We start from the raw sequence: 56,120 nt of genomic DNA, 5'->3' as shown, positions 1-56,120 counted from the left end.
CGGGCCTCCCGGTCGCTGCCGGGACTGATCGGCGTCAACGCCGCCGCGTGGGTCGAGCGCACGAGCCAGTACTCCCGCTGGGCCGGGTCCTACGTGTGGGCGGTGCTGCGCGCCGGCTTCGTCGCGGCCGTGGCCGGGGTCGGGGCCGGGGCCGCCCTGCTGGCCGCCGCCCTGTTCTGGAACTGGAACGACGTGGTGGGCGTCTACCAGCGGCTGGGCACCGGCGTGCCGGGGGACACCGCGCTGACGGGACTCCAGCTCGGCTACCTGCCCAACCTCGCGGTCTACGCCCTGGCCTGGGCCACGGGCGCGGGCTTCGAGCTCGGTTCCGGCACGCACGCCTCTCCGCTGGGCACCGAGGCCGGGCCTGTGCCGCTGCTCCCGGCGCTCGCCGCGCTGCCGCCCGCCGAGCTCCCAGCCTGGGCGCTCGTGGTGGTCGTGCTGCCGGTCCTGGCCGGCGTCCTCGCCGGCTGGTGGTTCCTGCGCGAGGGGGAGAACCACCTGGACGACTGGATGGCGCTGCGGCTGCCCGCGCGCTGGATCACGTACCCGCTCTCGACGCTGCTGACCGGGGTCTTCGTGGGCGCCGTCGCCGGCGTGCTGGTGATGCTGCTGAGCTGGCTCGCGCACGGCTCGCTGGGGCTCGGGCGGCTCACGGACGTGGGACCGGACGGTCCCGCCGTGCTGCTGCTGTTCGGCGCCGAGGTGGCCGTCGGGGCGGCGGTCGGCTGTGTGCTGGGACCGTGGCTCGAGCACGAGCCGCCGTTCGCGCCGCCCCGCGACGGCGAGGACGGCGAGGACCGGACGCCGGCCGGCCGGCGGGCGGCGCGCCGGCGGCGCCGGGAGGAGACCGCGGCCCGGCGCGCCATGCGCTCGGCCGGCCGGCGGAGGCCGCGGCCCGCACGCGGGCACGGGGCCGACCAGCACGGGACCGAGGGGCACGGCGCGGACGGGCCCAGGACCGGCCGCAGCACCGCGGACGGGCACCGGGACGCGGGCCCGTGGGCGGCTCAGGGGCCGGCCGTGGCGGAGACCGGGTCCGCGGAGGCGTTCGACGTGGACGCGGCCGAGGCACCCGCGGCGTCCTCCGACGCCGGCGCCGCCGGGCCGCCGGAGAGATAGCTCCAGATCCCGTCCTCGAGCTCCTGCTGGCACTGCGCCGCCCCGGAGAGGGTGAGGGTGCCGGCGACGCACTCCTGGTAGGCCTCGGCCACCGGCCACAGGGCCAGACGGGCCCCGCCGGTGAGCAGGCTCAGCGCGCCCAGCACGATCGCGGCGACCGCGCTCAGCACCAGCAGCCGGCGCGTGCCGGTCCCGCGGGAGCGCACGAGCGCCGCGACGCCCAGCCCGATCCCGAGGACGGCCAGCACGACCCCGGCCACGGTCGGCCACAGGGCGGAGCCGACGAGCACCAGGGCGACCGCCGCGCACACCAGCGCGCCCCCTGCCGTGCGGGTCGCGGCGGCGCGTCGTGCGTCCGCGGGGGCTGCCTCGGGGGTCGGGCGGGGAGGGGTCATGCCCTTCACTCTAGGGCACCCCGGGGGCCCCTCCCCGCCCGCCCGACTAGACTCGGGGGCATGCGCATCGTGGTCATGGTCTCCGGCTCCGGCACCAATCTGCAGGCGGTCCTCGACGCCGTCCGGGAGGGCCGGATCGACGTCGAGATCGCCGCCGTGGGCGCGGACAAGCCCTGCACCGGCCTGGAGCGGGCCCGGGAGGCCGGCGTCGAGACGTTCCTCGTCCGGCCCGGCGACCACCCCGACCGGACGCGGTGGAACCGTGCCCTGCAGGAGGCGGTGGCCGCCCGGGAGCCCGACCGGATCGTCTTCGCGGGGTTCATGCGGATCGTGGACGCCGAGTTCGTCGAGGCGTTCGCGGGGCGCATCGTCAACACCCACCCCTCGCTGCTGCCGTCCTTCCCGGGGGCGCACGCGGTGCGGGACGCCCTCGCGCACGGGGTGAAGGTCACCGGCGTCACCGTCCACGAGGTCGTGGCCGACGTCGACGCCGGTCCGATCCTGGCGCAGGCGGCGGTGCCCGTGGAGGAGGGGGACACCGAGGCGCAGCTGCACGAGCGGATCAAGGCCGCCGAGCGCGAGCTGCTCGTGCGCACGCTCGGCGCGGCGGCCCGGCAGGGAGCCCTGCACGACGCCCGGTGAGCAGGCCCGGCGAGGGTCCGTAAAATGGTTCCCGGCGGATCCCGCCGGCAACCCCAGACCTCGAACGCTTGGAGAACCTGTGAGCCCCACCCAGCTTGACCGCGTGCCCCTCAAGAGGGCGCTGGTGTCCGTCTACGACAAGACCGGGCTGGAGGGTCTCGCCACGGGGCTGCACCGGGCCGGCGTCGCGATCGTGTCCACCGGTTCGACCGCACGGCGCATCGCCGACCTGGGCGTGCCGGTGACGGAGGTCGCGGAGGTCACCGGGTTCCAGGAGTGCCTGGAGGGGCGGGTCAAGACCCTGCACCCGCGGGTGCACGCGGGCATCCTCGCGGACCGCCGGAAGCAGGACCACATGGACCAGCTCGCCGAGCTGGAGATCGAGCCGTTCGACCTCGTGGTCGTGAACCTCTACCCGTTCGTGGACACCGTGCGCTCCGGCGCGGGCCAGGACGAGGTCGTCGAGCAGATCGACATCGGCGGCCCCTCCATGGTCCGGGCCGCTGCGAAGAACCACGCGGCCGTGTCCGTGGTCGTGGACCCGTCCTCCTACGACGCGGTCGTGGAGGCGGCGGCCTCGGGCGGCTTCGACCTGCGGGCACGCCGCCGGCTGGCCGCCGCGGCGTTCGCGCACACCGCCGCCTACGACACCGCGGTGGCCACCTGGACGGCCCAGCAGTTCGAGCAGGACGAGGACGCCAACTTCTGGCCGCCCTACGCCGGCCTGGCCCTGCAGCGCTCGGCCTCCCTGCGCTACGGCGAGAACCCCCACCAGAAGGGGGCGCTCTACGTGGACGAGGCCGCGTCCCCCGGCATCGCCCAGGCCGACCAGCTGCACGGCAAGGAGATGTCCTACAACAACTACGTGGACGCCGACGCCGCGCTGCGCGCCGCCTACGACTTCGACGAGCCGGCCGTGGCCGTGGTCAAGCACAACAACCCCTGCGGGCTGGCCGTGGCCACCCCCGGCGCCGAGGACCCGATCGCCGACGCCCACCGCAAGGCCCACGCGTGCGACCCGCTCTCCGCCTACGGCGGGGTCATCGCCGCGAACCGGACCGTGACCCGGGCGATGGCCGAGACCGTGCAGGACATCTTCACCGAGGTCGTCGTGGCCCCCGGCTTCGAGCCGGCGGCCCTGGAGATCCTGCAGGCCAAGAAGAACATCCGTCTGCTCGAGCTGCCCGAGGGCTTCGAGCGGGACGTCCTCGAGTACCGGCAGATCTCCGGCGGCGCGCTGCTGCAGGTCTCGGACCGGCTCGACGCGGCGGGCGACGACCCCGCCGGCTGGACGCTGGCCGCGGGGGAGCCGGCGGACGAGCGGACGCTCGCCGACCTCGCCTTCGCGTGGACGTCGCTGCGGGCGGTGAAGTCCAACGCGATCCTGCTCGCCGACCGCGGCGCGTCCGTGGGCATCGGCATGGGCCAGGTCAACCGGGTGGACTCCTGCAAGCTCTCCGTGGAGCGGGCCAACGCCCTGGGCGAGGACGGCGCCGAGCGCGCGCGCGGCGCCGTGGCGGCCTCGGACGCGTTCTTCCCGTTCGCGGACGGCCTCCAGGTGCTTCTCGACGCCGGCGTGCGCGCCGTGGTCCAGCCCGGCGGCTCGATCCGGGACGAGGAGGTCGTGGCCGCGGCCGAGGCCGCCGGCGTGACGATGTACTTCACCGGGGCCCGGCACTTCTTCCACTGAGCCGTCTCCCGGGCGGCATGCCCCGCGCACGGCAGCGGCCGCACTCCCCACGGGGAGTGCGGCCGCTGCCGTGCGTGCTGCCCGTGCCGGAGCGCGCGGTCGGCCCGCGCGCTCCGCTCAGGCGCTCAGCTCACGCGCTGAGCGAGGAGAGGACCCGGTTGAAGGTCTCCGAGGGGCGCATCACCGAGAACGTCTTGGCGTCGTCCGGACGGTAGTAGCCGCCGATGTCGGCGGGACGGCCCTGCACGGAGAGCAGCTCCTCGTTGATCGCGTCCTCGTTGGCCGCCAGCTGCTCCGCCACGGAGGCGAAGGCCTGCGCCAGCTCGGCGTCCTCGTCCTGGCGGGCCAGCTCCTGGGCCCAGTACAGGGCCAGGTAGAAGTGGCTGCCGCGGTTGTCGATCTCGCCGGCCTTCCGGCTCGGGGACTTGTTCTCCTCGAGGAACGTGCCCGTGGCCCGGTCGAGGGTCTCACCGAGGATCCGGGCGCGCTCGTTGTCGGCCGTGGTCGCCAGGTGGTCGAGGCTCGCGGCGAGGGCGAGGAACTCCCCGAGGCTGTCCCAGCGCAGGTGGTTCTCCTCCACCAGCTGCTGGACGTGCTTCGGCGCGGACCCGCCGGCGCCGGTCTCGAAGAGCCCGCCGCCGTTGATGAGCGGGACCACCGAGAGCATCTTCGCGGAGGTGCCCAGCTCGAGGATCGGGAACAGGTCCGTCAGGTAGTCGCGCAGCACGTTGCCGGTGACCGAGATGGTGTCCTCGCCGCGGCGGATCCGCTCGATCGAGAACGCGGTGGCCTCCTCGGGGGACATGATCTCGATCTGCAGGCCCTCGGTGTCGTGCTCGGTCAGGTACTGCTCGACCTTCGCGATGAGGTTGGTGTCGTGGGCGCGGGTGCGGTCCAGCCAGAACACGGCCGGCGTCGCGGAGGCCCGCGCGCGGGTCACGGCGAGCTTGACCCAGTCGCGGATCGCGACGTCCTTCGTCTGGCACGCCCGCCAGATGTCCCCGGGGGAGACCTCGTGCTCGATGAGCACGGCGCCGGAGGAGTCGACGACCTGGACGGTGCCCTGCACGGGGATCTCGAAGGTCTTGTCGTGGGAGCCGTACTCCTCCGCCTTCATCGCCATGAGGCCGACGTTGGGCACGGAGCCCATGGTGGTCGGGTCGAACGCGCCGTGGGCGCGGCAGTCGTCGATGACCACCTGGTAGACCCCGGCGTAGGAGCTGTCCGGCAGCACCGCGAGGGTGTCCGCCTCCTCGCCCTCGGGACCCCACATGTGCCCGGAGGTGCGGATCATGGCCGGCATCGACGCGTCGACGATGACGTCGGAGGGCACGTGCAGGTTCGTGATGCCCTTGTCGGAGTTCACCATGGCGAGCTTCGGGCCCTCGGCGAGGCCCTTGTCGATCGCGGCCCGCACGTCGTCGCGCACGTCGGCGGGCAGGGCGTCGAGACCGTTGAGGATGGCCGCGAGCCCGTTGGCGGGGGAGAGGCCCGCCTTCTCGAGGGCCGCGCCGTGGGCGGCGAAGAGCTCCGGGAAGAACGCCTCGATGACGTGGCCGAAGATGATCGGGTCGGAGACCTTCATCATGGTGGCCTTCAGGTGCACCGAGAGCAGGACGTCCTCCCGCTTGGCGCGCTCGACCTGCTCCGCGAGGAACGCGTCCAGGGCGGCGGCCCGCATCACGGTGCCGTCGACGACCTCGCCGGCCAGCACGGGGACGGACTCCTTGAGCACCGTGGTGCTGCCGTCCTCGGCCACCAGGTGGATCGTCAGGGTGTCGTCGCCGTCCATGACCACGGACTTCTCGTTGTCCCGGAAGTCGTCGGCGCCCATCGTGGCGACGTTCGTCCTCGACTCCGCCGTCCACTCGCCCATGCGGTGCGGGTTCTTGCGGACGTAGTTCTTGACCGAGGCGGGGGCGCGGCGGTCCGAGTTGCCCTCGCGCAGCACCGGGTTGACGGCGGAGCCCTTGATCTTGTCGTAGCGGGCCCGGGTCTCCTTCTCCTCCTCGGTGCGGGGCTCGTCCGGGTAGTCGGGGAGGGCGACGCCCTGCTCCTGCAGCTCCTTGACCGCGGCCTTCAGCTGCGGGACGGAGGCGGAGATGTTGGGCAGCTTGATGATGTTGGCCTCGGGCTTCTTGGCCAGCTCGCCCAGCTCGGCGAGGGCGTCGTCCACCCGCTGCTCCTCGGGGAGGCGGTCGCCGAACGCGGCGATGATGCGCCCGGCCAGGGAGATGTCGCGGGTCTCCACCTCGACGCCGGCGGTCGAGGCGTAGGCCTCGATGATCGGCTTGAAGGAGTAGGTGGCGAGCAGGGGCGCCTCGTCGGTGCGGGTGTAGATGATCTTGGCCATGTGCGGGCTGTCTCCCAGGATGTCGTCGGATCGGTGGTGGTGCTTCCTGGTGCCAAGATACCCGAGGCGGCGCCCCGCCCGCTGGCCGGGCCCGCCGTCCGGCCGGAGGCCGCGGGCGGCCCGGGCACGGCGGCGGGCCCGTTCCCCGCGGGGAACGGGCCCGTGGCCGTGGGGCCCCGCCCGGGGGCGTGCCGGTGCCGGGGGCCGGGCTCAGCCCTCCGTGGACTGGGTGGACCCGGCGCCGTTGACGAGCTCGCCCTCGCCGATCACGCGGTCGCCGGACTCGTCCCGGCCCTCGCCCAGGGCCTGCTGCTCGCCCTGTCCGGAGACCACCTGGATCTTGCGCGGCTTGGCCTGCGCCGAGACGGGGATCGTGACCGTGAGCACGCCGTTGTCGTAGTTCGCGGCGATGTTCTGGATGTCGATGCCCTGACCCAGGTTGAGCTGGCGGACGAACGAGGAGCTCTGCCGCTCCCGGGTGATCCACTGGACGTCCTGCACCTCGGGCAGCTCCCGCTCCGCGCGGATCGTCAGCAGCTGGCCGTCGACGTCGACGTCGACGCTCTCCGGGTCGATGCCGGGCAGGTCCGCCCGGAGGATGTACTGGTCGCCGTCCCGGTACAGGTCCATGGGCATCTCGCGCAGGCCCTGCCGGGCGAACAGCGAGGCGGCGAGCCGGTCGAAATCGTTGAACGGGGTGAACATCGTGGCCACGTCAATCATCTCCTCAACCATATGAGCAATGTCTTCGACATTTAGTTGAGTCCGATCAACTCAACTGTTGACCATGATAATCCCGCTCCCCGCGGTCTTCAACGGGTCCCGGCCCCCATCGCCCAGGGCGAACCGCCCTCAGCGGGCGTCGTGGGGATACCGCACGCCGATCTGCGCCCGCACCCGGTCGAAGAGCTCCACGAGCTCGAGGGAGTCGGCCCACGGCATCACGGGGGACTCGAGCAGGCCCTGCTGCACGCAGCGGGTGGCCTCGCGCATCTCGAACACGTATCCGGCGCCCGCCACGTCCACGCGCTCCACGAGGGGGGCGGCGCCCGTGCGGGCGCCCTCGGCGGTCTGCAGCACCAGGGTGGTCGGGCAGTTGATCCGTCCGTCCACCCGCAGCCAGCCGTCCGTGCCGCTGATCGTCACCTGGTGGGGGACCGTGGCGGACAGGGTGCCGCTCACGTGCGCCCGGCCGTGCCCGAAGTCCAGGGTCAGGGCGGTGTCCAGGTCCACGTCCGTGGCGCCGAGCTCCGCGCGGGCGCTCCAGCGCTCCGGGGCCCCCAGGACCGCGGCGGTCCACGTCAGGGGGTAGACCATCATGTCCAGCAGCACCCCGCCGCCGTCGGCCCGGCGGAACAGGCGGTGGGCCGGGTCCAGGGCCCGGTGCGTGCCGATGGACCCCTCGACCGAGCGGACCCGGCCGAGCCGGCCCTCCCGGACCCAGCGCATCGCGGTGCGGAAGCCGGGGGTCATGCGGGTCCAGACGGCCTCCATGAGGAAGACGCCGTGCTCGCGGGCCAGGCGGAGCAGGTCGCGGACCTCCGCCGCGGTCATGGCGAGGGCCTTCTCGCACACCACGTGCTTGCCGGCCCGCAGCAGCGCCGAGACGTCCCGGTGGTGGTAGCCGTGCGGGGTGGCCACGTAGACGATCTCCACGTCCGGGTCGGCCGCGAGCCGGTCCAGTCCCGTGCTCGTGGCGGTGCCGCCGTAGGCCCGCTCCACCCCGTGCCGGCGGGCGAAGTCCTCGGCGCGGTCCTGGTCCCGCGAGCTCACGGCCACGAGCCGGGCGTCGGGCAGCGCCGCGATGTCCGGGACCACCTTCTCCGCGATGTCGGCGGTGCTGACCACGCCCCATCCGAGCGTGCGGCCGGTCGCGGTGCCGGGGTCGTCCAGGTGGGCGGCGTCGAGGGAGGCGTCGACGAACGGGCTGAGGGTCTGGGCAGGCATGGGCGCATTCTGCCACGCCGCCCGGCGCCGGGTCCCCGCCCGCCGGCTCCGATCGAACGACCGTTCGTGGCGTAGGCTGAGGGCGTGCCCCGGGTGAGCCAGCAGTACAAGGACGAGCGCCGCCGCGAGATCGTGGCCGCCGCCAGCGAGTGCTTCCTCGAGCACGGCTACGAGGGGGCGTCGATGCACCGCATCATCGCCGCCACGGGGCTGTCCGCGGGGGCGCTCTACAACCACTTCCCGAGCAAGCAGGAGCTCGTGGCCGCGGCCGCCCGCGCGGCCCTGGACCGTGTCCTCGCCGCCGCGGAGGACGAGCCCGGCACCGACCCCGCGGCGTGGGTCGTGGGACTGCTGGAGCGGCTGGCCGCGGATCCCGCCACCACCCGTCTGCTGCTCATCACGTGGGGCGGGGCGGTGAGCGAGCCCGGTCTGGCCGCGCTGGCCGGGGAGCACCTCGGGCGCGTGCGGGACCGGGTGGAGGAGCGCTACGGGCGGTGGGCGGTCGAGGAGCTGGGCCTCGACGACGACGCGGCCCGCGAGTGGGCCGGCATGTTCGCCCAGGCCATCCTCTCGGTGCTGCAGGGCTGGGTGGTGCAGTCCTGCCTGCTGCCCGGCTTCGACCACGGCGCGTACCTGGACTACGCGCGCACCCTCGCGGCGCAGTGACGGGCCGCCGGGCCCGGCTCAGGCGGTGAGCCGGCGGTGCTCGGCGGAGAGCCGGACGTAGGTGCGCGCGTTGGCACGGACCTTCTCCTGCTCCTCGTCCGTGAGCTCGCGCCGGACCCTGCCCGGCACCCCCGCCACGAGGGACCGGGGCGGCACCACGGTGCCCTCGAGGACGACGGCGCCCGCGGCCACCAGCGAGCCCGTGCCGATCACGGCGCCGTTGAGGACGGTCGCGTTCATCCCGATCAGGACCTCGTCCTCCACGGTGCACCCGTGCACCACTGCGCCGTGGCCGACGCTCACGTCCGCGCCGATCGTGCAGGGGTGGCCGGGGTCGGAGTGGACCACCACGTTGTCCTGCAGGTTGGACCGCGCGCCCAGCCGGACGGGGGAGCGGTCGCCGCGCACCACGGCGCCGTAGAAGACCCCGGACTCCGGCCCCAGCTCGGCGTCGCCCACGACCGTGGCGGTCGGGGCCACGAAGGCGGAGGAGTCGATCCGGGGCTCGTGCCCCCCGTGCGGGAGGACCGTGCCGGGCGTCGTGGAGTGTGCCATGGGCCCAGCCTAGCGGCGGGCCCGCCGCCCGCGGCTCAGACGCCCTGCCGCGTGACGGCCGGCCGCGGGGCGCGCTGGTGCCCGTGCTGGATGGCCACGCGGATCTTCTGGCCGCCCTTGAGCACGTACTCCGCGCCGTGCACGTGGATCGTGACGTCGTCCGCGCGCCGGGAGGCCCCCTCGAGCTCCAGGACGTGGTGGTCGATGCAGACCCGGATGACCTGGCCGCGGTACAGCACCGTGAACGAGACGGCGTCCAGCTGGCTCGGCAGGGCCGGGTCGAACTCGAGCCAGCCGCCGCGCACGCGCAGCCCCGCGTAGGCGCGGGTCACGACGTCGACGGAGCCGGCCATGGCGCCCAGGTGGATGCCCTCGCCCGTGGTCCCGCCCTGGGTGTCGTCGAGGTCCACCAGGAGGGCGTCCTGGAACGAGGACCACGAACGGTCCGGGTTCAGCCACGCGAGCACCGAGGCGTTGACCACCCGGGACAGGGAGGAGCCGTGCGAGGACCGCGCGATGTAGAAGTCGACGGTGCGCTCGATGGCGGCGTGGTCCACCTCGTAGCCCATCCGGCCGAGCTCCTCGACCAGGCCGTCGGGACCGAAGAGGTAGACCAGCATGATCGTGTCGGCCTGCTTGGCCAGCTTGTAGTTGTTGGTCATGTCGCCCTCGTTCTCCAGCAGGAGGTCGAGGCGGCCGATGTTGCGGTACTTGGCCCGGTAGTACTCCCAGTCCAGCTCGTCGAGGTCGTCGTAGCCGTGGAACTGGCTGATGGTGCCGTCCGTGTTGAACGGCACGAACATCCGCTCGGCCATCCGCTGCCAGGTCCCGACCTCCTCGGCCGAGAGGTCGAAGCGGGCGGAGAGCTCCTCGCGCTGGTGCTCCACCATGTCGTGGAAGATGTGCGCGCTGTGCCGGAACAGCCAGGCCGCCAGCACGTTCGTGTAGGCGTTGTCCTTCAGCCCGCCGCCGTGCTGGCCGCGCGGGCCGTCGTGGTACTCGTCCGGGCCCATGACGCCGGCGATGTGGTAGCGGCCGTCCGCGGGGTCGTAGTCGGTGAGCGACGCGAACAGCCGGGTGATCCCGATGATCAGCTCCGAGCCCTGCCCCGCCAGCCAGTCGAGGTCACCGGTGGTCTCGTAGTAGATCCAGGCGTTGTAGGCGATCGCGAGGCCCACGTGGAACTGCCGCCACGAGTTGTCCGGCAGCCACCGGTTGGAGTGGTGGTTGAACAGCTCCGGCGGGGTCTCCTCCCGGCCGTCGGAGCCGGACTGCCACGGGAACGCCGCGCCCTCGAGCCCGAACTCGGTGGCCCGGTGCTTGGCCATGGGCAGCCGGCGCCACCGGTAGGAGAGCAGGGCGCGCGTCACCTGCGGCTGGTGCAGGTTGACGACCGGGAGGATGTAGAGCTCGTCCCAGAAGATGTGCCCCCGATAGCCCTCGCCGTGCAGGCCGCGGGCCGGGACCCCGGCGTCGCGCAGGGACATGTGCGGCGCCAGCGTCTGGGCCACGTGGAACAGGTGCACCCGCAGCGCCAGCTGGGTGATGGCCAGCTCCCCGGTGCGCTCCTCCGGGTCCGGGCACACGTCCACGTCGAAGCGGTCCCACAGCAGGGACCACTCGATCTCGTGCGAGGGCAGCAGGCCCCGGACGCCGCTGGGGTTGCGGTCGAGCTCCGCGAGGGCGCCCTCGCGGGGCGAGCCGATCGCGGCGTCGCGGCTCGTGACCACGGCCGTGGTCGAGTCGATGATCACCGGGCGGCCGTCGGCGATGTTGACCTGGTGGCGGCGGAACTCGGTGCCGCCGGGCCGGATCTCGCGGCGCTCCCGGACGTTCTGGCCGCCCTCGATGGTGGTGCGCTGGGCCGTGGTGATCTCGATCTTGGACTGGGTGGTGCGCACGTGCGAGAGCAGGGTCTCGTGGTCGTCGGGCAGCGAGGTCGACTCGAGGTCCACCAGGTGGTGGTCGTTGAGGTCCTGGTACTCCGCGACCCCGTTGTTGCGCACGCTGGGGTCGATGCCCGTGCGCAGGTGCAGCCGCCCCGAGAACCCCCGGGCCGTCACCGTGGTCTCCTGCGCCCCCAGGTGGCGGAAGCGCAGCGACACGAGGCGGCGCTGGACGACCTCCAGCCGGGCGTGGGCCCCGTCCTCGCCCCGGTCGCCGTTGAGGTCGGTGAGGATCAGGGACCGGATGAGCAGCCCGCGGCGCAGGTCGAGCTCGATCCGCTCCTCGGACGGGCGCAGCCCGCCCTCCGACCACCAGTCGCCGCCGGAGACCCGCAGGTCCAGGTGGGTCCAGTTGGGGGCGTTGACCATGGACTCGTGCTCGACGTCCCGGCCGCTCAGGTGGCTCACCACCCGGTTGAAGATGCCGGCCAGGTAGTTGCCGGGGTAGTGCACCCCGTTGTCGGGGAACTCGCAGGCCGACCCGCGCACGCCCATGTAGCCGTTCGCCAGCGTCAGCAGGGTCTCCCGCCGGGCCTCGGTGGCCGGGTCGAAGCCCTCGAAGACCAGCTTCCAGGGGTCGTCGCGGCGGGCGCCGAGGTCGAGCTCGCCGACGTCGTTGAGCACGACCGTGGCCCCGGCCCGGTACAGGTCCTTGCGCTCGCCGTGGCGGCGGATCCCCACCACCATGCCGAAGCCGCCGGCGGCGGCGGCCTGCACCCCGGACACGGCGTCCTCCACCACCGCGGAGCGGGCCGGGTTCACCCCGAGCATCTTCGCGCAGGTCAGGAACGTGTCCGGCGCCGGCTTGCCGGGCAGCCCGTGCTCGGCCGCGAAGTGGCCGTCCACGATGATGTCGAAGGAGTCCTGCAGCCCGGCCGCCGCCAGCACGGGGACGCTGTTGCGGCTCGCGGTGACGAGACCCACCGGCACCCCGGCGGCGCGCAGCCGCTCGATGAGCGCCACGGTCTTCTCGAACACCCGGACGCCCTGGACCTGCAGGGCGTCCTGGAAGTAGGTGTTCTTCAGCACGGCCTGGCCCTGCACCGTCCACGCCCCCGGCGTCTCGTCGCCCTCCGGCAGGCAGGCGCCCCGGGCGGCGAGCAGGGAGCGGATCCCGTCCTCGCGCCGCCGCCCGTCCACGTAGTGACGGTAGTCGGCGTCGGCGTCGAAGGGTCGGCGGTCCACCGTGGTGCCGGCCTCGGCCGGCTCGAGCCGGTCGTCGGCCAGGATCGCGTCGAAGAGAGTCTTCCAGGCCGTCGCGTGCACGGCGGCGGTGTCCGTGACCACCCCGTCCATGTCGAAGATCACGGCCTCGTGGGGGATGCGCAGCTGGTCGACCGCCTGCGGCAGCGCGTCCGCGCCCTGGATGCGCGGCAGGGAGGCGGTGAACGGGGCGGTGGGCAGTGCGTTCACGAGAGTTCCTCCGGAAGGTGGGTGCGGCGTCCGCGACCCCTCGGAACCGCACGGAGAAACCCCCAGCACGCGGCACGCGACGGACCCCGGACGCGGCGTTGCGGTTTGGCACTGGAGCGGGGACGGCCGTCCGTGCCGACGGTTCCTGACCAGCTCATTAAACGGCCCGGGGGCCGCGGGGGCAAGCCGCGTCCGCTCAGCGGTCGGCCAGGGGGAGGCGGACGGTGAACCGGGTGCGGCCCGGGACGCTGCTGACGTCGATCCGCCCGTGGTGGGCGCGCACGATGGCGTCGACGATCGAGAGGCCCAGGCCGGCGCCGCGGGAGCTCGCGGCGCGGGCGTGGTCCTCCCGGGCGAAGCGGGAGAAGATGTGCTCGAGGAAGTCGGCGCCGATGCCGGGGCCGTCGTCGCCCACGGCGAGCACGGCCTCGCCGCCGGGCCCCGGTCCGGCGCCCGCCTCCGTCCCGAGCGAGGCCGTGACCGTCGTCTCCGCGGGCGTGTGCTGGTGGGCGTTGGCGAGCAGGTTGATGAGCACCTGGCGTAGCTGGGCCGGGTCCCCGCGCACGAGCACGGGCTCGTCGGGCAGCTCGAGGCGCCAGACGTGGCCGGGCGCCGCGACCCGGAGGTCGCTGACGGTCTCGACCACCAGCTCGAGGAGGTCGACGTCCTCGGTGACCACGGCCCGGCCCTCGTCCAGGCGCGCGAGCAGCAGCAGGTCCTCGACGAGCGCGGTCATCCGGGCCGCCTCGGACTCCACCCGGGACAGGGAGCTGCGGCCCTGCGCGCTCATCGGCTCCGTGAGCCGGATCAGCTCCGCGTAGCCGCGGATGCTGGCCAGGGGAGTGCGCAGCTCGTGGCTGGCGTCGGCCACGAACCGGCGCACGCGCGTCTCGCTGCGCTGGCGGGTAGCAAGCGCGTGGGCGACGTTGTCCAGCATCCGCCCGAAGGCGTGGCCGAGCCGGCCCACCTCCGTGTCCGGGTGCGCGGCCGGCGCCACGGCCCCCACCGGCAGGACCACCTCCCCGTGGTCGAGGTCGAGCTCAGAGATGCGGGTCGCCACGTCGGAGAGCCGCTCCACGGGGCGCAGGGTGCGCCGGACGACGACGAGCCCGACCAGCCCCGTGGCGGCGATGGCGCCGGTCGAGATCGCCGCGGTGCTCACCCCGAAGCTGCGCAGGGTGTCCTCCTTGTCGGCCAGCGGCAGACCGGTCAGCACGAGGCCCCAGTCCCACGGGTCGTCGACCACCAGCACGCGGTAGCCGCCCACGGCCAGCTCCACGTCCACGGGGCCCCACTGCCGGCCCCCCTCGTCGTCCGACTCGGCGCCGAGCGCCGTCACGAGCTCCCCGATCCGCCGCCGGTCCTCGTCGGTCAGCTCCTGCCGCGTCCCGTCGGGGGCGAAGAGCCCGGCGCGGACCACCTCGCCGTCGACGACCCGGGCGTTGAGGGTGCCGGCGCCCTGCGCGGGGACGTCCATCATGGCCTCGAGCTCCTCCGAGGGCCCGGCGGCGGCACGGACCCCGTACTCGATCGTGCGGAACGAGGCGTCCCGGACCCGGCCGTCCAGCTGCTCGCCCAGGGACACGTTGAGGACCGCGAGACCCAGGGCGCCCACCGCGGCGCACGCGACGGTCAGCAGCGCCAGGACCGTCAGCAGCAGCTTGGTGCGCAGCTGCAGCGCCCGTCCCGCCCCCCGCGGCCGGGCCCGCGCCCCGGTCGCCTCCGGGTCCGTGGGACCGGTGCCCGTCGGGCCGGTGCCGGTCGGATCGGTGCTCGTGGGACCGGTGCTCATGGGGCGGCACGTCCTCGGCGGGTGCTCACTCGGCCGGTTTGAGCACGTAGCCGGCGCCGCGCACGGTGTGGATCATGGGCGGGCGCCCGGCGTCGATCTTCTTGCGCAGGTAGGAGATGTAGAGCTCCACCACGTTGGTCTGGCCGCCGAAGTCGTAGCCCCAGACCTGCTCGAGGAGCTGCGGCTTGCTCAGCACCCGGCGCGCGTTCTCCATGAGGCAGCGGAGCAGGTCGAACTGGGTGGCCGTCAGCGCGATCTCGTCGCCCCCGCGGCTGACCTCCCGGGTGTCCGCGTTGAGCACGAGGTCGCCCACGACCAGCTCCGCGGCGTCCGGGTGGGCGATGCCCGCGCGCTGCACCAGGCGGTGCAGCCGCAGCAGCAGCTCCTCCATGTCGAACGGCTTCGTCACGTAGTCGTCCCCGCCCGCCGCCAGGCCGGTGATGCGGTCCTCGGTGCTGTCCTTCGCGGTGAGGAACAGGGCCGGGACGGTGGGGGAGAAGGAGCGGATCCGCTCGAGCACCTCCACCCCCGAGCACCCCGGGAGCATGACGTCCAGCACCAGGACGTCGGGCCGGAAGCCGCGGGCCTCGGCCACCGCGGCGTCCCCGTCGTGGGCGGAGCGCACCTGCCAGCCCAGCATCGACAGCCCCATGGACACCATCTGGGCCAGCAGCGGCTCGTCGTCGACGACGAGCGCGCGCACCGGTGCCCCGTCGGGGTGCCGCAGGCGCGGGAGGTCCACGGCGGTGGGCCGCTGCACGGGCTCGGTCACGACGGAATCCCTCCTGGTCCCCGCCGGCGGCACCGGCGTCCTCGGACCGTCCTCAGCGTAGCGCCGCACCGGCCCCCGATCACCTGCGGATCGTTTGCGGACGCACTTCACAGCCCCGGCACAGGAACCCGATAAGAGCGCCACATCCCCGTCTGCTGGAGTGGATCCACGACCGGGCCCGGAGGCCCGGACCCCCGGGCAGGTGCCCGCGGGGCACCACGAGAGGGGAACCACCGCCATGCTGCACACCCGCCACCCCGCCGGACAGGCCCGGGCCGCGGCGCCGTCCGCGGGCCCGCCCGCCCGCCGGCGCCTGGTCGGGATCGACGCGGCCCGCGGCCTCGCCCTGCTCGGCATGGTCTCCGTGCACATCCTGCCGTCCTGGGACCCGGAGACCTTCGAGGCCACGGCCCAGTGGACGCTGTTCTCGGGCCGGGCCGCCGCCCTCTTCGCCCTTCTCGCCGGCGTGGGCCTGGCCCTCGGCTCGGGCGGGACCCGGGTGCACGAGGGCCGGCGGGCGACCGCCGACCGGGCCGGCCTGCTCGTGCGCGCGGTGCTCATCACCGCGCTGGGGCTGCTGATCAACCAGCTCTCGCCCGGCGACCCGCCCGCCTACAACATCCTGGTCTACTACGGCGTGTTCTTCCTGCTCGCCCTGCCCTTCCTGCACCTGTCCGTGCGCGCCCTGCTCGCCTGGGCGGCGGGGCTCGCCGTGCTCGGTCCCGTGCTGGTGCACTCGCTCGGCCCCGTGCTGCCCGGGTTCACCGTCTACAACCCCGGCCTCGCCGAGCTCGTCACCGAGCCGGGCACCACCCTCGCCCAGCTGCTCGTGACCGGTTCGTACCCCGGGGTGACGTACCTCGTCTACCTCCTCGCAGGCCTGGCCCTGGGCCGGCTGGACCTCTCGGCCGTGCGCACGCAGGCCGGCCTCGCGATCGGCGGGGCCGCGCTCGCGGTGTTCTCCGCCGTCACCTCCTGGTTGCTGCTGCACCCCCTCGGCGGCATCGAGCGGCTGCTCGCCGCGAGCCCCTCCCTGGACCGGGGGGACGTCCAGGACGTCCTCGTGTACGGGCCGGACCCCGTCCTGCCCTCCGCCACCTGGTGGTGGCTGGCCGTGACCGGGCCGCACACCAACACCCCGCTCGCCCTGCTGAGCGGGGTGGGCACCGGCGCCCTCGTGCTCGGCCTGTGCCTCCTCGTGGCCCGCCGGGCCGGGCACGTGCTGCTGCCGCTGGTCGCGGCCGGCTCGATGACGCTCACCCTGTACTCGGCGCACCTGCTCGGGCTCTTCCTGGAGCTGCACTACGAGCAGCCGGTGCTGTGGTTCCTCGTGCACGTCCTGGTGGGCACCGTGTTCGCCGTCCTGTGGCACCGCGCCCGGGGCCAGGGACCCCTCGAGCGGGTCGTCGGCCGGGCCGCCCACGCCGGACGGGACCGGGTGCTCCGCCATCGCCTAAACTCGTAGACGGTCCACCCAGGTCCCCGACTTCAGGAGCGGCATGTCCACGAGCACGTCCCCGTCCGTCACCAACCAGCCCCTCGCCGAGGTCGATCCGGAGATCGCGGCGGCGATCGCCGACGAGCTCGGCCGCCAGCGCGGCACCCTCGAGATGATCGCCTCCGAGAACTTCGCGCCCCGGGCGGTCCTCGAGGCCCAGGGCTCGGTGCTGACGAACAAGTACGCCGAGGGCTATCCCGGGCGCCGCTACTACGGCGGCTGCGAGTTCGTCGACGTCGTCGAGAACCTGGCCCGGGACCGGGCCACGGCCCTGTTCGGCGCCGAGCACGCCAACGTGCAGCCGCACTCGGGCGCCCAGGCCAACACGGCCGTCATGCAGGCGCTCATGACCCCCGGCGACAAGCTGATGGGCCTCTCCCTGGCCCACGGCGGCCACCTCACCCACGGGATGAAGCTCAACGTCTCCGGCAAGCTCTACGAGATCGCGGCCTACGAGGTCGACCCCGACACCTACACGATCGACATGGACAGGGTCCGGGAGCAGGCCCTCGCCGAGCGCCCGCAGGTCATCGTGGCCGGCTGGTCCGCGTACTCGCGGGAGCTGGACTTCGAGGCGTTCCGCGCGGTCGCCGACGAGGTCGGGGCGAAGCTGTGGGTGGACATGGCCCACTTCGCCGGCCTCGTGGCCGCGGGCCTGCACGCCAACCCCGTGCCGCACGCCCACGTGGTCACCTCGACCGTGCACAAGACCCTCGCCGGACCCCGCTCCGGCGTGATCCTCACCACGGGCGAGCTCAAGAAGAAGATCGACTCCGCCGTCTTCCCGGGCCAGCAGGGCGGCCCGCTCATGCACGCCATCGCGGGCAAGGCCGTGGCCTTCAAGATCGCGGCCACCGAGGAGTTCCGCGCCCGCCAGGAGCGCACCGTCGAGGGCGCCCGGATCCTCGCCGAGCGCCTCGGGGCCGACGACGTCGCCCGGGCCGGGGTGTCCGTGCTGACCGGCGGCACCGACGTGCACCTGGTGCTGGTGGACCTGCGCGACTCCGAGCTGGACGGCAAGCAGGCCGAGGACCTCCTGCACCGGGCGGGGATCACCGTCAACCGCAACGCCGTGCCGTGGGACCCGCGCCCGCCGATGGTCACCTCCGGGCTGCGGATCGGCACCCCCGCGCTGGCCACGCGCGGCTTCGGCGCACCGCAGTTCGAGGAGGTCGCCGAGATCATCGCCACCGCCCTGAAGCCCGGGGCCGACATCGACGCCCTGCGGGCCCGCGTGGACCGGCTGGCCGCGGACTTCCCGCTCTACGACGGCCTCGAGGAGTGGTGAGCGTGGGCGCACGGATCCTCGACGGACGGGCGGCCTCCGCCGCCATCAGGACCGAGCTCGCCGAGCGCGTGGCCGTGCTGGCGGAGCGGGGGGTCACCCCCGGCCTCGGCACGGTGCTGGTGGGCGAGGACCCCGCCTCGCACTCCTACGTGGGCGGCAAGCACAAGGACTGCGCCGAGGTCGGCATCTCCTCGATCCGCCGCGACCTGCCCGCGGACGTCTCCCAGGAGGAGCTCGAGCGCGTCCTCGACGAGCTCAACGCGGACCCCGCGTGCACCGGCTACATCGTCCAGCTGCCGCTGCCCGGGCACATCGACACCAACGCGATCCTCGAGCGTATCGACCCGGACAAGGACGCCGACGGGCTGCACCCGACCAACCTCGGCCGCCTCGTGCTCAACGTCTCCGAGCCGATGACCTCCCCGCTGCCGTGCACGCCGAACGGGGTGATCGAGCTGCTGCGCCGCAACGACGTCGAGCTCGCGGGCCGGCACGTGCTCGTCGTGGGCCGCGGCGTGACCGTCGGACGGCCGATCGGGCTGCTGCTGACCCGCAAGGAGATCAACGCCACGGTCACCCTCGCCCACACCGGCACGCAGGACCTCGACGCGCTGCTGGCCCAGGCCGACGTCGTCGTGGCCGCCGCCGGGCGGCCGCACATGATCACGGCCGACAGCCTCAAGGACGGCGTGGTGCTCCTCGACGTCGGGGTCTCCCGCGTGGAGGACCCCGGGACCGGGAAGAAGAGGCTCACCGGGGACATCGACCCGGCCGCCGCGCAGAAGGCCTCCTGGATCTCCCCCAACCCCGGCGGGGTGGGGCCCATGACCCGGGCCATGCTGCTGCTCAACGTGGTGGAGACCGCGGAGCGGCACGCCGGCCTCCGCTGAGCGCCGTCCACCGCGCCGCGCCCCCGGGAGCCCTCGCTCCCGGGGGCGCGGCCGTCCCCGGCGCGGGGCGGGGACGGCGCCCGCGCCGGTTCGTGGCCCGGGCCGGGATTTGAGACAATGGGGACCATGCGCTCCCTCGGATCCCCGACCCCGTCCACCGCCCCGGCCGCCGAGCCCGCCTCCCGCACCGCCCTGTGGGGCACGGTGATCGGACTGGCCGTGCTCGTGGTGATCTTCGTGGTGGCGCTGCTGCAGGCCGCGAACGCCAACTCGTGGCTGGGCTGGGCGCTCGCCGGCATCGCCCTCGGCTGGCTGCTGCTCGCCACCTGGGTGGTGCTCATGGTCCGCAAGGCCGCCCGCTTCGGCCGCCGGCAGGTCGACGAGGCCCGGGAGCAGCTGCGCACCGGCTCCGGCCGCGCCCCCACCGTCACCGGGTCCGCCGCCGCCGGCTCCATGCGGGACGAGAAGCTCTCCCACAGCTTCCAGATCGTCCTGGTCCAGTCCAAGGTGATCAAGCAGGAGCTCGCCGCGCTGCCCGTCGAGGGCCCCGAGCGCGAGGCGCTGGACCGCGCCCTCGACACCATCGACATCACGGCCGGCAACGGGATGAGCATGCTGCGCCAGGAGCCCCTCAGCGGCACCGTGGTCGACTGACCCCGACCGCCCCGCGGCACGAACCCCCGCAGCACGACCCCCGCTCACCACCACCCGGAAGCCAGGTGCCCCCGCATGTCCCGCCCCGAGAACGTCCTGCGCGTCGCCACCGTCAACGTCAACGGCATCCGCGCCGCCTACAAGCGCGGCATGGCCGACTGGCTGGCGGGCCGTGACGTCGACATCCTGTGCCTGCAGGAGGTCCGGGCCCCCGACCGGATCGTCCGGGACCTGCTCGACGAGCAGGTGTGGGACGTCCACCACGCCGAGGCCGCCGACAAGGGCCGGGCGGGCGTGGCCGTGGCCACCCGCCGGGACGCCCGGGACGGGTCCCTGCTGCCCGTGCGGCGGCGCGACTCCATCGGCCACGAGCACTTCGAGACCGCGGGCCGGTGGGTCGAGACGGACCACGACCTGGCCGACGGCACCACGCTCACCGTGGTCTCGGCCTACGTCCACTCCGGGGAGGTCGGCACCCCCCGCCAGGACGACAAGTACCGCTTCCTCGACGTCATGAGCGAGCGGCTGCCCGAGCTCGCCCGCACGCGGGAGCACGTGCTCGTCGTCGGCGACCTCAACGTGGGGCACACCGAGCTCGACATCAAGAACTGGAAGGGCAACGTCAAGAACGCCGGCTTCCTGCCCGAGGAGCGCGCCTACTTCGACCGCTTCTTCGGCGAGCACGGGTACAAGGACGTCGCCCGGGAGCTGGCCGGCCCGGTCCCCGGGCCGTACACGTGGTGGTCGTACCGAGGCAAGGCCTTCGACACCGACGCCGGGTGGCGCATCGACTACCACATGGCCACCCCGGGGCTCGCGGCCCGGGCGGTGACCGCCGCCGTGGACCGCGCCCCCAGCTACGACACCCGCTTCTCCGACCACGCGCCCGTGGTGGTCGACTACCAGCTCTGACCCGTTCGCCCGCTCCGCGCCCCCGCCGGCGCCCGCCCGATCGAAGGACCCCGCACCGTGACCCCTGAGCCCGTACCGTTCGACGTCCCCACCGCCTCCGGCAGACCCCGTGTCGTCTCGGGGGTGCAGCCCTCGGCGGACTCCCTGCACCTGGGCAACTACGTGGGGGCCGTGCGCAACTGGGTGGACCTGCAGGACGACAACGAGTGCGTGTTCTTCGTGGCCGACCTGCACGCCATCACCGCCGAGCAGGACCCGGCCGCCCTGGCCCAGCGGACCCGTGTCACGGCGGCCCAGTACATCGCCGCGGGCATCGACCCCGAGCGCTCCACCCTGCTGGTGCAGTCCCACGTGCCCGAGCACGCCCAGCTGGCCTGGGCGCTCAACTGCATCACGGGCTTCGGCGAGGCGTCCCGGATGACGCAGTTCAAGGACAAGTCCGCCCGGCAGGGCGCCGAGAACGCCACGGTCGGCCTGTTCGCCTACCCGGTGCTCATGGCCGCCGACATCCTGATCTACCAGGCGCACCAGGTCCCGGTGGGGGAGGACCAGCGCCAGCACCTCGAGCTGACCCGCAACCTCGCCCAGCGCTTTAACACCCGCTTCGGGGACACGTTCGTGGTGCCGGACGCGAAGATCCTCGCCGAGTCCGCCAAGGTCTACGACCTGCAGAACCCCACCGCCAAGATGTCCAAGTCCGCCGCGTCCGAGAGCGGGCTGATCCGGCTGCTCGACCCGGCCAAGAAGAACGCGAAGAAGATCAAGTCCGCGGTCACCGACGACGGCACGGAGATCCGCTTCGACCGCGAGGCCAAGCCGGGCATCGCCAACCTGCTGACCGTGTACTCGGCGCTCACCGGCCGGCCCGTGGCCGACCTCGTGGCGGAGTACCAGGGGAAGCTGTACGGCCACCTCAAGGTGGGGCTGGCCGAGGTGGTCACCGAGACCCTGGACCCGATCCAGGCCCGCGCCCAGGAGCTGCTGGACGACCCCGCGGAGCTGGACCGCCTCCTCGCCCGGGGCGCCGAGAAGGGCCGCGAGATCACCGTCCGGACCCTGGCGGGGGTCTACGACCGGATGGGCTTCCTGCCGCGCCTGGGCGGGTCCGGGGGGCTGGGCTAGGCTGGGTCCCGTTCTGTGAGGAGTTGAGTTGACCCGAACGCAGCAGTCCCCCACCATCCGCCCCGGCCAGGTGTACGCGGGCGTGGTGATCGAGCTGCCCGAGCCCGTGGGCCGGGAACTCCAGGACTGGCGCGCGTCCTTCGGGGACCCCGCCTCCTACGCCGTGCCGGCGCACATCACGCTGATGATCGCCCCGCAGGCGGAGCGCTGGGCGGACGTCGTGCAGCGGGTCGGGGCCGTGGCCCGCGAGTGGGAGCCGTTCCGGGTGGAGATCAACGGCACCGGCACGTTCCGCCCCGTGAGCCCGGTGGTCTACCTGCGCATCCAGGAGGGCGAGGAGCAGTGCCGCGCGCTGCACGACGCCCTGCACGAGGAGCAGCTCGTCTCGGCGTCCCCCTTCGAGTTCCACCCCCACGTCACGATCGCCCAGGCCGTGGAGGAGGAGGACCTCGACCGCGCCCAGGAGATGCTGCGGACCTACCGCGCCGGGTTCCTCGTGGACCGGATCGGTCTCTACGAGCTCGACGGCCGTGGCGTCTGGCGGATCCGCGAGGAGTTCCCCTTCACGGGGCGCGACCCCGACCGGCGCTGAGCCGCCCGGCCATGAGCACCCGCGCCGGCCCCCGCACCGGCCCCGCCCCCGAGCTGCCGCCGCGCGCGATCGACCGCCACGGCATGCGGCGCGAGGCCCTGCGCCAGCGGGCGCTGCTGCGCGAGAAGCGGGCCGCCGGCGCCGGCGCCCTCGGGCTGGCCGGCTCGGTGCTCGCCGTGGCGCTCGCCGAGACCTACCGGCGGATGCCGGTCCGCGTGGTCCTGCACTACCTCTTCCACGGCGGGCCCCTCATGGCGGCGGGCCTGTCCTTCGTGCTGATCTTCGCGTCCACCGCCCTGCTGGTGATGGGCTTCTCCGTGATCGGCGTGTTCCTCGGCAACGACCCCCTGGTGCGCGACGCCGTGGTGGAGGCCGTGACCGAGCGCGTCCCCGGCCTGCTGGACACCGGGGACGGGGGAGTGGTCCCCCTCGAGCTGCTCGAGGACACCCGGCCCTTCACCCTGGCCACGGTGATCGGCGCCGCGGTCCTGTTCTTCTCCGGCTGGCGCTGGGTCTCCGGGGTGCGGCTCGCGTTCCGCCGGCTCTTCGAGGTGCCCCCCGCGCAGGGCCTGCCCATCGCGGCCGTGCCGCGGGACCTGCTGGGGCTGCTGCTGCTGGGCGTGCTGCTCGCCCTCTCGGTCGTGGCCAACGGCGCGGCCTCGGGCCTCCTGGGCTTCCTGCTGGACACCGCCGGCGAGCTCGGCTGGGGCAGCGGCCCCGACTGGCTGCGCACCGGGCTGACCTGGGCGCTGAGCACCCTGCTCGTCGTCGTGCTGGACGCCCTGTTCGCCCTCGAGCTCGTGCGGGGCGTGGCCGGGCTGCGGATCACCCGCCGCGCCCTGACCGTCACCGTGCTCGCCGCGGCGGCCGGCAGCTTCGCGCTGCGCTACATCGGGGGCACGGTGGTCGCCGGGGCCACCACCAACCCGTACCTTCTCTCGGTCGCCCTCGTGGTGGGCGTGCTCCTGTGGTTCTACCTGTTCAACCAGATCCTGCTGTTCTCGGCGGCGATCGGGGCGATCGTGCACGCGGACCAGCGCGGCGGGCGGGTGCACCCCGACGGGGAGAACGTGGCGATCACCGTGGTGCCCATGGCCACCCTGACCGGGCGCCGCTGAGCCGCCGCCGCGCACGGACGACGGCGGCCCGCCCCCTGCCGTGCAGGGGACGGGCCGCGGCGGTCCGGGGGCACGCTCACATGGAGCGGCTCAGGATGGCGTTCTTGACCTCGGCGATGGCCTTCGTGACCTGGATGCCGCGCGGGCACGCCTCGGTGCAGTTGAAGGTCGTGCGGCAGCGCCACACGCCCTCCTTGTCGTTGAGGATCTCCAGGCGCAGGTCCCCCGCGTCGTCGCGGGAGTCGAAGATGAACCGGTGCGCGTTGACGATCGCCGCCGGACCGAAGTACTGGCCGTCGGTCCAGAACACGGGGCAGGACGACGTGCACGCGGCGCACAGGATGCACTTGGTGGTGTCGTCGAAGCGCGCCCGGTCCTCCTGGGACTGGTAGCGCTCCATGGTCGGCTCGTTGCCGCCGGCCACGAGGAACGGCATGATCTCGCGGTAGGACTGGAAGAACGGCTCCATGTCCACGATCAGGTCCTTCTCGCACGGCAGGCCCTTGATGGGCTCCACCGTGACGGGCTTGGACAGGTCGAGGTCCTTGAGCAGCACCTTGCAGGCGAGGCGGTTCTGGCCGTTGATGCGCATGGCGTCCGAGCCGCACACGCCGTGCGCGCAGGAGCGGCGGAAGGACAGCGAGCCGTCGATCTCCCACTTCACCTTGTGCAGGGCGTCCAGCACGCGGTCGGTGCCGTACATGGTCAGCTTGTACTCGTCCCAGCGGACCTCGTCGGAGACCTCCGGGTTGTAGCGGCGGATCTGCAGGGTGAGGTCGAAGGTCGGGATCTCGTCGCTGCCCTGCTGCTCCTCGGGCAGGTCCACGCGCGCGGCGGGCTCCCCGCCCTCGGCGTTCTCGGCGGCGGGGTCCACGGCCGGGGCCGCGGCCTCGTCGCGCTCGTCGACCGACCCGGCGTCCGCGTCGGTCTTGTAGCCGGCACGGTCGTCCTGGGCGTGGCCCGGGGCGTGGCCGTGCTCGGGGGCGCGGTCCTGGGGGTCGTCGTCGCGGCCGTCCTCGGGCCGGTCGGGAGTGTGTGCGGTAGACATCAGTACTTACGCTCCATGGGCTCGTAGCGGGTGAAGATGACGGGCTTCGTCTCCTGCCGGATCCCCGCGGTGGGGGAGGAGGGGTCGAGGTAGACCATCGAGTGCTTCATGAAGTTGGCGTCGTCGCGCTCCGGGAAGTCCTCCCGGAAGTGCCCGCCGCGGGACTCGGTGCGGTGCAGGGCGGCCACGGTCATGACCTTCGCGAGCTGCAGGAGGAAGCCGAGCTCCACGGCCTCCAGCAGGTCCAGGTTGAAGCGCTTGCCCTTGTCCTGGATGGAGATGTTCGCGTACCGGGCCTCGAGGGCGGCGATGTCGTCCAGCGCCGTCTGCAGGGTGTCGGCGGTGCGGAACACCTGGACGTTGAGGTCCATGGTGTCCTGCAGGTCCTTGCGGATCGCGGCGACCTTCTCGGTGCCGGTGCCGTTGCGGGCGTTGTCGAGCAGCGCCACGGTGCTGTCCAGGGCGGTGTCCGGCACGGGCACGAACTCGGCCCGCTGCGCGTACTCGGCGGCGTAGATGCCGGCGCGCTTGCCGAACACGTTGATGTCCAGCAGCGAGTTGGTGCCCAGGCGGTTGGAGCCGTGCACGGACACGCAGGCGACCTCGCCGGCGGCGTACAGGCCCGGGACCACGTTCTCGTTGTCCTGGAGCACCTCGGCCTTGATGTTGGTCGGGATGCCGCCCATGGCGTAGTGGCAGGTCGGGAACACCGGGACGGGCTCGGTGTAGGGCTCCACGCCCAGGTACGTGCGGGCGAACTCCGTGATGTCGGGCAGCTTCGCGTCGATGTGCGCCGGCTCCAGGTGGGTGAGGTCGAGCAGGACGTAGTCCTTGTTCGGCCCGGCGCCGCGGCCCTCGCGCACCTCGTTGGCCATGGAGCGGGCCACGATGTCGCGGGGGGCGAGGTCCTTGATGGTCGGGGCGTAGCGCTCCATGAACCGCTCGCCGTCGGCGTTGCGCAGGATCCCGCCCTCGCCGCGGGCGGCCTCGGAGACGAGGATGCCCAGCCCGGCCAGGCCGGTGGGGTGGAACTGGATGAACTCCATGTCCTCGAGGGGCAGGCCGTTGCGGAACGCGATGGCCATGCCGTCGCCGGTGAGCGTGTGGGCGTTGGAGGTCGTCTTGTAGACCTTGCCCGCCCCGCCGGAGGCGAAGACCACGGACTTGGCCTGGAAGACGTGCAGCTCCCCGGAGGCGAGGTCGTAGGAGACGACGCCGGCGACGCGGCGCTGGCCGTCGACCTCGGTCATGATCAGGTCCAGGACGTAGTACTCGTTGAAGAACTCCACGTTGTGCTTGATGCAGTTCTGGTACAGCGTCTGGAGGATCATGTGGCCGGTGCGGTCCGCGGCGTAGCAGGCGCGGCGCACGGGGGCCTTGCCGTGGTCGCGGGTGTGGCCGCCGAAGCGTCGCTGGTCGATCTTGCCCTCGGGGGTGCGGTTGAACGGCAGGCCCATCTTCTCGAGGTCGAGGACGGCGTCGATGGCCTCCTTGGCCATCACCTCGGCGGCGTCCTGGTCGACCAGGTAGTCACCGCCCTTGATGGTGTCGAACGTGTGCCACTCCCAGTTGTCCTCCTCGACGTTGGCGAGGGCCGCGCACATGCCGCCCTGCGCCGCGCCGGTGTGGGACCGCGTGGGGTACAGCTTGGTCAGTACGGCAGTGCGGGAGCGCTGACCGGCCTCGATGGCGGCGCGCATACCGGCACCACCGGCGCCGATGATGACCACGTCGTACTTGTGAACCTGCATACCGGTTGTTCTTTCTGTTGGGTGTTCCGTCGGATGTGCTGGGGCCCGGTCGCCTGTGACCGGACGGCGGAGACGGCCCGCCGCGGGGCGGGCCGTCTCCGGCAGGGATCAGCCCGCGGTGCAGAAGCTCGCGAGCAGCGCGGGGTCCGCGCCGGCCGGGCAGGGCTCGAAGGTGAAGATGACGAGGGTGCCGAGCAGGATCACGAAGGCGGACGTGGTGAAGAGGAAGACCTTCAGCCAGAACCGGGTCCGGTCCTTCTCCGCGTAGTCGTCGATGATCACGCGCAGCCCGTTCGTGCCGTGCAGCATCGCCAGCCACAGCAGGAGCATGTCGAAGACCTGCCAGAACGGGCTGGCCCACTTGCCGGCCACGAACGCGAAGTCGACGGCGTTCACGCCGCCCTCCGGGCCCACGAGGTTGACCCAGAGGTGGACGAAGACGAGCACCAGCAGGATCACGCCGGACAGGCGCATGAACAGCCACGCGAACATCTCGAAGTTGTTGCGGCGGGACGAGGAGCGGTTGTACTTGATGCCGTTGACCTCGAGGTCCTTGCTCCGGGGGACCGAGATGCTTGCCTTGAGCGGAGTGCTCATAGTGATTAACCCCCGAAGACGTGGGACAGGTGACGGATGAGGAAGGGGATCATGACGACGACCCACAGGGCCAGGACGCCCCAGAGCATCTGCTTCTGGTACTTGGTGCCGCTGGACCAGAAGTCGACCATGATGATGCGCAGGCCGTTGAAGGCGTGGTAGACGATGGCCGCCACGAGGCCGGCCTCGCCCAGGCCCATGACCGGGTTCTTGTAGGTCGCCATGACCGCGTTGTAGGCCTCGGGGGAGACCCGCACGAGCGCCGTGTCCAGGACGTGGACCAAGAGAAAGAAGAAGATGGCCACGCCGGTGATGCGATGGGCCACCCAGGACCACTGGCCATGAGCCTGGCCGCGGTACAGGGTGCCCTTGGATGTCTTCGCCACTGAAAAACCTCCCTGAGTCGCTCGCCGTCGTGCGCTCTAGAAATGTTCGGGAATTCGCACTGCGCACGACGTGAGCGGAGCCCTCCGGCTCTGTGTCGGATGATGCGCGAGTTCCCTCCCACGATACCAGCACGACCGGTGTTTACTGACAGGCTGTCCCGCACGGGCGCACGGGTTCCGCCGCGCGCGCACGTCGTTTTCCGCGGGCTCCCGGGCGACGTCGTATGGTGTTCTCCGTGACCTCCCCACTCGCGCACTTCCACCCCTTCATCCCTGCCGGAGGGGTGGGCTCCCGGCTGTGGCCCCTCTCCCGGGCCGACGCCCCCAAGTTCCTGCTCGACCTCACCGGCTCCGGCTCCTCCCTGCTCCGCGCCACGTACGACCGGCTCGCGGGCCTGGGCGACGGCCCGGTCATGGTCGTGACCGGGCGCACGCACGCGGCCGCGGTCTGCCGCCAGCTCCCGGAGCTCTCCACCGGCGACCTCGTGCTCGAGCCGTCCCCGAAGGACTCGGCGGCGGCCATCGGCCTGGCCTGCATGCTCGTCCAGCGCCGCGACCCCGAGGCGATCATCGGGTCCTTCGCGGCCGACCACGTGATCGAGCCCGCCGGCGCCTTCCAGGACGTGGTCCGGGAGGCCGTGGCCGCGGCGGCCTCGGGGCGGATCGTGACGATCGGGATCCCGCCGAGCTCCCCGGCCACCGGCTTCGGCTACATCCGGGCCGGCGCCCAGCTCGGGCTGCCGGACGCGCCCCACGCCCTGCAGGTCGAGGAGTTCGTCGAGAAGCCCGACGAGGACACCGCCCGGCACTACGTGGCGAGCGGCAACTACACGTGGAACGCCGGGATGTTCGTGGCGCCCGCGTCCCTGATGCTGCGCCACCTCGCCGCGAGCCAGCCGGAGCTGCACGCGGGGCTCACCGAGATCGCCGACGCCTGGGGCACGCCCGCCCAGGACGAGGTGGTGGACCGGGTGTGGCCCGGGCTGCCCAAGATCGCGATCGACTACGCCGTGGCCGAGCCCGCGGCGGCCGCCGGGGACGTGGCCATGGTCCCGGCGAGCTTCACCTGGGACGACGTCGGGGACTTCGCCGCGATCCGGCGGCTCAACCACGTCGACCCCGAGACCGACCCCGACGTCACGGTCCTCGGCGACAACAGCCGGGTGCTCTCCGACAGCTCCAGCGGCATCGTCGTCTCGGACACGGGCCGGCTGATCGCGCTGATCGGGGTCGAGGACATCGTCGTCGTCGACACCCACGACGCGCTGCTGGTGACCACCCGGGAGCACGCCCAGCGCGTCAAGGACGCGGTGGCCTCCCTCAAGCAGAGCGGCAACACGGACGTCCTGTGAGCGTCGGGGGCGGCGCGCGCCCGGGAGTAGTCTGGACAGATGCCTGACGCGCCATCCTCCGCCGCGGCCCTGGAGGCCGGCCTCCCGCCCGCCATCGGCCCCCTGCTCAAGCGCTACCTGCCCGACCTGATCGCCTTCCGGCGGGACCTGCACCGCCACCCGGAGCTGTCCTACCAGGAGTTCCGCACCACGGACCGGATCGTGGGCGCCCTGGAGAACATGGGCCTGTCCCCGGTGCGGCTCTCGGACACCGGGTGCTACGTGGACATCGGGCACGGCCCGATCGGCGTGGGCCTGCGGGCGGACATCGACGCGCTGCCGATCCAGGAGGGCACGGGCCTCGAGTACTCCTCCGTCAACGACGGCGTGGCGCACTCCTGCGGGCACGACATCCACGCCACGGTGATGGTGGGCGTGGCGAAGGTGCTCGCGGACCTGCACCGGACCGCACACATCGCCGGGACCGTGCGGATCGTCTTCCAGCCCGCCGAGGAGCAGCTGCCCGGCGGCGCCCTCACCGTGCTGCGCCAGGGCGTCCTCGAGGGCGTGCCCCGGATGTTCGCCCTGCACTGCGAGCCCAAGGTCGACGTCGGCCAGGTCGGCACCCGGATCGGCGCGATCACGTCCGCCTCCGACACCGTGCGCATCGAGTTCACCGGCCGCGGCGGGCACACCTCCCGCCCCCACCTCACGCAGGACCTCGTCTACGCGATGGCCCAGATCGCCGTCAACGTCCCGGCCGTGCTCTCCCGGCGGATCGACGTGCGCTCCGGCGTGGCCGTGGTGTGGGGCCAGATGCACGCCGGCGTGGCGCCCAACGCCATCCCCGCCACCGGGTTCATGTCCGGGACGATGCGCTGCCTCGACGCCGACGCCTGGCACCGGGCGGGCACGCTGCTCGACGAGGTCGTGCACCAGGTGGCCGCGCCCTACGGGGTGGACGTGGAGCTGGAGCACATCCGCGGCGTCCCTCCCGTGGTCAACGGGGAGGTGGAGACCACCCTCATCGAGAACGCCGCCCGCGCCGAGCTCGGCGAGGACGCGGTGGTGCTGGTGCACCAGTCGATGGGCGGGGAGGACTTCGCGTGGTTCCTCCAGGAGGTGCCCGGGGCGATGATGCGGCTGGGCACGCGCACGCGGGGCGGGCACACCTACGACCTGCACCAGTCGGACTACGTGGCGGACGAGGCCGCGATCGGCTGCGGCATCCAGGTCATGACCAACACGGCCCTGCGCGCCATCCGGCTGCACTCCCGGCAGACACGGCCGGACGTCACCACGAATTAACGCGGGCCTCCGGCGCCCCGCCACTACCCGTGGGTAGAGTGGCACCACGTCGCGCTTGCCGCGTGACCGGGATCACCGCCCGGCCGCGCCCGTCTCCTGGAGGAACCATGACCTTCCCGCCCCGGACGTCCCGAGGAACCCGCCCGCTCTCCGCCGCCGCGCTGCTCGGCGCCTCCGCCCTCGTGCTCGCCGGCTGCGGCGCGGCCCCCGAGGAGGGCGGCGAGGCGCAGGAGCAGGCCACCGACTTCACCGGCTGCATCGTCTCCGACTCCGGCGGGTTCCAGGACCGCTCCTTCAACCAGAACTCCTACGAGGGCCTGCAGGCCGTCGAGGAGTCCATGGGCATCGAGGTCAACCAGGCCGAGTCCCAGGCCGAGACCGACTTCGAGCCCAACCTGACGTCCATGGTGCAGTCCGGGTGCGACCTCACGCTGTCCGTGGGCTTCCTCCTCGCCGACGCCACCCGGGCCGTGGCCGAGGCCAACCCCGAGTCCAACTTCGCGATCGTCGACGACGCCTCGATCGAGCTCGACAACGTCAAGCCGCTCGTCTACAACACGGCCGAGGCCGCGTTCCTCGCCGGCTACGTGGCGGCGGGCAGCACCCAGAGCGGGACCGTGGCGACCTACGGCGGCATGGACATCCCCACCGTGACGGTGTTCATGGACGGCTTCGCCGACGGCATCGACCACTACAACGAGACCAAGGGCGAGGACGTCCGGCTCCTGGGCTGGGACAAGGACTCCCAGGACGGCACCTTCGTCAACAGCTTCACCGACACCTCCGCGGCGAAGACCACCACGCAGAACTTCATCAACGAGGGCGCGGACATCGTGCTGCCCGTGGCCGGGCAGGCCGCCCTCGGCACCCTCGACGCCGTGGTCGAGGCCAACGGCGGGGGCGGCGACGAGGTCCGCTTCGTGTGGGTCGACGCCGACGGCTACGAGACCCTCGACCAGGGCCAGGAGTACCAGCTCACCTCGGTGCTCAAGCAGATGAGCACCTCCGTGCAGGACGTCGTCGAGTCGGCCGCCGAGGGCGAGTTCAGCAACGAGCCCTACGTCGGCACCCTCGAGAACGACGGCGTGGGCATCGCCCCGTTCCACGACCAGGAGGAGGCCGTGGGCGAGGAGCTCGCCGCCGAGGTCGAGCAGCTGCGCCAGGACATCATCGACGGCACGGTCACCGTCGAGTCCGAGAACTCGCCGCAGGCCTGATCCCGGACGACACCGACCACCGCACCCACCGCCGCCAGCGAGGGCCCCGGCCGCAGCTGGCGGCGGTGGCGTGCCCGCCCCGGGCCGGCGGACGGCCCAGGAGGAGGACCACCCCACCATGAAGCTGGAACTGCAGTCCATCACCAAGCGGTTCGGCTCCTTCGCGGCCAACGAGGACGTCGACCTCGTCGTGGAGCCCGGGCAGATCCACTGCCTCCTCGGCGAGAACGGGGCGGGCAAGTCCACCCTGATGAACGTCCTCTACGGCCTGTACCGGCCGAGCGGGGGGCGCATCCTGGTGGACGGCGCCGAGGTGTCCTTCCGGGGCCCCGGGGACGCCATGGCCGCCGGGATCGGCATGGTGCACCAGCACTTCATGCTGGTGCCGGTGTTCACCGTCGCGGAGAACGTGGCCCTCGGCGCGGAGAGCACCCGCGGCGGCACCCTCGACCTCGAGACCACCCGCCGCCGGATCCGGGAGATCTCCCAGCGCTACGGCTTCCACGTGGACCCGGACGCCGTGGTCGAGGACCTGCCCGTGGGCGTGCAGCAGCGGGTCGAGATCATCAAGGCCCTCGTGCGGGAGGCGCAGGTGCTCATCCTGGACGAGCCCACCGCGGTGCTCACGCCCCGGGAGACCGACGAGCTGCTCGAGATCATGCGCCAGCTGCGCGGGTCCGGGAAGTCGATCCTGTTCATCTCCCACAAGCTGCGGGAGGTCAAGGCGATCTCCGACGTCATCACGGTGATCCGCCGGGGCCGGGTGGTGGGCCAGACGTCCCCGGAGGCCTCGACCTCCGAGCTCGCGGCCCTCATGGTGGGCCGGGACGTGTCCCTGACCGTCGCCAAGGGCGAGGCCGAGCCGGGGGAGCGGGCCCTGGAGGTCTCCGGGCTCACCGTGGTCGCGGACAACGGCGTGAAGCTGCTCGACGACGTCGGGTTCGACGTGGCCCGCGGGGAGATCCTCGCGGTGGCCGGCGTGCAGGGCAACGGCCAGACGGAGCTGGCCGAGGCGATCCTCGGCCTGCGGGAGCGGGCCACCGGCTCGATCCGGCTGGGCGGCACGGAGCTGCTCGGGAAGTCCGTGCGCCAGGTCCTCGACGCCGGCGTGGGCTTCGTCCCGGAGGACCGCTCCACGGACGGGCTCGTGGGCCCGTTCACCGTCGCCGAGAACCTCGTGCTGGACCTCTACGGCGACGACCGCTTCTCCCGCGGCCCGTCCCTGCGGCTGGGCGAGGTCCAGGCCAACGCCCGCCGCGCCGTCGAGCAGTTCGACGTCCGCACCCCCTCCGTGGACGCCCCCGTGCAGACCCTCTCCGGCGGCAACCAGCAGAAGGTCGTCATCGCCCGGGAGCTCTCCCGGCCCCTCGAGCTCTTCCTCGCCTCCCAGCCCACCCGCGGGGTGGACGTGGGGTCCATCGAGTTCATCCACGAGCAGATCGTCGCCGAGCGGGACAAGGGCGTGGCCGTGCTCATCGTCTCGACCGAGCTCGACGAGGTGTACGCGCTCGCGGACCGGATCGCCGTGTTCTTCCACGGCCGGATCATGGGGATCGTGGGCCCCGACACCCCGCGCGACGTCCTGGGCCAGATGATGGCAGGGGCCACCGCCGAGGAGCTCGGCGCGGCCGGCGTCCGGCCCGACGGCGCGCGGCGGACCGGGGCGCAGCCGGCCGTCCCCCCGCAGACCGGCGCCCCACCGACCGATGCCCCGCAGGCCGGCGCCCCGCAGGCCACGGCGCAGCACCCGAAGGAGCAGGCATGAGTGCCACCGGAGCGGCCCCCGCGGCCGCCGACCAGCAGAAGGCGCCGCCGCCCACAGCCGTCGCCCCCGGGAGCTCCCGGCGGGACTGGACCGGCTCCGCGGTGCAGTCCGTGCTCGCGATCGTCGCCGCCCTGCTCCTGGGCGGGCTCCTCATCGCCCTGACCGACGACCGGGTGGCCGACGCCGCGAGCTACCTCTTCGCCCGCCCCGGGGACACGGTCGCGGCCATGTGGGCCGCCGCGTCCTCCGCCTACGAGGCGATGTTCTACGGCGCCGTCTACAACCCGAACGGCAGCACGTTCGCGCAGCGGGTCTACCCGCTCGCGGAGACCCTCACCGTGGCCACGCCGCTGATCCTGGCGGGGCTCGGGGTGGCCGTGGCCTTCCAGGCCGGGCTGTTCAACATCGGCGCCCAGGGGCAGCTGCTGATCGGCGCGGCGCTGGCCGCCTGGGTCGGCTTTTCCTGGCAGCTGCCGGTGGGCGTGCACCTGCTCGCCGTGATCCTCGCCGGGGCCCTCGGCGGCGCGCTGTGGGGGGCGGTCGTGGGCGTGCTCAAGGCCCGCACCGGCGCCCACGAGGTGATCCTGACGATCATGCTCAACTACATCGCGCTCAACCTCGTCGCCTGGCTGCTCACCCGCCCGGCGTTCCTGCGCCCGGGCTCCTCGAACCCCGTCAGCCCCCAGGTCGCGGACACCGCGATGTTCCCCAAGCTGCTGGGCGAGCAGTTCCGGCTGCACTGGGGGTTCGTGCTCGCGGTCCTCGCCACGGTGTTCGTCGCCTGGCTGCTCAAGCGCTCCACGATCGGCTTCGAGCTGCGGGCCGTGGGCGCCAACCCGCGCGCGGCCCGGACCGCCGGCATCTCGGTCACGCGCGGCTTCGTCGTCGTCATGGTCCTCGCGGGCGCCCTCGCGGGACTCGCGGGCGTGGCCCAGATCTCCGGCACCGAGCGCGCGCTGACCGCGGGCGTCGCCGCGTCCTTCGGCTTCGACGCGATCACGGTGGCCCTGCTGGGCCGGTCGAAGCCGTGGGGCACGTTCTTCGCGGGCCTGCTCTACGGCGGGTTCCGCGCCGGCGGCGTCACCATGCAGTCGATGACCGGCACGAACATCGACATCGTCCTGGTCGTGCAGTCCCTGATCGTCCTGTTCATCGCCCTGCCGCCGCTGGTGCGGACCGGGCAGGACCGGGTCCGCTCCCGCCGCGGCGGGAGCGCCACCACCACGGCCGCCACCGCGACCGCCACCGCGACCGCCACCGAGGGAGGCCGGGCATGAGCTCGCAGCATCCGGAACCGCGCCCCGAGCAGGCGCCCTGGGACTCCGGCGGCCCGGCCGGCGGTCCGTCCGGCGGCACCGCCGCGACGACCCTGCCCCCGCCGGCCGAGGCGGAGCTGTCCACGACCGCGGCCAACGAGGTCGTGGGCGTCACCAGCTGGCGCACCCCGGTGGTCCTCGGCCTCCTGAGCCTCGTGGCCCTGCTGCTGTTCGGGCTCAACGCCCCGGACAACACGGTGAGCTTCCGCGTCTCGGAGGCCGGCGACCTCTTCCGCGTGCCGGACCTCGTGGTGCACGGCGTGCTGTGGGGCTGGGTCACCGTGGCCGTGCTCGCCGGGCTGACGGTCCTCGCGGTCCTGCGCGCCCGGGCCGGGGCGCACCTGCCCCGGTGGGCGGTGCTCGTGTTCGGCTTCTTCTTCGTCAGCGGCTTCCTCGTGTGGGTCGTGGGCAGCGCGCGCAGCCCGGACGTGTCCCTGTCCGGGCTGCTGGCCGGGTCCGTGGCCCTGGCCATCCCGCTGATCTTCGGCTCCCTGGGCGGCCTGCTGTGCGAGCGCTCCGGCGTGATCAACATCGCGATCGAGGGCCAGCTGCTGTTCGGCGCGTTCTCCGCGGCCGTGGCCGGCTCCCTCTCCGGCAGCGCCTGGGTGGGGCTGCTCGCCGCCGTGCTGGGGGCCGGGCTCGTCTCGCTCGTCCTGGCGGTCTTCTCGATCACCTACCGGGTCAACCAGGTGATCGTGGGCGTGGTGCTCAACGTGCTCGTGTCCGGGCTGACCGGCTTCCTCTTCGCCACGGTGCTGGAGTCGGACCCGGGCGTGTTCAACTCCCCGCCGCGGCTGCCGCGCTTCGCCGTGCCCGTGCTCTCGGAGATCCCCCTGATCGGGCCGATCGTCTTCGACCAGTCCGTGATCGGCTACCTGATGTACGCCGCGGTGGCGCTCGTGTGGTTCGCGCTCTACCGGACGCGCTGGGGGCTGCGCACCCGGTCCGTGGGGGAGCACCCCAAGGCCGCGGACACCCTGGGCGTGAAGGTCAACGCCCTGCGCTTCCGCAACGTGCTGCTCGGCGGGATGGTCGCCGGTCTCGGCGGCGCCTTCTACACGCTGGTCTCCGTCTCCGCGTTCACCCGGGACATGACCTCCGGCGCCGGCTACATCGCGCTGGCCGCCCTGATCTTCGGCCGCTGGAACCCGGTCGGGGCACTGCTCGCGTCCCTGCTGTTCGGCTTCGCGTCCAACCTGCAGTCGATCCTGTCCTTCCTGGGCACGCCCGTGCCCAGCCAGTTCCTGGCCATGCTCCCGTACGTCGTCACGATCCTGGCCGTGGCCGGGCTCGTGGGGGTCTCCCGCGGTCCCGCGGCCATCGGCAAGCCCTACACCAAGGAGTGAGCGCCCCGTGAACGAGCCCCTGCGCCCCGGCGGCGAGGCGACCGACGACGGGCCCCGGATCGACTGGGACCGACTGCGGGAGGCGGCCGTGGCCGCCCGCGAGCACGCCTACGTCCCGTACTCGCGCTTCCCCGTGGGCGCGGCAGCCCTCACCGAGGACGGGCGGGTGGTCTCCGGGTGCAACGTGGAGAACGCCTCCTACGGCCTGACCCTGTGCGCCGAGTGCGCCCTGGTGTCCGCGCTGCACATGTCCGGCGGCGGGCGGCTCGTCGCGTTCGTGTGCGTGGACGGGAACGGCGACGTCCTCATGCCCTGCGGACGGTGCCGGCAGCTGCTGCACGAGCACCGCGCGCCCGGCCTGCGGCTGCTCACCGTCTCCGGGGTGCGCACCATGGCCGAGGTGCTGCCCGACGCCTTCGGCCCCGAGAACCTCTAGTCCCCGAAAGGACCCCACATGACCGAGCAGTTCGACGCCGTGGACGTCATCCGGACCAAGCGCGACGGCGGTGCCCTCTCGCCCGGGCAGATCGCGTGGGTCCTGGACGCCTACACCCGCGGTGTCGTGGCCGAGGAGCAGATGAGCGCCCTGGCCATGGCGATCTTCCTGCGGGGCATGGACCGGGACGAGATCGCGGCCTGGACGCGGGCGATGATCGCCTCGGGCGAGCGGATGGACTTCTCCGCGCTCGTGCGCTCCGGGGCGCGCTCGGCCACCGCGGACAAGCACTCGACCGGCGGGGTGGGGGACAAGATCACGCTGCCGCTGGCCCCGCTCGTGGCCGTGTACGGCGTGGCCGTCCCGCAGCTGTCCGGGCGCGGCCTCGGCCACACCGGCGGCACCCTGGACAAGCTCGAGTCCATCCCCGGCTGGCGGGCGGCCCTGTCCAACGAGGAGATGCTGGCCCAGCTGCGGGACGTGGGCGCGGTGATCTGCGCCGCGGGCTCCGGCCTGGCGCCCGCGGACAAGAAGCTCTACGCGCTGCGGGACGTCACCGGGACGGTCGAGTCGATCCCGCTCATCGCGTCCTCCATCATGTCCAAGAAGATCGCCGAGGGCACCCAGTCCCTCGTGCTCGACGTCAAGGTGGGCTCCGGGGCGTTCATGAAGGACCTGGCCTCCGCCCGCGAGCTGGCCCGCACGATGGTCGACCTCGGCACCGGCGCCGGGGTCACGACCACCGCCCTGCTCACCGACATGTCCACGCCCCTCGGCCTGGCGGTCGGCAACGCCGTGGAGGTCCAGGAGTCCGTCGAGGTGCTCGCCGGCGGCGGCCCGGCCGACGTCGTGGAGCTCACCGTGGCGCTCGCCGCGGAGATGCTCGCCGCGTCCGGGGTCCCGGACGCCGACCCGGCGGAGGCGCTGCGGGACGGCCGGGCCATGGACGTGTGGCGGGCCATGGTGGCCGCCCAGGGCGGCGACCCCGACGCCCCGCTGCCGCGGGCCCGGGAGTCCGAAACCGTGGTGGCCGAGGCCGACGGCGTGCTCGCCGAGCTCGACGCCCACCGGGTGGGGGTGGCCTCCTGGCGCCTCGGGGCGGGCCGCGCCCGGCGCGAGGACCCCGTCCAGGCCGGCGCCGGCGTGCTGCTGCACGCCAAGCCCGGGGACGCCGTCCGGGCCGGGCAGCCGCTGCTGACCCTGCTCACCGACACCCCCGAGCGCTTCGCACGGGCCCGGGAGGCCCTCGAGGGCGCCGCCGTGATCGCCCCGGAGGCGCCGGCGTCCCGGCCGGACCGCGCCGTGGTCCTGGAGACCGTGCGGTGATCGCCGGCCGCTGAAGCGCCGGGGCCGGATGCCGGGCCCGCCTATACTGCGGAGAGAACCAGCGCGAAACGAGAACCGAGGGCGTGCGCACACGCTCGGAAGGGTGGGTCCAGTTGGGTCTGCGAGGCATTTTCCGGAAGAACACCGAGGACAGCACACCGCGCCACGAGACCGGACGGCCCGAGCAGCCAGCCGGTCCGACCGCCGGCCCCGACACCGGGACCCGGGAAACGGGCCGGGACGGCGACCGGGGCACCGGTTCCCGGGGTCCGGACGGGCACGGTCACGAGGAGCACGGCCCGGAGGAAGTCCGGCCGCTGCCGGACCGCGGACCGCTGCCCTTCCTCGTGGACCGGCTGACGTCCCGGGGGGCCGACCGCGCCGTGCTCACGCTCGTCCAGCGCGGCAACACCATGACCCACCAGACCCAGCAGTCCGTGGGGGACGCCGACCCGTCCGTGGAGTCCGGCACCGTGGACCAGGACTCACCGCTCTTCGACCCCGTGGCCGACCTCTACAGCGAGGCCATGTCCTCGCCCCGCGGCGCCTGGCAGAACGCCCGCATCGAGGTGGGCCCGGAGCAGGACGGGGTCCGCCCCGTGGTGACGACCTACGGCTTCGCCGACGGCAGCGAGGACGTCCGCACCTGGCAGTCGGGGCGGCCCACGCCGGGCGCCGCTGCCGCGGGCACGCGGTCCACTGCGGAGACGAGCTCCGCCGAGGACCGGCCCGCCGGTGAGCGCCCCACCGGGGAGCGGCCCGACGACGAGCGCCACGCGGCCGGGACCGGCGCCGCGTCCGAGCCGACGGGCCCGGCCGCGGAGCACTCGGCCGGGGGAGTCCCCGCCGCCGCGGCGGCCGCCGCTGCCGGTGGGGCCGGGTCCTCCGCGGCCGGCGCCGCCCGTGGCTCCGTCTCCGAGCCGACCGGCGTCCCGGTCTCCGCGCGGAGCGCTGAGCCGGCCGCCGAGCCGATCACCGAGCCGACCACCGGGGCGGAGCCCGTTCCCGGGGCCGCTCCCGCCACGGAGGCCCCCGCGGCCGACCGGGAGCAGGACGAGCACCGCACCGCCGACCGGGAGGCCACCGCCCACGACGTCCCCGACCACGGCGCCGCCCAGCACGAGGTCCCCGACCACGTCGACCACGAGGAGTGGCACGAGGACGTCGAGCCGGCCGCGCCCACCGGGGCGGCGGCCGCGACGGCCGCCGCGGCCGCCGCCGGCACCGCCGCCGGGGACGACCACGACTCCTCCGCCCCGGAGACCGCGGTCTCCACCGACGTCTCCCCGTCCTACCGGGCCCCGGCGGGGGTCCAGGACCGGCCCTCCCAGGACAAGCTGGCCGAGGGCAACCTCGTGCTCAAGGAGGTCGACGTCCTGCGCCGGCTCGCGGACGCCCAGCGGCGCCTGTTCGGCGAGGACGGCACGGCGATGGACGTCTCCACCGTGCTCGTGCGGGTGCGGGCCCTGGGCACCTACTACGACGCCCTGACCCACGTGCGGAAGAACGGCTTCTGGGACCAGCGCCGCACTTTCGACCTCGTCCCCGAGGAGCTGCTGCACGTGCAGGAGTTGAAGGACGAGTCCTACGTGGAGGGCAACGGGGCCCCGCTGGCGATGATGTTCCGCTTCCGCCCGGGCATCCCCCCGGAGGTGTCCTTCGACTACGCGGACGAGGAGGCCTTCGTGCGCTACGAGGACCGGCTGCCCGCGCAGAACTACCTCGAGGAGCTGCGCATGTACCCCCGCACCGGGGCGCACATCCCGCAGCACATGAACGAGGCTCTGCAGGACTGGAACTACTGAGACCGACCGAGACAGGGGCCGTCCCGACCGTGATGCTGACCTCCGCCGAACGGCACCCGGGCCGCGTGCCGGACCGGGTCCTGCGCGACCTGCCCAAGGTGTGCCTGCACGACCACCTCGACGGCGCCCTGCGCCCGGCCACGGTGGTCGAGCTGGCCGCCGCCGCCGGGCACCGGCTGCCGGCCGAAGACCCGGAGGCGCTGGGCCGGTGGGTGCGGGAGAGCGCCGACTCCGGCTCGTTGCTGCGCTACCTGGCGACCTTCGAGCACACGGTCGCCGTGATGCAGACCCCCGAGGCGCTCGTGCGCTGCGCCCGGGAGTACGTCGAGGACCTGGTGGCGGACGGGGTGGTCCACGCCGAGGTGCGCTGGGCCCCGGAGCAGCACACCGCCGGCGGCCTGTCGATGGCGGAGGCCGTCGAGGCCGTCCGGCTCGGGCTCTCGGAGGGAGTGCTGGCCGCGGAGGACGCGGGCCACATCGTGTCCGTCACCCAGATCCTCTGCGCCATGCGCCACGCCGAGCGCTCCCTCGAGGTCGCCCGCCTCGTGGTGGACAACCGGGACCGCGGCGTGGTGGCCTTCGACCTCGCGGGACCCGAGGACGGCTACCCGCCCGCCCGCCACCGGGCCGCCCTCGAGCTGCTCGCGGACGAGCTGGTGCCCGTCACCCTCCACGCCGGGGAGGCCGCCGGCATCGAGTCGATCCGGGACGCGCTGGCCACGGGCCGCGCCCTGCGCCTGGGCCACGGGGTGCGCATCGCGGAGGACATCGACATCGACTACCTGGAGGACGTCGCCGTCGTCGACCTCGGGCGCACGGCCGAGTGGGTCCGGGACCGGGGCATCGCCCTCGAGGTGTGCCCCACGTCCAATCTCCAGACCGGGGCCGTGGCGGCGTTCGGCGGCGGTCCCGAGCGGCACCCGGTGGACATGCTCTACCGGACCGGCTTCACGGTGACCATCTCCCCGGACAACCGGCTGATGAGCGGGACCACGGTCACGGACGAGCTGGCCCTGCTCGTGAAGCACTTCGGCTACGGGCTCGAGGACCTGGAGCGGCTGCAGCGCAACGCCGCGGCCGCCGCCTTCCTCCCGCTCGAGGACCGCACCGCCCTGGACGGGATGATCACCGACGGCTTCGAGGGGATGCACGCATGAGCCAGGGGCACGGCACCGACGACGTCGCGGCGGGGCTCGGCGTCCCGGAGCGGACCGGGCAGCGCTTCGCGGAGCTCGTGGCGGTCATGGACCGGCTGCGTTCCCCGGGCGGGTGCGCGTGGGACGGGCAGCAGACCCACGAGTCCCTCGTGCGCTACCTCGTGGAGGAGGCCTACGAGGTCGTCGAGGCCGTGGAGGCCGAGGGCGGGCCGGCGGCCCACGCCGGGCTGCTCGTCGAGGAGCTCGGGGACGTCCTGCTGCAGGTGGTCTTCCACTCCCGGGTCGCCCAGGAGCGCCCGCGCGCCGAGGGCGGCTTCGACGTGGCCGACGTGCTCGAGGCCATCACCGCCAAGCTGGTCCGCCGCCACCCCCACGTCTTCGGCGCCGGCGCCACCGGGGACGTCGCGGGGGAGCAGACCCTCGAGCAGCTGCACTCCCGCTGGGAGGACCTCAAGCGGGCCGAGAAGCCCGAGCGGACCGGGCCCTTCGACGGCATCCCGCCGCACCTGCCGGCCCTGGCCCTCGCGGAGAAGACCCTCGCGCGGGCCCGCAAGCACGACCTCGAGCCCGCGGTCCCCGCCGCGGAGGAGCCCGGCGGCCCGCGCACCGAGGAGGAGCTGGGCGAGGCGCTGTTCGCGCTCGTGCGCTCCGCCTCCGCCCGCGGGCTGGACGCCGAGCGGGCCCTGCGCGGGGCCGCCCGCGCGTACGCCGCCGCCCGGAACGGGGACTGATCCCGTCACGGGCCGCCCCCGCGGCCGCCACCGGCGCCGAGTCGCTAGGCTGGAGCCGCCGGGGGCGCCCGGCCCCGCCGGTGCGGACCCTCGGCCGGTGCCCCGCACGGGGGCCCCGACCGCCCCACCACACACGTTCCACCCACGTCAGCGACAAGCTCAGCACCAACGTCAGGAGCAACCCATGGCCATGATCACCGCAGTGCACGCCCGCCAGATCCTCGACTCCCGCGGCAACCCGACCGTGGAGGTCGAGGTGCTGCTGGAGGACGGCAGCTACGGCCGGGCGGCGGTGCCCTCGGGCGCCTCCACCGGTGCCTTCGAGGCCGTCGAGCGCCGTGACGGCGATAAGAAGGTCTACCTCGGCAAGGGCGTCCTCGACGCCGTGAAGGCCGTCGACGAGGAGATCGCCGAGGCCGTGATCGGTCTCGACGCGACCGACCAGCGGCTGGTCGACCGCACCATGCTCGACCTCGACGGCACGGACAACAAGGGCAGCCTCGGCGCCAACGCCATCCTGGGCGTCTCCCTGGCCGTGGCCCGCGCCGCCGCCAACGCCTCCGACCTCGAGCTCTACAAGTACCTGGGCGGGCCCAACGCCCACGTCCTCCCGGTGCCCATGATGAACATCCTCAACGGCGGCTCCCACGCCGACTCGAACGTGGACATCCAGGAGTTCATGATCGCCCCGATCGGCGCCGCGACGTTCTCCGAGGCCCTGCGCACCGGCGTGGAGGTCTACCACTCCCTCAAGGGCGTGCTCAAGGAGCGCGGCCTGGCCACCGGGCTGGGCGACGAGGGCGGCTTCGCCCCGAACCTCGAGTCCAACCGTGCCGCCCTCGACCTCATCTCCGAGGCGATCGAGAAGGCCGGGTACACCGTGGGCACCGACGTGGCGCTCGCCCTGGACGTGGCCTCCTCCGAGTTCTTCGAGAACGGCAAGTACAGCTTCGAGGGCAAGCAGCTCAGCGCCGCGGAGATGACCTCCTACTACGAGGAGCTCGTGCGCGACTACCCGATCGTGTCCATCGAGGACCCGCTGGACGAGGACGACTGGGCGGGCTGGCAGGCCCTCACCGCGTCCGTGGGCACCCAGGTCCAGATCGTGGGCGACGACCTGTTCGTCACCAACCCGGAGCGGCTGGCCCGCGGCATCGACGAGGGCGCCGGCAACGCCCTGCTGGTGAAGGTCAACCAGATCGGCTCCCTCACGGAGACCTTCGACGCCATCTCCCTGGCCCAGCGGCACATGTTCCACTGCATGATCTCCCACCGCTCGGGCGAGACCGAGGACACCACGATCGCGGACATCGCGGTGGCCACCAACGCCGGGCAGATCAAGACCGGGGCGCCGGCCCGCTCCGAGCGCGTGGCCAAGTACAACCAGCTGCTGCGCATCGAGGAGGAGCTCGGGGACGCCGCGCGCTACGCGGGGGCCTCCGCGTTCCCGCGCTACACCGCGAAGTGACCACCGGCGGCTGACCGGCCCCGCCGGTCCGTCGTCGTGCGGGGGGAGCGGCCGTTCCCGGCGGCCGCTCCCCCCGTGAGCGCTACACTGGTCCCCGTCCCCGCCCTTCCCCCGTGAGGTCGCCATGCCCGCTCCCCGCCCGCGCACCACCCGCCTGCTCGGCGGGCGCGACGCCGCGCCGGGCACCCGCGGGCGCGACGGCGGGACGGGCGGCGGCCCGGGCCACGGGCCGGGTGGCGGGTCCAGCGCCGTGGGGTCGCCGGTCCCCGCCCGCACCTTCAGCGGGCGGTTCCTGATCCTCACCCTCGTGGCCGTGCTCATCGTGTTCCTGGCGGCGCCGACCACCAAGATCTTCCTCGAGCAGCGGGCGGAGATCGCCCAGCTCGAGCGCGCCATCGCCGCCATGGAGGCCCAGCAGGCCTCCCTGGAGGACCAGGTGGACCAGTGGTCGGACGAGACCTACGTCAAGCAGCAGGCCCGGGACCGGCTCCTCTACGTGATGCCGGGGGAGCGGTCCTACCTCGTGGTGGGCGCCGAGGAGATGGACGGCGCCGTGGTGGACTCCTCGGCGGCGCAGGTCGAGGCCGAGAAGCCCGCCTGGGTGGACGCCCTCTGGCAGTCCGTGGTGGCCTCCGCCTACGAGGACGCCCGTCCCGCGGCGGGCACGGGAGCCGCCGGGGACACGGACGCCGGCGGGGAACCGGCCGGCAGCGAGGACGCGGACACCGCCGAGGACGCGGGCACCGCCGCCGAGCCGGGCGGCACCGACGAGCCCGCGGCCCCCGGACAGCCGGGCAGCACGGACGAGCCCGGCGCGGGCCAGGACCCCGGCACCACCGAGCAGGCAGAGCAGACAGAGCAGAGCGTCCCGGCCGCCCCGGCGGACGGGGCCGGCGCGCCGCAGGACGCGGCGACGGACAGCCGCGGCAGCGCCGCGGAGTGAGGAACGGCGTGAACCCCCAGCACGGACACGAGCCCGGCGACCGGCCGGCCCCCGCACCCCGGGGACTCGGCGTGACGGCCGCGACGGTCGAGCCCACGGCCCTGGACCTCCAGGTGCTCTCCCGGCAGCTCGGGCGTCCTGTGCGCGACGTCGTCGAGATCCCGGCCCGGTGCACGTGCGGGAACCCGCTCGTGGCGGCCACCGCGCCGCGGCTGGCCAACGGCACCCCGTTCCCCACGGTGTTCTACCTGGCCCACCCCGTGATCACCGCGGCGGTGTCCCGGCTCGAGGCCGCCGGCCTGATGTACACGATGACGGACCGCATCGCCGAGGACGAGGCGCTGGCCGCAGCCCACCGGGCCGCGCACGAGGATTACCTCGCCGAGCGCGCCCGGATCGGTGCCGCGGCCGGCACCGGACCCGTGCCCGAGATCGAGGGCATCTCCGCCGGCGGCATGCCCGTGCGGGTCAAGTGCCTGCACGTGCTCGCCGGCCACGCGCTCGCGGCCGGGCCCGGCGTGAACCCGCTCGGCGACGAGACCCTCACCGCCATCGCCGAGTGGTGGACCCCCGACGCCTGCCACTGCGACCCCGCCTGGCGCGAGGCCTGAGACCCACCCGCCCCCGACACCCCCGAGGACTCCCCATGCGCACAGGCGCCATCGACTGCGGCACGAACTCCATCCGACTGCTCATCGCCGACACCCGGGAGGAGCAGGGCCGCACGGTGCTCGACGACGTGGTGCGCGAGATGCGCGTGGTCCGGCTCGGCCAGGGCGTGGACGCCACCGGGTGGCTGGCAGAGGCGGCGCTCGAGCGCACGTTCGCGGCCACGGACGAGTACGCCCGGCTGCTGGCGGAGCACGGGGTGGAGCAGCTGCGCTTCGTGGCCACGAGCGCCACCCGCGACGCCGGCAACCGGGACGTCTTCCTCGCCGGGATCCGCGAGCGCCTCGGCGTGACCCCCGAAGTCATCAGCGGCGACGAGGAGGCCGAGCTGTCCTTCCGCGGCGCCGCGGCCGCCGTGGGCGGCGCGGATCCGGAGGACCGGGTCCTGGTGATCGACCTCGGCGGCGGGTCGACCGAGTTCGTGCTGGGCAACGCCCAGGGGGTGCGCGCGGAGCGCAGCGTGGACATCGGCTGCGTCCGCCTGACCGAGCGCCACCTCGGCTCCAACCCGCCCACCGCCGCCCAGCAGGAGGCCGTGCTGCGCGACGTCGACCACGCCGTGGACGTGGTCCTGCAGACCGTGCCCCTCGCGGAGGCCACCCACCTCGTGGGCGTCGCGGGCACCATCACGACCGTCACGGCGCACGCCCTCGGGCTGTCCGCCTACGACCCCGCGGCCATCGACGGCACCGAGCTGCCCGCCGAGCGGATCGCGCAGGCGTGCCGGGAGCTCACGGCCATGACCCGCGCGGAGCGCGCCGCGCTGCCCTACATGCATGAGGGCCGTGTCGACGTCATCGGCGGCGGCGCCCTCGTGTGGCGGCGGATCGTCGAGCGGGTGGGCGCCGCCACCGGTGGGCGGGTGGACTCGGCGATCGCGAGCGAGCACGATATTTTGGACGGGATCGCCCTGTCCCAGGTCGGCTGACCCGCCCGGACCCCCCGACCCGGAAGGACACATGTCTTCCAGCGCACCCCGCCCCCGCCCCCCGCGCCACCGCGCCCTCACCCGGTGGGGCGCGGTGGGGGCGGCCTCGGCCGTGGTCGGCGCCGGCGCGCTGGTCCTGCCCGGGGCGGGGCCGGCGCAGGCCCGGCCCCCGGAGCCCGGCCCCGCCCCCAGCATCCCGCTCGAGGACCCCGTCAGCGTGGCACCCCCACCCGGTGACGGCGCCACCCCCGCCCCGGACACCTCCCGCATCGCCGAGGACGGGATCCGACCGATGCAGTACTGGCTGGACGAGTACGGCGTGCGGGAGGCCTGGGCGGAGTCCACGGGGGAGGGCGTGCGCATCGCCGTCATCGACACCGGGGTGGACGGCTCGCACCAGGACCTGGAGGGCGCCGTGGTGGCCGGCACCGACGTCTCGGGCGGCGGCTCCGCCGACGGCCAGGAGGGTCTCGGCACCGAGCCCGAGCACGGGACCCTCGTGGCGTCCGTGGCCGCGGGCCGCGGCCACGTGCCCCAGGGCGGTCGGGACGACGACGCCCCGGGCCGGCCCGCCGGCATCGTGGGCGTGGCCCCGGACGCCGAGGTGCTCGCCGTGTCCACCTGGCTGGGCGACGAGAGCCCGGAGGTCCGCAGCGTCGACGAGCAGCTCCCGGACGCCGTCCGGTGGGCCGTGGACAACGGGGCGGACGTCATCAACATGTCGGTGGGCTCCAACGCCACCTCGTGGCCCGAGAGCTGGGACGAGGCCTTCCTCTACGCCGAGGAGAAGGACGTGCTCGTCGTCGCCTCCGCGGGTAACCGGGGGTCGGGGCTCGTCCAGGTCGGCGCCCCCGCCACCATCCCCGGCGTGCTGACGGTGGGCGGCGTGGGCCGCACGGGAGAGGCGAGCTGGGAGTCCTCCTCGCAGGGGATCTCGATCGCCGTGGCCGGCCCGTCCGAGGACATGGTGGGCGCCATCCCCGGCGACCGCTACGCCTCGTGGGCCGGGACGTCCGCGTCCGCCCCGGTGGTGGCCGGCACCGCCGCGCTGATCAAGGCGAAGTGGCCGGAGATGAGCTCCGCCCAGATCGCCAACCGCATCGTCTCCACCGCCCGGGACACCGGCTCGCCGGGCAAGGACCCGCTCTACGGGTACGGGGTGCTGGACGTCGAGGCCGCGCTCACGGAGGACGTCCCCGAGGTCGACCGCAGTCCCCTCGGCAGCATGGAGCAGTGGGTGCGGGTGCACCGCCGCAGCGCCGCGGCGACCCCCACGGCGGGCCCGGCCGAGAGCTCGGCGCCCGTCACGGAGGAGGTCGAGGCGGAGGTCGCCCCGCCCGAGCCCGTCGCCCCGATCGACGAGACCGGGCTGCTGCCCGTCGTGGTGCTCGCCGGGTTCGGGCTGCTCGTGCTGGGCCTCACGGCGGGTGCCGTGGTGCACATCCGCCGCATCGTGGCCGCCGACCCGGACGGGGGCCCGGGCGGCCGTCCCTGAGGCGTGCGCCGGAACACGGCGCGGAGGCCCCGGACGAGAACCGATATCGACAGCGTTCTGAGTAGACTCGGGGGCATGTCTTTCACTCAACTGGCCAAGGACCGTCCGCGCCTTCTGATCGTCGGCGGCGGCTACGTCGGCTTCACCGTGGCGCAGGAACTGCAGAAGCGGATCAAGGACTCCGGCGGAGTCGTGACCGTGGTGGATCCCAACCCGTACATGATGTACCTCCCCTTCCTGCCCGAGGTGGCCGGCGGCAACGTCTCCGCCCGCAGCGCGGTGGTGCCCCACCGGCAGCACCTCAAGGACTGCGAGATCGTCACCGGGCACGTGCTCGGCGTCGACCACGCGAACCGCACCGCGACCGTCAAGGGCATCGACGAGGGCGAGACCTTCGAGCTGACCTACGACGAGGTCGTCATCGCCGGCGGCTCCGTGACCCGCGCCTTCCCGATCGAGGGCCTCGCCGAGAACGGCATCGGCCTCAAGACCATCGAGGAGGCCGTGGCGGTGCGCAACTGGGTGCTCGAGCGCATCGAGGTCGCCTCCCTCACCACCGACGAGGAGGCCAAGCGCCGGGCGCTGACCTTCGTGGTGGTCGGCGGCGGCTACGCCGGCACCGAGACGATCGCCGAGATCGAGGACATGGCCCGCAGCGCCGTCGAGCGCAACGAGCGGCTCACGGTCTCCGACCTGCGCTTCGTGCTCATCGAGGCCATGGGCCGGATCATGCCCGAGGTCTCCGAGGAGCGCGCGGAGAAGGTCGTGGCGCACCTGCGCAGCCGCGGCATCGAGGTGCTGCTCAACACGTCGCTCGCCTCCGCGGTGGACAAGCACCTGAAGCTCGTCAACATGCAGGACAAGTCCCCGGCCGGCGAGTTCGGCACCGACACCCTGATCTGGACCGCCGGGGTGCAGGCGAACCCGCTCGTCAAGAGCACGGACTTCCCGCTCGACGAGCGCGGCCGCGTCCGTGCCGGGGCCGACCTGCGGATCACCGGCGACGACGGGCCCCTCGAGGGCGCCTGGGCCGCCGGCGACGTCTCCGCCGTCCCGGACCTCACCGGTGGGGGAGTCGGCGGGTTCTGCGTCCCCAACGCCCAGCACGCGGTGCGCCAGGCGCACACGATGGCCAAGAACATCATGGCCGCCCGCGCAGGCAAGCCGCTCGAGGACTACTACCACGAGAACCTCGGCGCGGTCGCCGGGCTCGGCCTCTACAAGGGCGTGGCCAGCATCAAGGGCCTCCCCGGTCTGCCGGCGAAGGGCCTGGAGTTCTCCGGCGTCGCCGCGTGGGCGATGCACCGGCTCTACCACGGCTACGCGATCCCCACCGTGGACCGCAAGGCCCGCGTCTTCACCGAGTGGGCCCTGAACTTCGTGTTCGGCCGGGACACCACCACGCTGCGCCACGAGCGGGACCCGCGCACGCGGTTCCAGACCGCCGCCGGCAAGGCCCCCGCCCCGCGCAAGGCCAACCTCTGATCCGATCCGTCCACCGCTCGACCCCGTCCCGGCCACGTGCCGCGGCGGGGTCGAGCTGTTCCACGGGGCCGTGACGCCCCCGGCCCGGCCCCCGTGGCGCCTGCCCCGGGGCCGGCAGGCCGCCCGTCCGTCAGTGGGTGTTCCGGGGGTGGGCGATCTCGCGGGCGTCCAGTTCCACGCTCAGCTCCTGGTGGCGCTCGAGCGTGACCGGGTGGGCGCCGGACGCGCTGCCGAGGTACTCGCGGTCGAGCTGCCGGCCGACCCTGCTGTGCAGGACGTGCAGCTCGGCCAGGGACAGCTCGGTCAGGTCGGCCGGGAACGCGTCCTCCGGCGCCAGGTAGGTCCTGCCGGTGGGCCGGGCGACGACCTCGCTCATACCGCGGTCGTCCGGAACGGCATCGGGGTGCACCCGCACGGGGCGGGGACGGGGGGACGTCCGGATCCCGGCAGGAACCGGTGGGACGGGAGAGCGGGGTGGTGCACGGGAGCAGCCTCCTGCGGATGCGACGACATCGCGGCCGGCTGCTCGACCACCGTGCCAGCGTACTGGATCCTGCGCCCGGCCGACAGGCGCGGTTCCCGGCCGCGGCCCCGGCCCGTCCTGGTGGTGGGAGCGGGACGAGGCGATAGGGTGGGCGGCGTCCCGGTGACGCGTGCGGGACCGGCCCCCATAGCCCAATCGGCAGAGGCAGCGGACTTAAAATCCGCTCAGTGTCAGTTCGAGTCTGACTGGGGGCACGAAGAATCGTTGGCAATCCGCCCAGACTGGCGGAGTTGCTCACCGTCACTTGGGGCCGATTCGCCATTTGGCCGCCATTTCCGACATGGAATCTGCACCGGAGGCGGCCCGAGGTCCGGTGGGAGCGCGTTCTGCGGTCGCCATCCGACTGGCAGTCCAAAAAGCACTCCACCAGGCTCGACGCGAGGCTCGACGCCGACGATTTCCACCATGAGGTCATTCTGGCCGAGCATTGCTACCCGGTGCTGCTCGCCGTCTCGGCCGCGCTGTTCCTGGCCGCCGGCGGCTTCCTGATGTCCGGGGACTGATCGCCTTCGCCACGGGCGGCGCGCGCCGACAGGGGCGTTGCGTGCTGCGCGGCCACGCCCCCCGACGTGGCCTGCGCTGTGTCGGGCCGCTCATGAGCTGCTCACCGACAGCTTCAGCTTAGAGAGCCTGACCGCACCCCGGCAGCCCCACTTCCGTGCACAAGCATGTGGTGCTGCGACGCCGATTGCCTGGACGACTTCGGCGCCTCGACGATCCGCAGGCCCGGAACATCCTCGGCGACTTGGTAGGCGACGGCCCGCCACCACCTGGCCGTGAGCGGCAACGGTGCGCCCGGCAGATCGAGGGCCGGCATGTCGGCGTCGCGGTCGTAGACCTCGAAGACCGGGTCGGGCCCGGTGTGCTCGAGCAGGTGGGCGGCCAGGTGATCTGCGACCTCGGCGGTGTACGCCTCGATCCGTTCCACGTCCTCGCGCACGACCTTCAGCTCGATCGGCGTCATCCGCCCGTCGGCCGGCGACTGCACCGCGGGCACCGACTGCGGGCGGGACTGCGCCCAGGCGGCCAGGTCCTCGCTCACGAGCCCTCCACCGTCTGCCCGGTGTCGTCCTCGGGGTGGGCGGCGCCGAAGGCCCAGTTCCACGGGGTGGTCAGGAAGTCGTAGGCGTCCTGCGGGAAGCCGTCGGCGTCGATCAGGTCCCGGGCGGCGAGGGCGATCAGGGCGTGGGCCACGGGCATCTGAAAGCTGGTGGCGGTGGCTTCGGCGGCGCGCTCCAGGGCGTCTCCGGACGGGGGAGCGGAGTCGGGGCGGGTGTGCCGGTGCATCAGGAGGAACAAGTCGGTGGCGATCGCCTGCGACAGGCTCCGCCACGACCCGAGGATCTGGTCCAGGGCGTCCTGGCGCCCGGCGGCGGCCGCGGCGCCGACCGCCAGCTTCACGGCAGCCTGACCGAGCGCGTCGTAGTCCACCTCGACGGGGGTGTTGTCGGTGACGAACTTCTGGTGGAGCTCGGCGGCCTTGCGCAGCGCCTGCGACTGCTCGAGGCCGATGTCCGCAGCCTTCTGGAAGACGGCCTGGACCTGCGGGCCCTGGGGACCGGCCGCGGCGGCGAGGACCTCGGGGTTCTGCCAGGTGGGGGTGCTCATCGCGCGGTGCTCCTCGGGGAGTCGGAGGCGGTGAGCGACGTGTTCGCCCGGTGCCTGCTGGTCGCACCGTAGCAGTCGTCCCGACGGCGACAACGAGCCTTCAAGAGCCGGTAAGCGTCTGGCCGCGTTCGCCGCTCGAGCCGAAGGCTTGCTCGAGAGATGTCCTCGAAACGCTTCCGGCCCCTAGGAGGCGCGGACCTTCAGCGCGTCCTCGGCGTTGAAGTCATCAGGGCCCACCGGCCAACGGCAAACCTCGCCGTCCAGGTCGGAACCGAGCCAGCCCAGCGGCAGCGGGTCCATCACGGAGAGCATCTTCGCCTCGGCGGCGAAGCGGGTGGGACCGGGGACGTTCACCGCGACGCGGCCCGTGGCCCGGATCTTCAGCACCAGCAACCTTCCGGTCTCGAAGCAGTACTCCCCATCCACCTCGACACCCGTCACACCTCCGCTACCGCGGCCGACCCGCACGACCTGAGGGCCGCGAGCAGGAGAGCATTTCGTGCTCGAACACCGGCGCGGAGACACCTGCCCTACCGGGCGTGGCCTCAGCCCCTCGGCGCGCCCTCCGTGAGACGGTCGAAGGCATCGGAGGCTTGTGTCGGTGAAGCGGAGGAGCAGCAGATGATGACCCGGTGCACGCGCGCGATGCTGGCGGTGACGATCGCTCTCGTCGTCGCTGGTTGCTCGCAGGACTCGGTCGACCTGTACGCCGGCGAGCAGACCGAGGACGACACGCTTCCCGCGGAGATCGATGCCGCGGAGTACGGCTGGGATGCCGACAGCTCTCGGTTGCTGGCCATCCACGAGGGCGCCGAGTTCTACCTCGTGGCCGGGGAGGAAGGCGACTGCCTGCTCACCTACGACCCGACGGCAGCCGGGGACTGGGTCGCTGGTTGCACTCCCGGCGAGCGCGTGGGCACCAGCGGGCAGTTGGGCATCAAGGCGGACTTCGCTCCGGCCGGCCTTCCAGGGGAGGAACCAGAGGGATGGGTGCGGCTCACCCCACAGCTGCAGATCGAGACCGGCTGATCCAGTCGCGTCGCGGCGACAGACTGCGTGCCGCCGGCGGCCGTGAGGGATGTCGGCCGTTGTTCCGGGGATCGGGTCTACCCCCGGCCGGTGTGGTCGGCGATCATGAGGCATGGCCGAGCGCGCAGACCCGGAGGAGACACCGCAGTTCGTCACGTTCCAGCCGTGCCGGATCCGGATCGCGATCGTCGTCGTGTTCCTCGTGCTGATCGTGGTCGCGGCCGCGCTCGTGCCGGAGGGACCGTATCTGCTGACGACCGGACCTGTCTTCGTAGTCGGCTACACAGCGCTCTCGTTCGTTGTGCATCGATCGGTCGTCCTCAGTCTGGGGGACCACGCCGTGGAGATCCGGCAGGGCTGGCGCAAGCAGCAGCAGATCCCGTACGAGCAGATCACCGAAGCAGCCGTCGGGCCGCGCACCGAGTGGTGGCGCATCGGCCGGCGTCGCCTGACGGGTGGGGCCACCGGCTACCTGATGGGCGGGCCCAGCGTGCGCATCAGCACCGGGGCGGAGTCGGTGGTGGTCTCGGCCGAGGAGTCCTACCGAGTCGTCGGGGCGATCCAGCGTCAGCGCGAGCACGTCATCGCCGAGCGAGCATCAGGCACGGAACCGACCGGGCGCTGAGACAACCGCGCCGGCGCCACAGCAAGGGAGAACAACGAGATGAGACCACTTCGATACTCGATCAACGTCACGCTCGACGGCTGCTGCCATCACGAGGCCGGGCTTCCCCCGGACGAGGAGTCGATGCGCTACTGGACCGCTGAGATGGAGCGAGCCGATGCCCTGCTGTTCGGCCGGGTGACCTACGAGATGATGGAGTCGGCGTGGCGGAAGCCGGCCACGGGCCCGTGGCCTGACTGGATGGAGGAGTGGGAGATCCCGTTCGCCGAGGCCATCGACCGGGTGAAGAAGTACGTCGTGTCGAGCACACTGAGCGAGGTCGATTGGAACGCCGAGCTGGTGCGAGGCGACCTGGGCCAAGCGGTTCAACGGCTCAAGCAGGAGCCGGGCGAGGGTCTGTGGGTGGGTGGCGTGACGCTGCCGACGGCGTTGGCTGATCTGGGACTGATCGACGAGTACGAGTTCGTGGTGCAACCGGTCCTTGCCGGACACGGGCCGACGCTGCTCGCCGGTCTGCGCGAGCGCATCCAGCTCGAGCTCGTGGACCGCCATGAGCTCCGGTCGGGAGCGGTCGCCCAGCGATACCGGCCCACGCGAGTCACGGCCTGACGACCCGAGCCAGGACAGCGGCCGGCCGATGCCCGGGTACTGGGAGAAGCACCACGACCGGACACCCGAGCACGTGCCGCACCTGCCGGTCCCCGGCGTCGTGCGCTCCGTCCAGGCGCTGCACTACGCCTTCGACGAGGGCGCGGACCCCGGCGAGCTGATCATCCGCCCCGACAGCGAAGTGGCCGTGGAGCTCGACGCCGTTCCCGGCGCCGGGACGCAGCTACCGGGGCGCACGCGGGAGCACGAGGTGCTGGCCTACCGGGTGCAGCTGGAGGTCGCCGACGACGCGGAGCTGCCGGCCTACGTGCCGGACGAGCAGGCCTTGCTCGTTCCGGTCATCGGGTCGTCGACCGGTGCGGCAGGTGCGCTATTCGGGTGCAGTCGTTGGTACGGCGGACACGCCCCAGAAGGCCTCGTAGCCCTCGGCTTCAGCTGCCACCGTGACCGTCTCCGGCGTCGTGTCGTCGGGGGCGCCGAGCTGCACGGTCGTGGTCACCGGTGAGCCCGCGCAGTCCCCTTCGCCGTAGGACCCGTGTTCCCCGATCAGACTGATCCGTCCGGAGGATCGATCGGCGTCAGCCCCCCGGTCAGCCGGTGCGCACGCCATCGTGACCGCGTACCACCCGGGCTCCACATCGGTCGTCGAACCGGTGGCGCGACTGCCGTCGGTGCCGGTGCTGCCGGCGATGGAGAATCCTCCCTCGGCGACAGCAGGAAGGGTGTTGGCCGCCCACGTTTCGAGGTCGACCGAGGGAGCCGACGAGGACTCCGTTGACGGGGCGCAGGCTGTGATCATCAGCAGCACAGCGGCGGCAGCCAGGGCTGCGGACGTACGGCTTGTCATGTCCGTCACCCTAGTGCCCCGCCGGGGCAGCAGGCCGTCAGCCGGTGCGCTCGGCGGCGTGCAGGGCGTCCAGGTAGGCCCAGGCGCGGCGGGCGCGGAGGACCGGGACCACTGCGATCAGCATCATCACGACGGCGGTCACCGCCCACCACGTCTCGGTGCGCAGGATCCAGACGGCGACGACGCCGGCGATCCCGGCCACGATCGTGGTCGCCGACTCCAGCTGAGTGCAAGCCAGCACCCCGGCGGCGACGCGGGTGCCCGGATCGTCCGGGACCAGACCGGAGGAGGCGGTGATCCCGATCGATCGGCGCAGCGCTCCCTTGTCCTGGTGGACGTCGAGACGGGCACGGGGCGCCTGGACGAGGCGCTGTGCGATGAGCGCCAGTCCCAGGAGCAGAGCCGGTCCGAAGGTGACCCAGGGGCTGCGTGCGGTACCGCTGTCGTCCAGTCCCCAGTGGACCAGGGCTGGGAACCCGACCGTGAGCACGGCGGCCGCCGGCACGGCGCGGGCGAGGACCTGGCCGCCGGTCGGCACGGGCACCTCGGCGGTCTGCCGGGCGGACTCGTTCATGGTGCCGAGGCTACCGGCCCCGTCCGGGCACCGGCGCGCACGGCCACGAGGCCGGCGGCGGAGATCGTGACGCCGGCGGGTCATCGCAGGAGGTTCCGCTGCAGCCACAGGGTGCACCACATCTTCAGGCGCAGCTCGTCCCAGCCGGGGACGTCGACGATCAGGGCGGCGGGTCCGTACCGGTGGACCGATACGACGCCGTCGCGATCGCACAGCTCGGAGATCAGCAGGGGCACGATCTCCGGGCGCTCGGCCGGGATGTCTTCGCGCAGGCCCAGGTCGAAGCAGTCGAGCTCGGCGACGACCGTCACCAGCGGCTCGTCGACGGCAGCGGCCTCCGGTCCTCGCCCGTTCAGAGCTTCGACGGTCCGCTGGACGTGGGTGCGCATCTCGGTGCCGGACATCGGATCGCGGCCGTGGGCGGACTGGTAGACGCTGTAGAGCGGCAGGGCCGGCAGGAAGATCTGGTGGTGGTCCGAGGCGAGCACCGGGTAGTTCAGCAGCGGGTGGTCACTGATGCGGTGCTCACCGACCTGCCAGGACGCAGCGGGGACCGCGGCGGTCAGGAGCTGGCCGAGGTAGGTGGCGAAGCCGTCGACGAGTGCGATCGTGGCGGCCGGTGGGTGCGGGTCCACGAGTCGTCCGTGGCGTGCCCAGGACGGCCAGGAGGGGCGGGTGGCATCGTCTTCCAGTGACCGCGGGTCGACGCCGAGCCGCGCGGCTCGAGCGGTGAGCTATGCCCGCAGCGGGGAGACGGAGTAGAGGGACCCGTCGAGCGTCTCACGCGTGTCCAAGCCGCCGCCGGTCAGTGCTGAGCGAAGCCTCTCCAGGGCCGGTTCGCGTTCGGCGAGGTAGACGTCGAGGGCGTCGGCGGTCTGGCGCGCGTCCATCGATTCGTACGGCTGGTCTCCCATGGGCGTGACCCTACTGCCGGGTTCGCAAGCTGCGGAACCTCTGGTGCGCTTCGCGGCCAGCCGACCCGGCGGATCGTGCTGAAGGCCTCCCGGCTGCCACCCTCCGTGTGCGTGACAGCCCGGGGGTGCGGGGACAACGGCGGGTGGGAGGATAGCTTGAGACCATGGCCGACCCCCGACGAGCACTCTGCTGCGCTCCCTGCGTCCTCGACTCCGGTCAGGCATCGACGATGCCCGCCGCCCCGCTGGTGCGCGGCGGTTCTGGGATGCCCGGGTGAGCACCGTGCTGTACGCGGTCTGGGCGCTGTTCGTCGCCGGGGCCGCCGGCTCCGTCGTCCACACGGTCCGGAAGAACAGGCGGCACGAGCGGCTGACCGCCCACTGGCCGAGGGCGGAGGCCACCGTGACCGGCAGCCGGGCCGGCTGGACCAGCGGCGTCGGCAGCACCAGCCGGTCACGCCGCTTCTGGCCCACGTACCGGTTCGCCGACCTGCACGGCACAGCGTTCACCGGGGCGTCGGAGATCTCCTGCGGCGCACGGCCTGTGCCGGGGACGGTCGTGGAGGTGGCCTACAACCCGGAGGACCCGACGGAGTCCTTCCAGGTCTCGAACCAGACGAGGGTCGCGTTGGGCTGCCTCATCCCGTTCTTCGTCGTCTTCGCCGCCGTCCTGTTCTGGTTCATCACCGTCGTCCCGCTGCCATGACCACAACCTGTCCCTCGTGGAGGGGGCCGCTCTCCAGTCGATGGCGGCCCCGGCCGCCGAACCGATGAGCAGACGTGGGCGTCATGCCCGGGCAGCGGCAACCAGGGGAGAAGTAGTCGCTGCGCTTGCGCGCCCCACCGTTCATCCCACCCATCAGCGAGGACAGGCCATGATGCAGGACCGCCAGCGGCGTGATGACGCCATACGGGCAGAGCACCAGCGGGCGCTGGCGAGAGGTGAGAAGCGGGTGCTCCGCACGACGGCCACCGGCGCGCTGCACAGCTACGCCGGTGACGAGATCGGGTTCACTCCGGGCCGCGGCCATGTGCAGGTCAGCACCTGGTGGGGCATGGGCATCGTGACGACGGTGCTCTGGATCGGCTTCGTCTTCTCCTGGGTGCTGCTCTTCGCCCCCGTGGCGCAGGGCGAGCCGCCGATGTGGAGCGCCCTGTTCCTCACCGGGATCGGAGGGCTCATCGGCTGGTACACCTTCAGGATGGCCAGGGACGAGTACCGCGCGTCCAGGGTGCGCAAGCAACGCGGCGTCCCCGAGCCCGGCACCAGCGGGAGCCTGCCCTCGTAGCGGATGACCGCAGGCCGCGGCCTCTGCCGGCGCCGTCGAAGCTGTCGGGACCCGAGCGGACCACCTCGAGCACACGAGGCGCGGGCGCTCTAGTTGTGATGTCCAGGGAGGTTGTCCCGCCGCAAGGCGGTGAGTCTGTCGACGCCGGACGAATACTGAGCAGATGCGACGGTCGAAAAGTGAGCACTCGACGATTGGAGTGTGAT

At 73.1% G+C, this 56,120-nt stretch carries 55 protein-coding genes and 1 tRNA gene (1 of these 56 running past the window's edge); 37 read left to right on the top strand and 19 right to left on the bottom strand.

Annotation, left to right across the window (positions count from 1 at the left end; all coding sequences use genetic code 11):
- On the top strand, positions 1-1,122 hold the 3' portion of the coding sequence (locus tag RF640_RS11065; RefSeq protein WP_368827856.1) for a DUF6350 family protein. The gene continues 531 nt to the left of window position 1, outside the view; the window shows 1,122 of its 1,653 coding nt (coding positions 532-1,653); the start codon falls outside the window, past its left edge; its stop codon occupies positions 1,120-1,122.
- On the opposite strand, the gene RF640_RS11060 is transcribed toward RF640_RS11065, so the two are convergent.
- Positions 1,011-1,517 carry a hypothetical protein gene (locus tag RF640_RS11060; RefSeq protein WP_109268814.1) on the bottom strand — a complete coding sequence of 169 codons (507 nt, stop codon included), beginning with the start codon at positions 1,515-1,517 and terminating at the stop codon, positions 1,011-1,013. The two genes, RF640_RS11065 and RF640_RS11060, sit on opposite strands and share 112 nt — an antisense overlap.
- A 60-nt stretch (positions 1,518-1,577) precedes the next feature.
- Between RF640_RS11060 and purN the strand changes: the two genes are divergently transcribed.
- Both purN and purH read left to right on the top strand, forming a co-directional pair.
- Positions 1,578-2,159 carry a phosphoribosylglycinamide formyltransferase gene (purN, locus tag RF640_RS11055; protein ID WP_017832163.1) on the top strand — a complete coding sequence of 194 codons (582 nt, stop codon included), beginning with the start codon at positions 1,578-1,580 and terminating at the stop codon, positions 2,157-2,159.
- Positions 2,160-2,238: 79 nt separating this feature from the next.
- A complete protein-coding gene (gene purH, locus RF640_RS11050; RefSeq protein WP_031282321.1) occupies positions 2,239-3,849 on the top strand; it encodes a bifunctional phosphoribosylaminoimidazolecarboxamide formyltransferase/IMP cyclohydrolase in 1,611 nt (536 codons plus the stop codon).
- A 130-nt stretch (positions 3,850-3,979) separates the two neighbouring features.
- Here the strand turns inward: purH and RF640_RS11045 are convergent, their stop codons facing one another.
- From RF640_RS11045 to RF640_RS11035, 3 genes are all read right to left on the bottom strand, one after another.
- Positions 3,980-6,202 (bottom strand): NADP-dependent isocitrate dehydrogenase, encoded by a 2,223-nt coding sequence (locus RF640_RS11045; RefSeq protein ID WP_035926991.1) that lies wholly within the window; start codon positions 6,200-6,202, stop codon positions 3,980-3,982.
- Positions 6,203-6,412: 210 nt separating this feature from the next.
- Entirely contained in the window at positions 6,413-6,916 is a 504-nt protein-coding gene (locus tag RF640_RS11040; protein ID WP_017832166.1) for an Hsp20/alpha crystallin family protein, read from the bottom strand.
- A gap of 138 nt (positions 6,917-7,054) precedes the next feature.
- Positions 7,055-8,149: a Gfo/Idh/MocA family protein gene (locus tag RF640_RS11035; RefSeq protein ID WP_176338013.1), complete on the bottom strand. Its 1,095-nt coding sequence runs from the start codon at positions 8,147-8,149 to the stop codon at positions 7,055-7,057.
- Between the two features lie 84 nt (positions 8,150-8,233).
- On the opposite strand from RF640_RS11035, the gene RF640_RS11030 reads away from it, so the two are divergent.
- Positions 8,234-8,815, top strand: coding sequence for a TetR/AcrR family transcriptional regulator (locus RF640_RS11030; protein ID WP_368827853.1), 582 nt, complete (start codon positions 8,234-8,236; stop codon positions 8,813-8,815).
- An 18-nt stretch (positions 8,816-8,833) separates the two neighbouring features.
- Here RF640_RS11030 and RF640_RS11025 read toward each other — a convergent pair whose 3' ends face one another.
- The 4 genes from RF640_RS11025 to RF640_RS11010 form a co-directional block, all read right to left on the bottom strand.
- The gene (locus tag RF640_RS11025; RefSeq protein ID WP_017832169.1) at positions 8,834-9,370 is read right to left on the bottom strand and encodes a gamma carbonic anhydrase family protein; all 537 of its coding nucleotides are present in this window, start codon (positions 9,368-9,370) and stop codon (positions 8,834-8,836) included.
- Positions 9,371-9,405: 35 nt separating this feature from the next.
- On the bottom strand, positions 9,406-12,729 hold the full coding sequence (locus tag RF640_RS11020) for a beta-phosphoglucomutase family hydrolase (RefSeq protein WP_176338014.1): 3,324 nt from the start codon (positions 12,727-12,729) through the stop codon (positions 9,406-9,408).
- Between the two features lie 196 nt (positions 12,730-12,925).
- Complete coding sequence (locus RF640_RS11015; RefSeq protein WP_368827850.1) at positions 12,926-14,521, bottom strand: sensor histidine kinase; 1,596 nt, start codon at positions 14,519-14,521, stop codon at positions 12,926-12,928.
- 25 nt (positions 14,522-14,546) lie between these two features.
- Positions 14,547-15,293, bottom strand: a complete 747-nt coding sequence (locus RF640_RS11010; RefSeq protein ID WP_017832172.1) for a response regulator transcription factor — start codon at positions 15,291-15,293, stop codon at positions 14,547-14,549.
- A gap of 238 nt (positions 15,294-15,531) precedes the next feature.
- On the opposite strand from RF640_RS11010, the gene RF640_RS11005 reads away from it, so the two are divergent.
- From RF640_RS11005 to RF640_RS10970, 8 genes are all read left to right on the top strand, one after another.
- Positions 15,532-16,758: a heparan-alpha-glucosaminide N-acetyltransferase domain-containing protein gene (locus tag RF640_RS11005; protein ID WP_017832173.1), complete on the top strand. Its 1,227-nt coding sequence runs from the start codon at positions 15,532-15,534 to the stop codon at positions 16,756-16,758.
- Between the two features lie 34 nt (positions 16,759-16,792).
- Entirely contained in the window at positions 16,793-18,079 is a 1,287-nt protein-coding gene (glyA, locus tag RF640_RS11000) for a serine hydroxymethyltransferase (protein ID WP_017832174.1), read from the top strand.
- 2 nt (positions 18,080-18,081) lie between these two features.
- Positions 18,082-18,969 carry a bifunctional methylenetetrahydrofolate dehydrogenase/methenyltetrahydrofolate cyclohydrolase gene (locus RF640_RS10995; protein ID WP_035927009.1) on the top strand — a complete coding sequence of 296 codons (888 nt, stop codon included), beginning with the start codon at positions 18,082-18,084 and terminating at the stop codon, positions 18,967-18,969.
- Between the two features lie 126 nt (positions 18,970-19,095).
- Positions 19,096-19,623, top strand: a complete 528-nt coding sequence (locus RF640_RS10990; RefSeq protein ID WP_031282329.1) for a hypothetical protein — start codon at positions 19,096-19,098, stop codon at positions 19,621-19,623.
- Positions 19,624-19,698: 75 nt separating this feature from the next.
- On the top strand, positions 19,699-20,535 hold the full coding sequence (locus RF640_RS10985) for an exodeoxyribonuclease III (protein WP_017832177.1): 837 nt from the start codon (positions 19,699-19,701) through the stop codon (positions 20,533-20,535).
- A gap of 57 nt (positions 20,536-20,592) precedes the next feature.
- Positions 20,593-21,657, top strand: a complete 1,065-nt coding sequence (gene trpS, locus RF640_RS10980) for a tryptophan--tRNA ligase (RefSeq protein ID WP_368827847.1) — start codon at positions 20,593-20,595, stop codon at positions 21,655-21,657.
- A 28-nt stretch (positions 21,658-21,685) separates the two neighbouring features.
- Positions 21,686-22,249 (top strand): 2'-5' RNA ligase family protein, encoded by a 564-nt coding sequence (locus RF640_RS10975; RefSeq protein ID WP_368827845.1) that lies wholly within the window; start codon positions 21,686-21,688, stop codon positions 22,247-22,249.
- A gap of 11 nt (positions 22,250-22,260) precedes the next feature.
- On the top strand, positions 22,261-23,367 hold the full coding sequence (locus RF640_RS10970) for a YihY/virulence factor BrkB family protein (RefSeq protein WP_017832180.1): 1,107 nt from the start codon (positions 22,261-22,263) through the stop codon (positions 23,365-23,367).
- Positions 23,368-23,443: 76 nt separating this feature from the next.
- Here RF640_RS10970 and RF640_RS10965 read toward each other — a convergent pair whose 3' ends face one another.
- The 4 genes from RF640_RS10965 to sdhC all read right to left on the bottom strand — a co-directional run bounded on the left by RF640_RS10965 (position 23,444) and on the right by sdhC (position 27,149).
- Positions 23,444-24,415 (bottom strand): succinate dehydrogenase iron-sulfur subunit, encoded by a 972-nt coding sequence (locus RF640_RS10965; RefSeq protein WP_017832181.1) that lies wholly within the window; start codon positions 24,413-24,415, stop codon positions 23,444-23,446.
- Entirely contained in the window at positions 24,415-26,166 is a 1,752-nt protein-coding gene (gene sdhA / locus RF640_RS10960) for a succinate dehydrogenase flavoprotein subunit (protein ID WP_017832182.1), read from the bottom strand. Before sdhA ends, RF640_RS10965 begins: the two co-directional genes overlap by 1 nt.
- A gap of 108 nt (positions 26,167-26,274) precedes the next feature.
- Positions 26,275-26,763 carry a succinate dehydrogenase hydrophobic membrane anchor subunit gene (locus RF640_RS10955; RefSeq protein WP_017832183.1) on the bottom strand — a complete coding sequence of 163 codons (489 nt, stop codon included), beginning with the start codon at positions 26,761-26,763 and terminating at the stop codon, positions 26,275-26,277.
- Positions 26,764-26,768: 5 nt separating this feature from the next.
- Positions 26,769-27,149: a succinate dehydrogenase, cytochrome b556 subunit gene (sdhC, locus tag RF640_RS10950; RefSeq protein WP_017832184.1), complete on the bottom strand. Its 381-nt coding sequence runs from the start codon at positions 27,147-27,149 to the stop codon at positions 26,769-26,771.
- Positions 27,150-27,373: 224 nt separating this feature from the next.
- Here sdhC and RF640_RS10945 point away from each other — a divergent pair, with 224 nt between their 5' ends.
- From RF640_RS10945 to RF640_RS10865, 17 genes are all read left to right on the top strand, one after another.
- On the top strand, positions 27,374-28,501 hold the full coding sequence (locus tag RF640_RS10945) for a mannose-1-phosphate guanylyltransferase (protein WP_017832185.1): 1,128 nt from the start codon (positions 27,374-27,376) through the stop codon (positions 28,499-28,501).
- Positions 28,502-28,540: 39 nt separating this feature from the next.
- Positions 28,541-29,788 (top strand): amidohydrolase, encoded by a 1,248-nt coding sequence (locus RF640_RS10940; RefSeq protein ID WP_017832186.1) that lies wholly within the window; start codon positions 28,541-28,543, stop codon positions 29,786-29,788.
- A gap of 107 nt (positions 29,789-29,895) precedes the next feature.
- A complete protein-coding gene (locus RF640_RS10935; RefSeq protein WP_017832187.1) occupies positions 29,896-31,005 on the top strand; it encodes a BMP family protein in 1,110 nt (369 codons plus the stop codon).
- A gap of 118 nt (positions 31,006-31,123) precedes the next feature.
- The gene (locus RF640_RS10930) at positions 31,124-32,770 is read left to right on the top strand and encodes an ABC transporter ATP-binding protein (protein ID WP_095650476.1); all 1,647 of its coding nucleotides are present in this window, start codon (positions 31,124-31,126) and stop codon (positions 32,768-32,770) included.
- A complete protein-coding gene (locus tag RF640_RS10925; protein WP_017832189.1) occupies positions 32,767-34,047 on the top strand; it encodes an ABC transporter permease in 1,281 nt (426 codons plus the stop codon). Before RF640_RS10930 ends, RF640_RS10925 begins: the two co-directional genes overlap by 4 nt.
- Entirely contained in the window at positions 34,044-35,432 is a 1,389-nt protein-coding gene (locus tag RF640_RS10920; RefSeq protein WP_017832190.1) for an ABC transporter permease, read from the top strand. The genes RF640_RS10925 and RF640_RS10920 overlap by 4 nt, the downstream gene beginning before the upstream one ends.
- A 7-nt stretch (positions 35,433-35,439) precedes the next feature.
- Entirely contained in the window at positions 35,440-35,868 is a 429-nt protein-coding gene (locus RF640_RS10915; RefSeq protein ID WP_017832191.1) for a cytidine deaminase, read from the top strand.
- A gap of 18 nt (positions 35,869-35,886) precedes the next feature.
- Positions 35,887-37,194 carry a thymidine phosphorylase gene (locus tag RF640_RS10910; RefSeq protein ID WP_017832192.1) on the top strand — a complete coding sequence of 436 codons (1,308 nt, stop codon included), beginning with the start codon at positions 35,887-35,889 and terminating at the stop codon, positions 37,192-37,194.
- A gap of 83 nt (positions 37,195-37,277) precedes the next feature.
- A complete protein-coding gene (locus tag RF640_RS10905) occupies positions 37,278-38,999 on the top strand; it encodes a hypothetical protein (protein WP_368827838.1) in 1,722 nt (573 codons plus the stop codon).
- Positions 39,000-39,031: 32 nt separating this feature from the next.
- A complete protein-coding gene (locus tag RF640_RS10900) occupies positions 39,032-40,156 on the top strand; it encodes an adenosine deaminase (protein ID WP_251355715.1) in 1,125 nt (374 codons plus the stop codon).
- The gene (locus RF640_RS10895; protein WP_017832194.1) at positions 40,153-40,887 is read left to right on the top strand and encodes a MazG family protein; all 735 of its coding nucleotides are present in this window, start codon (positions 40,153-40,155) and stop codon (positions 40,885-40,887) included. The genes RF640_RS10900 and RF640_RS10895 overlap by 4 nt, the downstream gene beginning before the upstream one ends.
- 184 nt (positions 40,888-41,071) lie before the next feature.
- Positions 41,072-42,355 carry a phosphopyruvate hydratase gene (eno, locus tag RF640_RS10890; RefSeq protein ID WP_017832195.1) on the top strand — a complete coding sequence of 428 codons (1,284 nt, stop codon included), beginning with the start codon at positions 41,072-41,074 and terminating at the stop codon, positions 42,353-42,355.
- Between the two features lie 124 nt (positions 42,356-42,479).
- The gene (locus RF640_RS10885; RefSeq protein WP_368827836.1) at positions 42,480-43,298 is read left to right on the top strand and encodes a septum formation initiator family protein; all 819 of its coding nucleotides are present in this window, start codon (positions 42,480-42,482) and stop codon (positions 43,296-43,298) included.
- A gap of 71 nt (positions 43,299-43,369) precedes the next feature.
- Positions 43,370-43,909, top strand: coding sequence for a DUF501 domain-containing protein (locus RF640_RS10880; RefSeq protein ID WP_031282342.1), 540 nt, complete (start codon positions 43,370-43,372; stop codon positions 43,907-43,909).
- A 35-nt stretch (positions 43,910-43,944) separates the two neighbouring features.
- Positions 43,945-44,895 (top strand): Ppx/GppA phosphatase family protein, encoded by a 951-nt coding sequence (locus RF640_RS10875; protein ID WP_017832198.1) that lies wholly within the window; start codon positions 43,945-43,947, stop codon positions 44,893-44,895.
- Positions 44,896-44,926: 31 nt separating this feature from the next.
- A complete protein-coding gene (locus RF640_RS10870; protein ID WP_368827834.1) occupies positions 44,927-46,390 on the top strand; it encodes a S8 family serine peptidase in 1,464 nt (487 codons plus the stop codon).
- Between the two features lie 75 nt (positions 46,391-46,465).
- Complete coding sequence (locus RF640_RS10865; protein ID WP_017832200.1) at positions 46,466-47,875, top strand: NAD(P)/FAD-dependent oxidoreductase; 1,410 nt, start codon at positions 46,466-46,468, stop codon at positions 47,873-47,875.
- Positions 47,876-48,005: 130 nt separating this feature from the next.
- Here RF640_RS10865 and RF640_RS10860 read toward each other — a convergent pair whose 3' ends face one another.
- Positions 48,006-48,251, bottom strand: coding sequence for a hypothetical protein (locus RF640_RS10860; protein WP_109149403.1), 246 nt, complete (start codon positions 48,249-48,251; stop codon positions 48,006-48,008).
- 288 nt (positions 48,252-48,539) lie between these two features.
- Between RF640_RS10860 and RF640_RS10855 the strand changes: the two genes are divergently transcribed.
- Both RF640_RS10855 and RF640_RS10850 read left to right on the top strand, forming a co-directional pair.
- Positions 48,540-48,613: transfer RNA gene (locus RF640_RS10855), tRNA-Leu, on the top strand.
- A gap of 36 nt (positions 48,614-48,649) precedes the next feature.
- A complete protein-coding gene (locus RF640_RS10850) occupies positions 48,650-48,922 on the top strand; it encodes a hypothetical protein (RefSeq protein ID WP_323632891.1) in 273 nt (90 codons plus the stop codon).
- 113 nt (positions 48,923-49,035) lie between these two features.
- On the opposite strand, the gene RF640_RS10845 is transcribed toward RF640_RS10850, so the two are convergent.
- The 3 genes from RF640_RS10845 to RF640_RS10835 form a co-directional block, all read right to left on the bottom strand.
- Positions 49,036-49,461 (bottom strand): hypothetical protein, encoded by a 426-nt coding sequence (locus RF640_RS10845; protein WP_323632892.1) that lies wholly within the window; start codon positions 49,459-49,461, stop codon positions 49,036-49,038.
- Positions 49,458-50,027, bottom strand: coding sequence for a hypothetical protein (locus RF640_RS10840; RefSeq protein WP_323632894.1), 570 nt, complete (start codon positions 50,025-50,027; stop codon positions 49,458-49,460). Before RF640_RS10840 ends, RF640_RS10845 begins: the two co-directional genes overlap by 4 nt.
- A 183-nt stretch (positions 50,028-50,210) precedes the next feature.
- Positions 50,211-50,468: a hypothetical protein gene (locus RF640_RS10835; RefSeq protein ID WP_368827830.1), complete on the bottom strand. Its 258-nt coding sequence runs from the start codon at positions 50,466-50,468 to the stop codon at positions 50,211-50,213.
- Positions 50,469-50,648: 180 nt separating this feature from the next.
- Here RF640_RS10835 and RF640_RS10830 point away from each other — a divergent pair, with 180 nt between their 5' ends.
- From RF640_RS10830 to RF640_RS10815, 4 genes are all read left to right on the top strand, one after another.
- Positions 50,649-51,056 carry a hypothetical protein gene (locus tag RF640_RS10830; RefSeq protein ID WP_368827828.1) on the top strand — a complete coding sequence of 136 codons (408 nt, stop codon included), beginning with the start codon at positions 50,649-50,651 and terminating at the stop codon, positions 51,054-51,056.
- Between the two features lie 112 nt (positions 51,057-51,168).
- Positions 51,169-51,681, top strand: a complete 513-nt coding sequence (locus RF640_RS10825; protein ID WP_368827826.1) for a hypothetical protein — start codon at positions 51,169-51,171, stop codon at positions 51,679-51,681.
- A 39-nt stretch (positions 51,682-51,720) separates the two neighbouring features.
- Positions 51,721-52,290: a dihydrofolate reductase family protein gene (locus tag RF640_RS10820; RefSeq protein WP_368827825.1), complete on the top strand. Its 570-nt coding sequence runs from the start codon at positions 51,721-51,723 to the stop codon at positions 52,288-52,290.
- 28 nt (positions 52,291-52,318) lie between these two features.
- A complete protein-coding gene (locus RF640_RS10815; RefSeq protein ID WP_368827823.1) occupies positions 52,319-52,795 on the top strand; it encodes a hypothetical protein in 477 nt (158 codons plus the stop codon).
- A 379-nt stretch (positions 52,796-53,174) separates the two neighbouring features.
- On the opposite strand, the gene RF640_RS10810 is transcribed toward RF640_RS10815, so the two are convergent.
- The 3 genes from RF640_RS10810 to RF640_RS10800 all read right to left on the bottom strand — a co-directional run bounded on the left by RF640_RS10810 (position 53,175) and on the right by RF640_RS10800 (position 54,625).
- A complete protein-coding gene (locus RF640_RS10810; RefSeq protein WP_368827821.1) occupies positions 53,175-53,711 on the bottom strand; it encodes a hypothetical protein in 537 nt (178 codons plus the stop codon).
- A gap of 80 nt (positions 53,712-53,791) precedes the next feature.
- Positions 53,792-54,346: a hypothetical protein gene (locus RF640_RS10805; protein ID WP_368827819.1), complete on the bottom strand. Its 555-nt coding sequence runs from the start codon at positions 54,344-54,346 to the stop codon at positions 53,792-53,794.
- 99 nt (positions 54,347-54,445) lie between these two features.
- Complete coding sequence (locus RF640_RS10800) at positions 54,446-54,625, bottom strand: hypothetical protein (RefSeq protein ID WP_368827817.1); 180 nt, start codon at positions 54,623-54,625, stop codon at positions 54,446-54,448.
- 274 nt (positions 54,626-54,899) lie between these two features.
- Between RF640_RS10800 and RF640_RS10795 the strand changes: the two genes are divergently transcribed.
- Positions 54,900-55,331 carry a DUF3592 domain-containing protein gene (locus RF640_RS10795; RefSeq protein ID WP_368827815.1) on the top strand — a complete coding sequence of 144 codons (432 nt, stop codon included), beginning with the start codon at positions 54,900-54,902 and terminating at the stop codon, positions 55,329-55,331.
- A gap of 169 nt (positions 55,332-55,500) precedes the next feature.
- Positions 55,501-55,914, top strand: a complete 414-nt coding sequence (locus tag RF640_RS10790; protein ID WP_368827813.1) for a hypothetical protein — start codon at positions 55,501-55,503, stop codon at positions 55,912-55,914.
- Positions 55,915-56,120 lie beyond the last annotated feature (206 nt).

It is taken from the genome of Kocuria sp. CPCC 205231 (assembly GCF_040980965.1).
Classification (GTDB): Bacteria; Actinomycetota; Actinomycetes; order Actinomycetales; family Micrococcaceae; genus Kocuria; species Kocuria rosea.
This window is presented reverse-complemented; position numbering and strand designations above follow the sequence as displayed.

What these genes read in the sequence shown, in the direction of transcription:
- RF640_RS10930 (WP_095650476.1), top strand. Translation starts at nt 31,124, where the DNA reads ATGAAGCTGGAACTGCAGTCCATCACCAAGCGGTTCGGCTCCTTCGCG.
- RF640_RS11005 (WP_017832173.1), top strand. Translation starts at nt 15,532, where the DNA reads ATGCTGCACACCCGCCACCCCGCCGGACAGGCCCGGGCCGCGGCGCCG.
- RF640_RS11025 (WP_017832169.1), bottom strand. Translation starts at nt 9,370, where the DNA reads ATGGCACACTCCACGACGCCCGGCACGGTCCTCCCGCACGGGGGGCAC.
- RF640_RS10955 (WP_017832183.1), bottom strand. Translation starts at nt 26,763, where the DNA reads ATGAGCACTCCGCTCAAGGCAAGCATCTCGGTCCCCCGGAGCAAGGAC.
- RF640_RS10865 (WP_017832200.1), top strand. Translation starts at nt 46,466, where the DNA reads ATGTCTTTCACTCAACTGGCCAAGGACCGTCCGCGCCTTCTGATCGTC.
- RF640_RS10830 (WP_368827828.1), top strand. Translation starts at nt 50,649, where the DNA reads ATGATGACCCGGTGCACGCGCGCGATGCTGGCGGTGACGATCGCTCTC.
- RF640_RS10940 (WP_017832186.1), top strand. Translation starts at nt 28,541, where the DNA reads ATGCCTGACGCGCCATCCTCCGCCGCGGCCCTGGAGGCCGGCCTCCCG.
- RF640_RS10800 (WP_368827817.1), bottom strand. Translation starts at nt 54,625, where the DNA reads ATGGGAGACCAGCCGTACGAATCGATGGACGCGCGCCAGACCGCCGAC.
- RF640_RS10895 (WP_017832194.1), top strand. Translation starts at nt 40,153, where the DNA reads ATGAGCCAGGGGCACGGCACCGACGACGTCGCGGCGGGGCTCGGCGTC.
- RF640_RS10970 (WP_017832180.1), top strand. Translation starts at nt 22,261, where the DNA reads ATGAGCACCCGCGCCGGCCCCCGCACCGGCCCCGCCCCCGAGCTGCCG.
- RF640_RS11060 (WP_109268814.1), bottom strand. Translation starts at nt 1,517, where the DNA reads ATGACCCCTCCCCGCCCGACCCCCGAGGCAGCCCCCGCGGACGCACGA.
- RF640_RS10815 (WP_368827823.1), top strand. Translation starts at nt 52,319, where the DNA reads ATGCCCGGGTACTGGGAGAAGCACCACGACCGGACACCCGAGCACGTG.
- RF640_RS10985 (WP_017832177.1), top strand. Translation starts at nt 19,699, where the DNA reads ATGTCCCGCCCCGAGAACGTCCTGCGCGTCGCCACCGTCAACGTCAAC.
- RF640_RS11035 (WP_176338013.1), bottom strand. Translation starts at nt 8,149, where the DNA reads ATGCCTGCCCAGACCCTCAGCCCGTTCGTCGACGCCTCCCTCGACGCC.
- RF640_RS10820 (WP_368827825.1), top strand. Translation starts at nt 51,721, where the DNA reads ATGAGACCACTTCGATACTCGATCAACGTCACGCTCGACGGCTGCTGC.
- RF640_RS10935 (WP_017832187.1), top strand. Translation starts at nt 29,896, where the DNA reads ATGACCTTCCCGCCCCGGACGTCCCGAGGAACCCGCCCGCTCTCCGCC.
- RF640_RS10875 (WP_017832198.1), top strand. Translation starts at nt 43,945, where the DNA reads ATGCGCACAGGCGCCATCGACTGCGGCACGAACTCCATCCGACTGCTC.
- RF640_RS10990 (WP_031282329.1), top strand. Translation starts at nt 19,096, where the DNA reads ATGCGCTCCCTCGGATCCCCGACCCCGTCCACCGCCCCGGCCGCCGAG.
- RF640_RS10885 (WP_368827836.1), top strand. Translation starts at nt 42,480, where the DNA reads ATGCCCGCTCCCCGCCCGCGCACCACCCGCCTGCTCGGCGGGCGCGAC.
- RF640_RS10790 (WP_368827813.1), top strand. Translation starts at nt 55,501, where the DNA reads ATGATGCAGGACCGCCAGCGGCGTGATGACGCCATACGGGCAGAGCAC.
- RF640_RS10925 (WP_017832189.1), top strand. Translation starts at nt 32,767, where the DNA reads ATGAGTGCCACCGGAGCGGCCCCCGCGGCCGCCGACCAGCAGAAGGCG.
- RF640_RS10945 (WP_017832185.1), top strand. Translation starts at nt 27,374, where the DNA reads ATGGTGTTCTCCGTGACCTCCCCACTCGCGCACTTCCACCCCTTCATC.
- RF640_RS10965 (WP_017832181.1), bottom strand. Translation starts at nt 24,415, where the DNA reads ATGTCTACCGCACACACTCCCGACCGGCCCGAGGACGGCCGCGACGAC.
- RF640_RS10870 (WP_368827834.1), top strand. Translation starts at nt 44,927, where the DNA reads ATGTCTTCCAGCGCACCCCGCCCCCGCCCCCCGCGCCACCGCGCCCTC.
- RF640_RS10825 (WP_368827826.1), top strand. Translation starts at nt 51,169, where the DNA reads ATGGCCGAGCGCGCAGACCCGGAGGAGACACCGCAGTTCGTCACGTTC.
- sdhA (WP_017832182.1), bottom strand. Translation starts at nt 26,166, where the DNA reads ATGCAGGTTCACAAGTACGACGTGGTCATCATCGGCGCCGGTGGTGCC.
- RF640_RS11015 (WP_368827850.1), bottom strand. Translation starts at nt 14,521, where the DNA reads ATGAGCACCGGTCCCACGAGCACCGATCCGACCGGCACCGGCCCGACG.
- RF640_RS11045 (WP_035926991.1), bottom strand. Translation starts at nt 6,202, where the DNA reads ATGGCCAAGATCATCTACACCCGCACCGACGAGGCGCCCCTGCTCGCC.
- eno (WP_017832195.1), top strand. Translation starts at nt 41,072, where the DNA reads ATGGCCATGATCACCGCAGTGCACGCCCGCCAGATCCTCGACTCCCGC.
- RF640_RS10860 (WP_109149403.1), bottom strand. Translation starts at nt 48,251, where the DNA reads ATGAGCGAGGTCGTCGCCCGGCCCACCGGCAGGACCTACCTGGCGCCG.
- RF640_RS10840 (WP_323632894.1), bottom strand. Translation starts at nt 50,027, where the DNA reads ATGAGCACCCCCACCTGGCAGAACCCCGAGGTCCTCGCCGCCGCGGCC.
- glyA (WP_017832174.1), top strand. Translation starts at nt 16,793, where the DNA reads ATGTCCACGAGCACGTCCCCGTCCGTCACCAACCAGCCCCTCGCCGAG.
- RF640_RS10910 (WP_017832192.1), top strand. Translation starts at nt 35,887, where the DNA reads ATGACCGAGCAGTTCGACGCCGTGGACGTCATCCGGACCAAGCGCGAC.
- RF640_RS10920 (WP_017832190.1), top strand. Translation starts at nt 34,044, where the DNA reads ATGAGCTCGCAGCATCCGGAACCGCGCCCCGAGCAGGCGCCCTGGGAC.
- purN (WP_017832163.1), top strand. Translation starts at nt 1,578, where the DNA reads ATGCGCATCGTGGTCATGGTCTCCGGCTCCGGCACCAATCTGCAGGCG.
- RF640_RS10900 (WP_251355715.1), top strand. Translation starts at nt 39,032, where the DNA reads ATGCTGACCTCCGCCGAACGGCACCCGGGCCGCGTGCCGGACCGGGTC.
- RF640_RS10810 (WP_368827821.1), bottom strand. Translation starts at nt 53,711, where the DNA reads ATGAACGAGTCCGCCCGGCAGACCGCCGAGGTGCCCGTGCCGACCGGC.